The organism is Syntrophotalea carbinolica DSM 2380 (assembly GCF_000012885.1).
GTDB classification, from domain to species: Bacteria; Desulfobacterota; Desulfuromonadia; order Desulfuromonadales; family Syntrophotaleaceae; genus Syntrophotalea; species Syntrophotalea carbinolica.
This window is the reverse complement of sequence record NC_007498.2, coordinates 2,760,001-2,817,671: the sequence shown is the minus strand read 5'-3', so window position 1 is coordinate 2,817,671 and position 57,671 is coordinate 2,760,001. Positions and strand designations below refer to the sequence as shown.

Here is a 57,671-nt window from a genome sequence, read left to right as displayed (position 1 = left end):
TGGCTGAAAATCAGCACAGATAACGGCCTGGCTCGGGTCGGGGATATCCTCATGCAGTCATCGCTCCGGGGGGTGCGCACCATGGACGGAAAGGAGCTGGGGCACGAAGAAACCATTGCGGTGGACGAGAAGCCAAAAGCGGTCATGATCGATGGTGGCCCTTACCTGATGGTGTCGCCGGTGGATGATGGCGACGGGGTGCGTTGGCGCACCACCCCGAGGCAGCAACTGAAAAGGTTTTAGGAGGTTTTCATGTGGCAGATCAACAAACGCGGCGAAAAAGAGTTTAAACATGGCCAGGAGGCGTATGGCGCCGCCGCCGATGAGGCCCGTTCCTGCCAGGCCTTTTGCCCGGATGTCGAGGACGAATGGGTCGCTGATGAAGAACGATCCTGTTATAACTGCCGGCTGCGGCGCTGGACGGTTGGCTCCATTCTTTGCATGCATCCGGCTTGATGGTAGTCGTTAAGGACATGGGGGAAGCATGCTCAGATACTTACTGATGGTTGCAATGTGCTTGTTGCTCGGTGCCGGGTATGTTTCGGCGGAAGAGTGGGTTCAGGAACGTCCTGGACAAAAGGCCTATTACGACAGTAACGGCAAACTGGTTCGGGTGCTTCTCGATACCGACAACGATAAACGATTCGAGACCGAAGAGCGGTATGCCGGTCGGCGGATTTCCCGGAAGGAAGATCGGGACGGCGACGGTGTCTGGGAACGGAATTTCACCTGGGCAAAAGATGGCTCTGCGCGTCTTGTCGAGGATCGCGGCAGGGGCCCGATCCAGACCTCCTGGTTCGATCCCCGGGGGGCAACCGTCAAAGTGGAGAAAGACAAAAATAGAGACGGGCGCGCCGAGATAACCTGGTATTACGAGCAGGGTCGGCTGAGTAAGGTTGTCAAGCCCCGCGGTACCTGGTTGTACCGCAATGGGCAGATGGCAGAAGCGGTACTCGATACCGATCGCGACGGACGCGTAGATCGCAAGGAATATTACCGGCAGGGATGTTTGTCCCGTGCCGAGGAATTGCGGCCATCCGGCAAGGTTCGTTGTCTTTGGACTTTCGATAAAGCCGGTAAGCCATTACGGGCGGAAGAGGATATCGACGGCGATGGGCGCCGGGAGGTGACGCGTGCCTATCGCAAGGATGGTTCCGTAAGCCTGACAGTCGATGCCGATGGTAACGGAACCCCGGAAATTCGCGAGAACTATTCGGCAAAGGGCCGCATGGTGAGCCGTGAGGAAGACCTGGACGGTGATGGCATTTACGATTTACGGACCGGCCGCGTTAAGGAGTAAAATCTATGCAAAACTGGATTGTTTTTCTGGAAAAGGCCGGTCCGATCGGTATTACGATCATTCTCTGTTCGCTGGTGGCCGTGTTCATTATTATCGAACGTGTACTTGCTTTCCGGGCCTTACGGTTAAAGGACGATCGGTTTTACCACCGTTTGCGCAAGCGCGCCCAGGAAGGTTGTTTCGATGAGGCGTCCGCCCTTGCCAGGGAGGAGCGCCATCCCTGGGCGGTTGGTATGGTGGAAGTGCTGGCGCGCTTGGGCCATGCCGCCCGGGGGGCCAGTCGCGCCGATCTGGAGAAGACTTTCAGCCATGTTGCGACACGGGAAGTGCGGCGGATGGAGCGTTTTTTGCCGACCCTGTTCCTTATCAGCAGTATTTCCCCGTTGCTCGGCCTGCTCGGCACGGTGGCCGGTATGATCAAGGCGTTTCAGGCCATCGAGAACCTCGGCGGCAAGGTCGATTCCTCGGTCCTGGCCGGCGGTATCTGGGAAGCCATGTTGACCACCGCCCTCGGCCTCGGGGTGGCCATTCCCGCCATGGTGGCGCACAACTACTTGCAAGGCAGGGTCCATGCGACGGTGGCTGACATGAAGGAGGAAACTGGTATCTTTCTCGATGCTCTCGAGGATGCCGAAGTGCTTTTCCCCGAAGACCGAAAGGGCAGCGAAAAAACGCAGGCAGCTGTCGGTGCTGGCAGGGAGGCCAGGTGATGGATATCCCGGTTCGCTCTCAGTCGACAGGGTTGAACCTGACTCCCCTGATCGATATCGTGTTTCTTTTGCTGGTCTTTTTCCTGCTTACGACGCATTTTATCGAGGAGGACGGTATCGGTGTGCGTCTGCCGGCCGCAGCCAGTACCACCACCCGGGAGAAAGACGAGGTGGCTGTGGCGATTACCCGCGATGGGCGTTTGTTTGTGGCGGGGCAGCAAGTGCACTTATCCGGTCTGGAGCAGAAACTGCGAGGTATGCTTTCTTCCGACACCGCTGTGGTGATTCGTGGTGACCGCGATGTGCCTCTGCAGACAGCGGTTTCCGTTATGGAACAGACCAAAAAAGCGGGGGCGGCCCGCATTGTCGTTGCCACCCTCGAGGAAGCGGGCGCCCCGTGAAGGCAGGTCGCACCTGGTTGGCTTTTGGCGCCTCCCTGGCCATTCATCTTGCCGTGGTGTTGGCTCTTGGCATGGGATTGATGCAGCCTCACCGTTTGGTTAATCGTGTCGAGGTTGACCTGGAAGGTGCTGCGGCACCCTCGGTTCCTGCGGGGGTTCGTGCGCCTTCGCCTGTGGCTGGCCCGGAAATGCCCCAGTCTTCTTCGGTGCCTTCGGCGGCAGCGGTTCCTGCACAACTGGCTGTTGCTTCCCAGTCTTTCAATGCCCCTACGCCAAGTAGCTTCGATCCGGATGGCGAACTGCAAGTTCCGGTTTCCGGCGGGCTTCCCGGACCGACATCGGTGGCATTGACGGCCTCGGGTGGCGGTAGCGGGGGGATGGGCGCCGGCAGCGGTCCCGGTACGCAGGGCGCAGGTCAGGGCCGTCGGGGGTCCGGTTCCGCATCGGCTTTGGCGGGTTATCTGAATGCGATCCGGGCGCGGGTCGATGCCGCTAAGCGCTATCCTCAGATGGCCCAGCAGCGACGGCAGGAGGGCGTAGCCACGGTCACCTTTCGTTTGACGCCGGATGGCCGGTTGGCCGGGACCCCGACGGTGACCCGGAGTTCAGGTTATCGACAGCTCGACAAGGCTGCTTTACGGGCCGTAAACCGCGGAGCCCCCTATCCTGCCTTTCCTTTGGATCCCCGACAGATGAAGGCCCTTGAGATCCCGGTGAAGTTTTATCTTCGCTGAGCCAGGTATGTTGCAGAAACTTCCCCTTCCGCTGCGACGGGGGATGCTCTCCGTTCATGTCGCACGTTTTCCCGCGTTATTGTTTACCTTCCGTAAGTTTTTACAGTAATTTTTCCTGCAGGCGTCCGTCGGTCTTGGGAACCACCCGGGAGGCCGGCGGTGTGCCCCTTTTCCGGTTATCTTTCTTTAAGGGAAGCAATAAAAGCAGGTGTTTGTATGATATGTTGATAGGATCGTAATGGGTAGATTTCATAGGGAAAGGCAGGCGCATGGGAGAGGATACGCCATCCGTTTCGGCGACTTTGGTTGACCTGAAACAGCAGTCGATTGAAACTCTTCCGGTTCAGACCTGGGATGTTATCATCGCCGGTGCCGGACCGGCCGGGAGTATCGCGGCCATTACCCTGGCCGACATGGGGCACCGTGTTCTGTTGACTGATCGGGACTGGTTTCCGCGCAGTAAGGTCTGCGGGGATTGTCTCACTCCAGGCGCCATGCGCATATTGCGGCGTTACGGGCTTTTCGATGCAGCGCTTCATGCAGGCCACCGTTGCACGCAGATGCGTATTTACAGTCCGGCACATGTGCGTATCGATGTCCCCGGCGATTACCTTACCGTAAAACGTGAAATTCTCGATCAGTTGTTGGCCAGAAAGGCTTTGGCTGCCGGGGTTACTTTTGTCAGGGGGACCGCCGCAGCCCTGGAAAAACGTGGCGACGCAGAAATTGCGGTGCGTTTCAGGGAAGGCCCTTCCATGCAGGTAGCGCGCTGCGGCCTGTTGGCTACAGGCGGACGGTTGGCATTGGCGCAAAAAAGCGGCCTCGTGGCCCACCCTGTGGCCAGTGGCGCGGCCGTACGTTGTTATGTCCGATCCCGTCTGCCTATTAAGCATATGGTCATTGCCTGTGAGCGCACCATTCTGCCCGGGTATGCCTGGATCTTTCCTGTCGAAAAAGATTTATACAATGTGGGCTGTGGTCGGTTCATGTATCGTCAAACCGAGCCTCACCTCCACCTTAAACGTTCTTTCCACGCATTTCTCCATACGTTTCCGATAGCGCGCGAATTGATGGAACAGGGGGATATGGAGACGCCGCTTAAGGGGGCTGTGTTGCGCAGCGGTTGGCAGCATATAGGTCCCATGGCCTCCGGGGCCTGCCTCGGTATGGGGGAAATGGTCGGCACCACCTCGCCATATACGGGTGAAGGCATCGGCAAGGCCATGCAAAGCGGTGTGCTGGCAGCGAAACTTGTGCATCGTTGCCTGCGGAAAGGTGACATGTCGGAGTTGCTTCGCTATCCCGGGTATCTCCGGCTTTTACGCGGAATGTGTTATGACGGTTTTGAGCGTACCCGCAAATGGTTCGAACACCCCCTGTTGGTCGACTTTCTAGCCCACCGCATCAATCACAGTCCTTATCTGTATGATCGTTTCACAGCCGTCCTGCAGGAAAAAAACGACCCCGCCCAGGTTTTTTCCTGGTGCGGGGTCTTGCGATCTCTGTGGCGCTGAAAAATTTTTGAACGAGTGGGCGATTTTAACAGAATGCGCTTTTCTGGTTGCTCGCCAGGGGCTGCGGGTCGGTGTAGTCATCCAGCCAGAAAGCCTCGGGGTTACGAGGGAAGGCCAGGAGTTCCCCTAGATTTTGTTGCGGATCTGCGGGCCTATGGTAGCGGAAGAATACCTGGTCGTCGGTCAATCCCGCAACTTCGATTTTTCCGGTGGCGTGGGATAAGGTGTAGCGGCAGCGGCGCGCCAGCCCGGAGCAGTTTTGGTGCGCTTTTGCGAAAATGGCGTATCCCTCTTCGATGGGTACGGTATAAGCGGCATTGCCTTCTGTCGGCCGGCACTGGAATACATAATAAGGGGCCACACCCATATAAGACAATTCATTGAAGAGTTCGGTTAAGACCTCCGCTGAATCATTGACTCCTCGAATCATGGGGGTTTGATGCATGACGGTTACCCCGCTTTGCAGAACCAGATCGAGGGCGCGTCGGGCTTCCGATGTCAGTTCCCTGGGATGGTTGAACTGCGCCATCAGATAGATGCGACGATTCGGTTGACTATGCGCTTTGAACATCTCCAGCAACTCCGGATCATCCAATATCCGGAAGGGGTTAAAGGCGGGCATTTTGCTGCCGATGCGGATGATGCGTACGTGTTCGATGGCGCGCAGCTGTTCAATGATTTCAGTCAGTTTACGTGTCGATAGCAACAGCGGGTCGCCACCTGTAACCAGAACATTATTGATTTCCGTATGTTTGCGTATATAAGCCAGTCCCGCCGAAACGTCTCTGGCAACTTCCTGATTGTCATCCATAAACAGACGCTTGCGAAAACAGAAGCGACATAGAGCTCCACAGACATCGCTGACCAGCAGTACCGCGGTATCCGGGTATTTATGCTCGAGCCCCGGAGCTTTGGAATAGAGGGATTCTCCGGAGGCATCGAGCTCGCCCCAGGGTTGTAATTCGTCTGCGCTGGGGATGACGATACGCCGGATGGGGTCCTTGGGGTCGTTCCAATCGATGAGAGACTGGTAATAGCCGTTGGAGCGGAATGCGTAACGTTTTTGCACGGCTTTAAGCTTTTGACGGTGATGCTCTTCAAGCCTGTTCAACTCCGGTATCTGATCAATATTGGTAATATACTTTTTATGGCTCATGTGGCCCTCCTTTCCCATGATTTTTACCGGCTTGCGACGGGGCAGGTGTACCAGGTTTTCGGATGATTCCGAAACGGTCCGGACAGCCCTTTAAAAGTGGATTGCACAGCGGCAAAGGGGAATTCGCGGTATTGATGAAAATGAAAAAACGGTACGGAATCTGAAAATCTTGTCTGCTGAGGTTGTTCCGCGGGGTTCGCCACCATGTTACACAAGCGAAGTGTATACATGGAATTTTTCAAACGTATTTATACAGAGCATAACATGGTTTGTTTTGTTTATCAATGCTGCAGCTGCTTAAGTTCTACTGGAAACCCGATATGTCATTGGGTTTCCAGTAATGCTTAGACCTTTCTTTGGATAGATATTTTGCTGGCCTGAGTTGTGTTTTTGTGAGATGGTCAGCTGTGTGTATACGGTATTTTCGGAGTCGGATTTAGGAGCTTTCCGGAGAGGGATATTTTGCCGGATTTGTCGTTGTTGTACCGGCACAAAGGGTGGTGAGGCACTGAAAATCGCTATATTGGGGAAAACGACTTCCTGATTGTCGTTATTTTTCTCCATTAATTGTTATTTTTAGTCATTTTTACGCCGTTGAAATTATTTTAGAAAAGTTATTGACCAAAAAAAACACCTGGTGCTAATATGTTTCCACCGAATAGGTTGTACGGCCCTGCCGTTTAAGTCTCTCGGTCTTAAAAAAATCTCCCCGGCCGCTATTCCGACTGTGGCCATTTTCTCCTCCTCCTGATATCCGGTCGTTGCTTACGGCCCACTGGCCAGCGCGCATTAAAGCGACGCTGGCTTTTTTTTTCCGCAAATGATCGTAAGTTCTCAAACGCTCATGATGTGTTACATTTCATTGTGATAGGTTTAGCGACCTAACCATTGTTCTTCGGTTCAGGGCTTTGCTATAGTGCGCCTGTGAAGTCGATGTTCGAAGTTGCCGACAAGAATGACGATCCCAGAGGAGGATGTATGGCCAAAAGGCATGAAGTGAACAACAGGTTGCAGGGTGAGACCCTGGTTCGCAAAGGATTGATGCAAAAGCATGATCATATTCAACCGATGCGGCTGATACCGGATCTGCAAGTGGTAAAAATAGGTGGTCACGGTACCATCGATTTCGGCCGGGAAGTGGTTATGCCGCTGCTGGAGGAGATTGGCGAGCAGGCTAAAGACCATAAGATGCTGGTTGTTACCGGCGGCGGTGTCAGGGTGCGACATATTCTCGATGTCGGCATCGACCTTGGCATGCCCACGGGAGTGCTGGCACAGTTAGCCGGTAAAATCAGCGAGCAGAATGCCGAAATGGTTTCTTTATTGCTCTCCAAATGGGGCGGGACGCATATTGATAGTGCGGATATTCTGGACCTTCCCATGTTGCTTAAACTTGGGTTGTTACCTGTTACGCATGGAACCCCTCCCTATGGACTCTTTGAACATCCGCCCGAGTGTGGCTTGATCCCGCCCCATCGCACGGATACCGGGGCATTTTTGATGGCTGAGGTGCTTGGAGCCAAAAGTTGTATTCTGGTCAAAAACGTAGACGGCTTGTATACGGAAAACCCGTTGGTTAATCCCGACGCCGATTTGATCGAAGACATCACGGTGGATGAGTTGCTCGCCATGGACTTGGAAGATCTGGTGATGGAGCGGAAATTGCTGTATCTGCTGAAAGATGCGAATAGTCTCAAAGAACTGCGCATCGTCAACGGTCATAAGCGCGGCAATGTCGAGAAAGCCCTTCGGGGAGAAAAAGTAGGTACGATTATCCGCGTTTGAGACGGTTGAACTTGCAGTTGTTCCAGCCTCGTGGTATGGGTGAGGCATATGTATCTACCGCAAACGAAGTGCGGTACACCCTAGACAGGAGGTAGTTATGAGTGGCAAGATTTTTTATCGTGAGCGGCGCAAGGTTGTCGATGGCGCCAAACAACCGCGCTATATTCTCGTCGCGGTGGCGGATGTTAATCTTAAGATGTTTGGCAAGCATCTGCGGATGAGCGAAATGAAAGCCATTGCCGAGGCAACCGGTGCCGAGTTGGTGGCTTTGCCTCGTGGCGGCAAGCACGATAACGACGAATAGTGTTGGCAGAAATCATCTTCTGAAACAACAGCCCCCGGCCAATAGGTCGGGGGCTGTTGTTTTTTGGGCAGATACCCGTGAAAAACGATGTAGCAAAGAGAACAGTTGCCGCGAACGGTATCAGTCCCAGGATCCGATTTTCATGGTGCCGTGGGTAGCCAGGTGTTGCTGCATGCGGAAGACCCTGTCGAGCATATGCGGCTCGTGGCCGACTCCGCGGCTCAGGCATTCGTGGCTGGCCCGATCCAGATAATCCTGCAGCAAGGGGCGATATTCCGGGTGGGCGCATTTGTCGATGATCAGTTGTGCGCGGTCGCGGGGACAAAGACCGCGCAAGTCGGCCAGGCCCTGTTCGGTGACAAGCACATCGAGATCATGCTCGGTATGGTCGACATGCGGAACCATCGGTACGACGCAGGTGATCCCGGTGGGGTCGGTTTTGCTCGGGCGCACCGAGGGCGAATGCATAATGGACAGGAAGGCGTTGCGCAGAAAGTCGCCGGAGCCGCCGATACCGTTGATCATGCGTGTGCCGCCGACCAGTGTCGAGTTGGCGTGGGCGTAAATATCGAATTCCACGGGGGTGTTCATGGCGATAACGCCAAGACGTCGAATCATTTCCGGGTTGTTGGCCAACTGCTGGGGGCGCAGCACGATCTTGCGGGTGTATTCATCCCAGTTGTTGTAGAATCGCTCAAACCCATCGGCCGAGAAGGACAGGGATGTGGCTGAGGCATATTTGAGTTTGCCGGAGTCGAAAAAGTCCAGCATGGTGTCTTGCAGAACCTCTGTATAAACGGTCAGGTCGCTGAAGGGGCCTTTGACCAGATCCCCGACGACCGCGTTGGCGATGTTGCCGACGCCTGATTGCAGAGGCAGCAGGTTGGCGGGCAGGCGTCCGGCTTTAACCTCGGTTTGGAAAAAATCGAGAATGTGGCCGGCAATACGTTCGGAAACCGCATCGGTGGCACCCAGCGATCGACCGTTGTCAGGTTCTTTGGATTCGACGATGGCGATGATCTTGTCAGGGTTGCAGGGGACATAGGTGGTACCTATGCGGTCGCCAACACGGCTGATCAGGTAAGGCTGCCGATGGGGGGGCTGTTCCGGCAGCACGATGTCATGGAGCCCTTCATAGGAAGGGATGGTGGTGTTCAGTTCGATAATCAGATGCTCGGCCGACTGGATGATTTCAGCGGCAATGCCTACGGATCCGGCAAGGATGATATTGCCTTCCTTGGTGATGGCACTTGCCTCGATGATGCCGAGATCGATTTTCCCACCGAGATCCTTGGTGTAAAAACCGTAGCCCAGGTCCTGGGCAAACATGGACAGGTGCTTGTCGTGCATACGGATGCGGCCGGTGTTGATGCCTTTGCGGATGTTTTTGCCGCTTTGATAGGGCCAGCGGCGCTCGATCATGTCGAGGGAAGCCCACCGATCCTCGGTTTCGGTTCCGACGGAGGCGCCAATGAGCAAATTGAAGCGCATCTTGCCCTGCAGGCGGTTGGTTTCCACGTAGTTTGCCAAAGCTTTAGGGATAGCTTTTGGGTAACCTACGGGCGTAAATCCCGACCAACCCAGGGTCATGCCGTTTTGAAAAAGGGGCAGGACCTCAGCGACGGTTTTTATACGTTCTAAAAGGTTCGGGTAGGCGATACGGTCATGCAAAATGCTCATGGTTTAACTCCTCGGTCTGATACTTCGGTCCCGTATCCGCCAGGACAACGAGCGGTTGGCGGTCCCTTATCCTTTCGCGTTGGATGCTTCAAAAGAAAGGAAGGTCATGAAGGCGGGCCACGAAGCTGCAACGGACCGGCAAAAGTAGCCGGTCCGTTGCGTTGTCTATCTAAATCAAAACACTATGTGTCGGAGTCTGAAGAGGGCTTGAGTGACGCTGTGGCCCATCTTCAGAGTTATAAACGGTTTGTCTGCGTCAGAATTCCTCACGCAGAATAGTTTTCGCCTCAGCAGCGAGCGGGCTGCGTGGAAAATCGGCGATCAGATTTTCAAAAGTGGCAACGGCGAGATTGGGGTGGCCGCTATCCAGAAATGTACGCCCCAGGTAGTAGTAGACCTGGTCTTTGTCGGGGCACTCGGGGTATTTATCCAGCATTTCGGTAAGACGCCCGATGGCCGCTTTGTGCTTTTCGAATTTATAATAAAAAAGACCGACGTACAGTTCGTTGGCGGCCAGATGGTTTTTGCAGGCCCGAACTCTTTCCGGGGCGATGCGGCTTTCGGGAGCGTCGGGATAGATTTTGATCAGGCTCTCGAAGGTTACCAGGGCATTGCGGGTTGCAGTCTGGTCGCGGTCGATGGCCAGAATCTGGTTGAAATAGGATTCGCCCAGTTGAAAAAGAACGCGTGCCGACTGTGGCGTCCCCGGGTGGCGTTTCAAAAAGTCTTCGTAGCCGGCCGCCGCCTCCACATAATCTTTGTTCGCAAAGTGCGCATCGGCTATGCGCAGTTCCGCCCGACGATTCAAAGCGGCGGTTTCGTAGATCTCCATCGCCTTTTCGTAGGACTTGATGGCATCCTGGTAATCCTCGTTGGCGAAAGCCAACTCACCCCGATTGAAATATTCCTCGGCAGTTTTCGCTTCGGGGACGGTGGCCGTCGAGCAGGCCGTCAGCAAACAGGCAACGGATAAAAAAGCAATGATGAATTTCATGGGTGATGGTTCCGCCTATGTAGGTGTGTCGAAGGGTGGAGTTTGTGTTCGGGACGCTCAGAGGGGCGACGCGCAAACGAAAGAGCGGTCAGCGGCTTACCCGTGCAAGCATCAAGCCCGCTAAAGATAAGGGATTTGTTGAGATTTGTCAATCGTACAGCATGCGGCAAATCTCTTCCCCGGGCATTCAGGCTTCAGTGGGTCAGCAGGCAGGGCGCGTTGGCGGTGAGGGTCTTTCGAATTTTCTCCAGCGCATTCTTTTCCAGTTGGCGAACCCGTTCTCTGCTGATGCCGAAATCGTCCGCCAGTGCCTGCAAGGTCCGCGGCTCTTCCTGAAGGATACGTTCCTCCACAATGCGGCGTTCCCGATCGTTCAACTCTTGCAGAGCGCCGTGAATATGAGAGGTCGTTATCTGCTTCTCCTGCTGTTTGATGAGTAACTCCTCCTGGCTCTCTCGCTCGTCGGCCAGCGAATCGAGCAGGGTAAAATCTTCGCCCTCGACAAGCCTCATGTCCAGAGACGTATCACGTCCGGCCATGCGGCGTGCCATATCTTCTACCTCATCGTCACGCACGTTGAGTTCCCGGGCGATGGCCTTGGTATCCTCGCTTCCGGTCATGCGCTGTATGGCGCTGCGTACCTGGTTGAGTTTGAAGAAAAGTTTTTTCTGGGCCTGGGTGGTGCCGATCTTGACCAGAGACCAGTTGCGAATGATGAAATTATGGATGTAAGCGCGAATCCACCATACGGCGTAGGTTATGAAACGTAGCCCGCGATCCGGGTCGAACTTTTTAACCGCTTTCATAAGGCCGATGTTGCCCTCCTGGATGATATCCAGAAGTTTCAGTCCGTAGCCCCTGTATTCGTGTGCGATTTTGACGACGAATCGCAGGTTGGCGCAGATCAGCTGCTGGGCGGCTTCAATGTTCTGGTTGCGATGGTAGTCCTGGGTAAGGCGAAATTCTTCTTCCTTGGTCAGCAACTCAAAGGCTCGGATCTGGGCAATGTAAAGCGACAGGTTGTCCGAAGAAACAGGTAGCGGCAAGTTATTCATGTGTGTCCGTCTCCTGATGGTGAAGAATGGTTTTAGCACTCGTTGATGGCGAGTGCTAATGTTTATACCAGATTTTGGGTGCCCGATCAACCCTTCCAAGGGAGTCCGGGCTATGATCACCGTTGGTTGACAGGGGCTGGGGGAGCGCACATAATGGGCGCGTAGTAGATCTGCAGCTTTCCGGTCGGGGGCTTGAATTTGAGTTTTTTTTGAAGTTTTTTATCTCGGAAGGTCCTGTTCAGGGGCCTGGTTGACAGGTGGTGATGGATTTTAACACGCAGCATCCTGAAAGTTACGACCGCTGGAAAGATTGTGACAAGCTGGCCAGTAGCACGTCTGCTTCGCAGCAGCTTACAAATATGACCTGTTGGGCTCATTTGCTGCTGGAACCGGTGTTAATTCCCGGCGGATTGGCTGTCGATCTGACGGCCGGCAACGGGCACGATACCCTGTTCCTCTGGAGCCGAGTCGGTGCCGAAGGGCAGGTGCTTGCCTTCGACGTCCAGTCTCAGGCCTTGCTGAATACCTCCAGGCGTCTTTCGGAGGCCGGTGCAACGGTGCAAGGTGTGGATCCTGGCCAGCCCGTGCAATTGCATGGGGGTGGCGTTTTCCTGCTTCAAGCCTGCCATTCGTATCTGACACAGCTGCTCGATGCGCATCCCATGGCGGTCATGGCCAATCTCGGGTATTTGCCCGGCGGCGACCATGGGGTGATAACGCATCGGGAAACCACTCTCAAGGCGTTACACAGTGCAGCCGAACTGTTGGCTGTGGGCGGTCGGCTTGTCGTGACGGCCTACCCGGGCCATGCCGGTGGCGCTGAGGAGAGCCGGGCGGTGCTGGATTTCTTTGCTTCCCTCGATGCGCGCCAGTGGTTGGTCCTCAATTTTTGTTCCACCAATCGACTCCAGGCCCCCCTGCTGCTGGTGGCGGAAAAACGCCGTGCCGGTGAATGACGTCGCCGGTTTTTAGCAGGGACGGCGGGTTGGAGGGGCTTTTTCAGCTTGTGTGCATCGGGAAACTCGGGATGCAGCCTGCGTGATTTTCATAAGGGAAACAAGCTTGTGAACTTATTTTCCGATAAAGGTTCCCATATGCCGTCAGATCCCCTCGATATATTGAAGCGTGTTTTCGGATTTCAATCCTTTCGTCCTTTGCAGGAAGAAATCGTCGCCCGCATCCTTGATGGGCAGGATGCCTTCGTGCTGATGCCCACCGGTGGCGGTAAGTCCCTGTGTTTTCAATTGCCGGCGTTGCTGCGGCAAGGTGTCGGTATTGTCGTTTCACCGCTGATTTCCCTGATGAAGGATCAGGTCGATGCCCTGCGTGCCAGTGGCGTCCGAGCTGCCTATTACAATTCTTCCTTGGGCCAGAAGGCTGCTCGTCAGGTGCTGGCCGAGTTGCATGCCGGCCAGCTCGATCTTCTTTATATCGCTCCGGAACGGTTGATGAGTCCCGGATTTCTCGAGCGCCTGCGGGACATGGACGTTGCCTTGATCGCTATTGATGAAGCGCATTGCATCTCTCAATGGGGTCACGATTTCAGGCCGGAATATACCCAGTTGGGAGTGCTGCGCCGATCCTTTCCCGGTGTGCCCCTGGTGGCCTTGACTGCCACTGCCGATGTACAGACCCGTCAAGATATTCTGTCGCGTCTGGAGCTTGACGATGACGATTGTTTTGTCACCAGTTTTGATCGGCCCAATATTCGCTATACGGTTTTGGAAAAACATCAGCCGGCCAGGCAGCTTATGAAATTTCTTGCAGGGCACGGCAGCGAGGCCGGGATCGTCTATGCCTTGAGTCGCAAGCGCGTAGAAGAGGTCGCGAAGAAACTTTGCGACGCAGGATTGTCGGCCGCAGCTTACCATGCCGGTCTCGGTGATGGCGAAAGACAGCGGGTGCAGGACGAGTTTTTGCGGGACGAGCTACAGATCGTGGTAGCGACGGTAGCTTTTGGCATGGGGATCGATAAATCCAATGTTCGGTTTGTCGTGCATTACGATCTGCCCAAAAATATCGAGGGGTATTATCAGGAAACCGGTCGCGCCGGTCGCGACGGACTTGCGGCGGAGGCCCTGTTGTTGTTCGGTTACGGGGATATTGCCCTGTGTCGGGGGTTGATCGAAAAAGGCCATAACGAGGAGCAGAACCGTATAGAGTTGCACAAGCTCAATGCTATGGCCTCTTTTGCCGAAGCGCTCACCTGCCGCCGCCAGGTGTTGCTGGGTTATTTCGGTGAACATGCCACCGAGGATTGCGGCAATTGCGATATCTGTCTGCAGCCACCCGAAACCTACGATGCGACGGAAGACGCGCGCAAAGCATTGTCGTGCGTGTACCGGGTCGGTCAGCGATTCGGCGCCGGGCATGTTATCGACGTACTGCGCGGTACCCGCAATGAGCGCATGCTCCGGTTGGGACATGATCGTCTGTCCACCTACGGTATTGGTGCCGATGTCAGTCGCGATGCCTGGGGCAGCCTTGTGCGTCAATTGGTGCATCGCGGTTATCTGTATCAGGACGTGGGGAATTATTCGGTGCTGCGCTTGACGGAAAAGGCGCGTCCTTTGCTGCGTGGCGAAATAACCCTGCAACTTGCCAAACCGCGCATCAAGGTAAAGGCGGTTAAAAAGCCTTCGTCCCGGAGTGCCAGCGAGTGGTCGTACGATGTCGCTTTGTTTGACGCGCTGCGAACATTGCGTAAGCAGATAGCGGATCATGAACACGTGCCGCCTTTCGTGGTGTTTTCCGATGCCACCCTTGCGGAAATGGCCGCTCGGAGACCGCGGGATGAAGCGGCATTGCTCTCCGTTAACGGCGTCGGCCAACGTAAATTACAGCGGTACGGCGAGGACTTTTTGGCCCTGTTGATCGATTACTGAAGTTGCCGGGAAGAGCAGGTTTTTGATTTGCAGAATGATGAAGGGCGCGAAGAATATCTTCGTGTGCTTCGTGGTGGGAAGATTTTTTTTAATATGTGACCAATGTCGTACAGACGGTCAGAAGGGAAAGGGATGAAGATCGTTTCGTTCAATGTGAACGGCATCCGTGCCCGTTTGCATCAGTTGCGGGCTGTCATTGACAACCATTCGCCGGAAATCATCGGGGTGCAGGAAACCAAAGTCACCGATGCGGATTTTCCGGTGGATGCGATTCGCGAACTGGGATACCACGTGGAATACCACGGACAGAAAAGCCATTACGGAGTTGCACTGTTGTCGCGGCAGGCTCCGGTGCAGGTGGTCAAAGGCTTGCCGGGGGATGCTCAGGATGCCCAGCGACGACTGATCGGTGCCGCCTATGAGACCGAACATGGGGAGCCGCTTTGGGTATTCAACGCTTATTTCCCCCAGGGCGAGTCACGGCAACATCCGACAAAGTATCCCGGCAAGGAACGTTTTTACCGGGAACTTGGCGATTTCCTGGAAAGCAGGTTTTCACCCGAGGCTGACCTGATTGTTATGGGAGACGCCAACGTGGCATTTCGGGATGAGGATATCGGTATAGGTCAAGACAACGCCAAGCGCTGGCTGCGCACCGGGAAATGCAGTTTTCTTCCCGAGGAGCGGGACTGGCTGCGGCGGCTGTTCGATTGGGGACTGGTCGATACCTTCCGGCAAAGTCGGTCCGATGCCGCGGAACTGTTCAGCTGGTTCGATTATCGCAGCCGCGGTTTTGAAAAGGATCCCCGCAGAGGCCTGCGCATCGATCTGATTCTGGCCACTCAGGTTCTAAGTCGTCGATGCTCGGGGAGCGGTATCGACTACGGGATTCGCGGTATGGAGAAACCCTCCGACCATTGCCCCATCTGGGCCGAAGTGGATTTGAGCCTGGCCGGGATATGAGTGCGTGTAGGTGTTTTGTCACAGTTTATTAGAGAAACGTTTCGTTTTTGCGCATTGTTTAACCCGTTTTACAACGATGTTATAGATTTGTTTTAAATATTACGTATACGGAAATATGCTGTTGACAAAGGTGTTTACACTGTTTTATACCACTTAATGTTTGTTCCTACCTTGAAGTGGGTTATGGGGGCATTCATTAAAAACCTGATGTTGAGGAACGGCGTGGTGTCGTTCTTTTTATTGGAAAATTTTTCCATATGGAGGTAAGTCGTGAAAAACAGAATTGTTGGTATTGTGTTGGCGGCCATGATGGTCGTGTTCGTGGCTTCGGTTGCTACCGCTGCCGATGACTTCAAGCGTTACAGCGTTGGTGTGCAGATGATGTTCCTTAACCCGGATGTTGACTCTGTCAACCCCACAGCTTCCTTGATCAGTGCCGAGGACACCATGACTGGTGGCCTGACCCTGGAATATTTCTTCACCCCTAATTTCAGTACTGAACTGGTGGCTGCTATTGCCCACGTTGATCTTGAAGTTGGTGATAATAAGGTTGGATCTGGTGAAGCCTGGCTGTTGCCCCCCTCCCTGTACATCAAATACCATCCGATGCCCCAGTGGAAAGTCAGCCCCTATGTCGGTGTTGGCGTTGACTGGGTGTATGCTTGGGACGAGACTGTTGTTGTGGGTGGCCAGCGTTATAGCCTTGATATCGAAGACAGCTTCGGTTGGGCTGCAAAAGTCGGTGCCGATATCAAAATTACCGAAAATCTCTATGCTAATGTTGACGTTATGTACCTTGATAACGAAACTGAAGTTAATTCTAGTGCCGGGCTTGATGGTACAGACCTCGACCTTAAGGTCTGGAGCTACAATATCGGTATGAAATACCGCTTCTAAAAGTTTGATCTGCAATGATCATTGGGGGGCCTGCTTCGGCAGGCCCTTTTTTGTTTTTTTCCAAAATAGATAGAAACTTGAATTGTGCGGCATGGCCGAATCAAAATCCGAAAGTTCGAATCGGGGTGATGGTTTATCGGGATATGTTGCATTGTCGTGCGCGTAAGAAAGAAGTGGGACTTGCGTTTATTGGAAAGCGGATAAGTTTCCGAGCAACTTCAAGTTCATGTCACGCAAGGCCTCGAAGGCGCTAAGAAAAGCTAAAGACCAAAAGATTCAATTCGGGGTAAATAAGACTTTCTTTGTGGCTTAGGTGAGTAACGCGATCGCGCGCGAGAATGATTTTGGCCAGCATTTAAGGCTGACTTTAAATCGGTTTTTAGCCAGCCCCGAAATATGGGCTACAAAAAAAGGGACCGGCTGCTATTGCCGGTCCCTTTTTTCTTCTTTACTGGACGGTTTTATTTTTTGTTCAGCGCATAAACACTCAACTCGACCCGCCGGTTGCGCTGCCGTCCCTGGACGGTGGCATTATCGGCGATGGGGAAGGCTTCGCCGTATCCCTTGGCCTCAAGGCGTTCGGCTTTAATGCCGAAGTTGCTGATCACATAGTTGCGGACACTGTCGGCCCTGCGCTGTGACAGTGCGAGGTTGTAGGCATCCGAGGCAGTCGAGTCGGTATGGCCGGCGATCAGGATGCGGGATTCCGGATATTTGCGAATGAAATCGGCGCCGCGTTTGAGTTCGCTGTGATAGCGGGGTTTTATGTCCGCTTTGTCGACATCGAATTCGATGGCCAGGGTCAGGGAGATGGGGCAGCCCTGTTGGTCGACCATCAGGCCTGCCGGGGTGCCGGGGCACTTGTCCATCTGGTCGGCAACGCCGTCTTTATCGGCATCGCCCATGCATCCTTCCGTGTCCACGGGTGTATCCGCCGGTGTATCGGGGCATCGGTCATGAATGTCGGCGACGCCGTCACCGTCTTTGTCCAGAGCACAGCCCTGCTGGTCCACCGCAACGGAATCCGGAGTGCCGGGGCACTTGTCGCGGTAGTCGGGTACGCCGTCTTTGTCGCTGTCGAGGGGGCAACCGAGTTTGTCGACGGGAGCGCCTGCCGGGGTATCGGGGCAGGCATCATTGGCATCGATAATGCCATCCTGGTCCGTATCTTTAGGGACGACGCGAGGAGTCGCCGGTTGTTGGCTGCCGAACAGGTAGGTCAGACCGGCGGAATAGATGAAATTGTTTTCCGGATCCCCGAAGGCAAATACGTGACGCAAGTCGCCGCGCAGGGCCAGGCTGTCGGTAAAAAAGTATTTCAGGCCGAAGCCGTAATTGAAGAGCAGATCGGTTTCGCGGGCGCCGTGGTCAGGGTCGACGGTGATGCCGCCTATGCCGCCGGCCAGGTAGGGTACCAGACTGCTTTCGGGCATGAAATGGTACAAGGTGTCCAAACGATAAAGCAAACCGTCGACATCGCCGCTTTTGTCATGCTCATAGTCGGTGTTGAAATAGTTGAGAACGAACTCGGTGCTCCAGCTGTCGGTCAGGTTGTAGCCCAATCCGAGGCTGTAGGTCAGGTCGTCTTCAAGATCCTGGTCGCCTTCGAAGACATAGCCCCCCACCATGGGGGATATGGAGAAATCCTTTTTGGCGCGTGTCGCTGCGAGACCTGGCCAGGCCGACAGACAGAAAGTCGATATGCAGAGTGCAGTAACGAAGATACGAAAAATAGCGCTTTGCATTATATCCCTCCCGAGTTTGATCGCCGGGAATGTGTGCTTGATGACGGATGGGTAGAGTCGCTCTTTCATGTTAACATTTCATACTTTTAATTCAAGGTTAAAGTTTAGAAGTGCCAGGTCAGCAAAAGCCCGCCCGTTTGGCCGCGCGCACCAAATTCGCTGCGCGGGAAACGGAGATTTTTCGCAGAACGACCAAGGGTGAACCCCCAGAATAACATTAGATCCAGGTTGTCGGAAAGGGAAATGTTCAAGGCTGGGCGTAGCAGCCAGGAACCATCCTGGAGATTCACGATACCCAGGCCGGATAAGGTGACCAAAGGGTGGAGTTCGTAGGATGGGGCGAGAAGCAGGTAATGCTGCCCGAGCAAAAAGCTCAATCCCTCCCGGATGGGTGCCGAATTGAGCGCCTGCGGGTATTGGGAGGGCTTGTCGGCACCGGCTCCGTTGTAAAGATATTGGCCGGTGAACACCAGGCCGTTGCCGAACCGGTACCAGCATTCGAGGGCTGCTATGGCGAAAAAACGGTGCAGGTCTCCTTCGGGCTGGGAAACCTTTTTGCCTGAATAGGCCGCGGTTTCCATTTTGATGCCGATGCCTCCTATGTCGCCGGCAAGTCCCACCCCAACCATGGGGCGGTTTCGCAGTAGGCCTGTAATGGCCAGAATGTCGAGGCCTCGGGTATTCCAGGATAAGGTCGCCAGGCCGCTGCAGTCGTCGGCATGTTCTCCCATCACGGCGTAAGCACCGAGTTCACCGGTTTGCCCGATGTAATAACGGAGCTTCAAGGCGTCGACCCCCGGTCGGATTTCCGTGTCGAGGGCATCGGGTGCAAAGGGCGCGATCACGTCCAGAGGAGAAGCGAGCAGGATGCGGCCGAAGCCGATGGCTTGCCTGCCCAGTGACCATTCCAGATGAGAGGCTTGTCCGCTGAGGCACAGGCGGTCAATGTGCAGTTGTTCACTTACCGCGTGGTTTTCTCCCCAGGATGCGGTTAGGTCGACAGCACGTTGCCGGCCGTTTTCCGCGAATCCTGCCAGTCCGGCGGGGTGTGCCAGCATCAGGCTGGATTCGACGGCGGTTTCGAGAGTCAGGTTATGGGGCAAGTCGGTTTTCAGGGTCAGCCGCAGGTTGTTGGAGGATATTTCTCCTCCATCGGCCCAGCCACCGGGGGCCGGCTCAAGGTGAAGATAGAGTGATTTGAACCGGCCTCCCCAGGCGATGTCGCGGCCGTGGACGGAGAGGGGCACAAGTAAGGACAGGTATAACAGCAGCAGGATCCCGGCGTGCCGGGAGTAAAGATGGTGCCCGTTTCGCCTGACCGGTGCGGGCGGTCCAACGCTTCTCATCGCTGCTGCTTTCGATCATCTTCAAGCCGGCCATCCCTAAGCCGAATGATTCTGCGTGCCCGCGAAATCACCAAGGGGTCGTGGGAGCTGAAAATGAAGGTCGTGTGGCGCTGGGTATTGAGCCGATACATCAGGTCGAGCAGTTCTTCGGCGGTCTGGGAGTCGAGGTTGGCGGTGGGTTCGTCGGCCAGAATCACCGTGGGCTGCGGGGCCATGGCGCGGGCAATGGCGACCCGTTGTTGTTGCCCTCCGGACAGGTCCCTCGGCTTGCGGTTTTCCAGACCGGCAATACCCAGTTCCTTGAATAATTCACGGATGCGGTTGCGCCGCGTGGCTTTGGCAACGCCCTGCAGCATGAGGGTGAATTCGGCATTTTCCGCAGCGGTCAGAACGGGGATAAGGTTGTAGGATTGAAAGATGAAGCCGATATGATGCAATCTGAAATCCGCCAGGGCACGCGGATCGAGGGGCCCGACATCGCGTCCTTCGATCCTGACGGTTCCCGCCGTCGGTTGATCGATGCCGCCGACCAGATTGAGAACGGTCGTTTTACCGCTGCCGGACGGCCCGGCCAGCACCGTGAATTCGCCTTTGTCGATGGACAGGCTGAATTCGGACAAGGCGGTGACCTGCTGGTTGCCCAGTGGGTAGATTTTTTCGACGTCGGTCAGTTCGATAAGGGGCATAAAAACCGTCCTTTGTCCTTTGTCCTTTGTCACTGGTCACTGGTCACTGGTCACTGGTCACTGGTCACTGGTCACTGGTCACTGGTCACTGGTCCGAGTTGGTTATTGATTGGATACAAAGGACCAATGACGAATGACAAAGGACGCTTGCCTAAATATGCCTCATAGCCTCTGCGGGGGCCAGGCGGGCAGCTTTGACAGCCGGGTAGATGGTTGCTCCAAGGGCCAACCCCAGCAGATACAGGGCGATTTTCGCCATCCATGAAATATCCCAGATCGCCCGCAGAATGGGGTCGAAGATGACGCCTCCAAATTCGATGCTTTGCGGCATGAGTTGGCGAAGATCGATGCCGTGTGCGACCAGGTACCAGGTCAGCAGGGCTCCGAGCAGTGATCCGACGCACACGGACAGTGCCCCGAGAACCAGTCCCTCGGCCAGGATCATGCGGCACAGCCGGCCGCGTGAGGCACCGATGGCGAGGATGATGCCGAATTCCCGTACGCGCTCCATGACCGACATCAGCATAGTGTTGACGACGCCGATGGTGACGATCAGCAGCATAACGGCAAAGATGAACTTCTGACTGGCGTAATCGAGTTTGATGGAATCGGCCAGGTTCGGCATGGCTTCGTCCCAGGCTATGGCCTGTACCGCTGAGTTCTGCAATAGCCTCAACAGTTGTGGCATGACCGTGGCCTCGGCATCGGCCCTCGTCAGTATCAGGGCCAGTTCGTGAATCTGGCGAGGGAATCCGCCCATGGCCGCAGCGCGGTGCCATCCGACCATGACCAGGGAGTTGTCCACGTCGCGTAACCCGGTATGCACGACACCGCGCACCCGGAACAGTTCGCTGATGAGGTCGCCCTGGCGGTTCTGGGCAGTAATGACGAACTTGTTGCCTTCTGACAGTTGCAGTTCGGAAGCCAGGCGGCTGCCGAGCAAGGCATCGCGGCTTTCCAGACTTTGCGGCATGGTTGATGGCGGGAGATGCTGCAGAAAAGGATTGACGGCATATTCGCGGGCGGGATCGATACCGGTAAGCAGGATGCCGCGGCTTTCACGACTTGATTGGGCTAGTCCCGGCAGGTATACGCGTGGCAGCGCATGTGTGATCTCATCCATGCCGGTCAACTGTTCGATAAGGTCCGCTGCCTCGAAAGTCAGGACCTCGTCCCGTGAGCGATGATAATCCCCCCGGTAAAGGGCGATATGTCCCGAGCCGGCCCGTACGCCGCTGTCGACCATGCGTGCATAGGAGCCGACGGCCAGATTGTGGAAACCCTGCATCAGCATCAGACTGACGCTTAAGGCGATCAGGGTGATAACGCTGCGACGGCGGTTGCGCCAGAGGTTTTTCCAGGCCAGAATCAGGGTGTCCATGTTATTCCTCCCGCAGTGCATCGGCCGGCTGCAGTTTGGCAGCGCGGCGGGCCGGCAACCAGCCGGCCAGCACGGCAATGATCAGCAACAGGACAGCCGGCAGCAGGTAATTGCCCGCATCGTTGACCGCGTGCAATCTTGGTAAGATGGTGCTGCCGGCGTAGGTGATGGGTGTCAGGCGCTCGGACAGGTCGATGCCTACCCGTTGCATATACAGGGTCATGAGCTTACCGAGACTGCAGCCGATCAGCAGAGATAGCAGGCCCATGAGCAGGGTTTCGGTCAGCACCATCAGACGGATCTGCCCATGGCGCATGCCGATGGCCATCAAAACGCCGAATTCCCGAGTGCGCTCCATGACTGACATATAAACCGTATTGAGAATGCCCAGCCCGGTGGCCAGATAGAGTATGACGGCCACGATCAAGCGGCTTGCATCAAAGCTGGCGATGGCCTCGTGCAACTCCGGCATCAGGGCACCCCAGGTCATTGCTGTAAGTCGGCCGGGAAGTTCGGCGGCCAGTCGATGGGCAAGCGCCTGCGCTTCGCGCGGGTGACGGATACGCAGAGCCAGTTCGTGGATATGTTTCTCAAGCACCATCACATCCTGCAGCCAGGGCAACGGCACCAGCACCAGGCTGTTGTCGTGGGCTGCGTCGCCGGTTGCAAAAATGCCTGCCACGGTTAACAGGTCGTTGCCGATGGATCCGTCGGCGGCCTGGGTGACAAAGACCAGTTCGTCGCCCATGGCAACCCCCAGTTTTTGTGCCAGTCCACGACCGAGCAAGGCTTCGTTGGTTGCATCCGGTGCCGGGTAGCGTCCCATAATCAAGTGGTCCGCAAGATTAGTGACCTGCCGTTCGTGGCCGGGGCGGATACCGAGCAGTTCTGCCGGATAGGTGTTGTTGCCATGAGACAGCAGTCCGAAGCCGCGCAGACGAGGGGATACCCCCAGAACATCGGGATTACTTTCGAGGTGTTCGAGCAATCCCAGGGGGGGGACGAAGCCGTTGAACATCTCCCGATCCTGCTGATATCCGGGCATGGAGATGACCAGATGGCCGCGGTATTGTTCGGTGGCCGAGGCCAGCATATCCTGCAGCATGCCGGAGAATATGCCCAGCGCCAGGATCAGCAGGGCCAGGGAAACCACCATGGCCGACAGGGTCAGCAGGGTACGGCGTTTGTTGCGCCAGATGTTGCGCAAGGCCAGAGATAGCAGCATGTTCACCGCCGTTTCAGATTGCGCAGAGAAAAAAAGTCCTCCCGCAGCGGGAGATCGAACTCAATCCGATAGTATTCCAGAATGGTTTGTTCCTGCGGTTTGTCCACGGGCTGTACGACCATGCGCATGGGCAGGCGTCGTGAGCCGATGGTTTGTACCTGGTCGAACAAAATTTCACGGACCAATGCCATGTCTTCATCGAAATAGGCGATACGTTGTGGTACGCGGTCCATTTTTCCGACCTGGTAGATGATTTTGCCCCAGACGACAGCCGCATCCGGTTTCGGCTGCCCTTCAATGCGCCAGAAACGATCGGTTTCGCTCAGCAGCGTGAAGTCGTAGTCCTGGTCGATATGGGACTGTTTGACCAGATCGTTGTTGGTGATATGGCTGCCCATCCAGGCCCCCCCCATCATGGACGGTGGGATTTTAATCACCCGGTCGACTTTGGGCAGGTAATTCCATACCTCCCGGCCGCTTTTAAGGGTGGCAACATCCCGCTCCTTGGCCGGTTCGAGGATGCGGATCAGAAATCGGTCGCGCCCCAGGGACCAGGCTTCCATTTTTAAGCTCCGTTGCCAATGCTCGGTGCGTACCTGCATGCGCATGAGGGCCTGGGAGGAAATGCCGGTATATTGATCTTCCACCTCGCGGATCAGGGTGCGCAGGTCGAGTTCGGGTGCTGCCGGAGCGTTGCAGGGAGGCACCAGCATGATTATCAGGAAAACAAGCAGCATTATTTTGTATGACATCATTATCGGACCTTGTCGGGCACGCAAAGGCAAGATACCTTTCAAGTATAAAAGGGAATTGCCGGATGCAAAGATGCGGCAGGCATTTCCGGCGGGATATCCGTCAGCCCTTGACCGCAGGCAGGGCCTGCATTACATTGTCCGCCACCCGAATCAAATCCTATAAAGGGAGTAATTATGAGTAAGACGGAAAAACCGGGGACCGGCGGCACCTCCAAGCCGACAGTCTCTTTGCCTTCTTTGGCACGTGATCCTCGTCTTTTCGGCAGCCTTTCGCTTTCGGAACAGAAGGAAAACGTGCGTCGCGCCGATGCCTCATTGCGGTACCGCATGATTCTCAATGCTGCGGATGGGGGTGCGTTGGTGCAGTCGCTGGCGTCCCAGGATTTGTTCTTGACCATCAAGGAACTTGGCCGGGACGAGGTTCCGGAGCTCGTCGCCATGGCGTCCGGTGAGCAGTTGACGTCCTTTGTCGATCTGGATTGCTGGCGCAAGGATCAGATCGATGCGCCGGAGGCTTTGCATTGGCTGGCCCTGGCCATGACCGAAGGCGAAGAAAAAGTCCTGCAGGTGGCGCGGTCCGTGGATTTTGAGCTGCTGGTGCTGGTGATGCGAAAATTCGTGCAGGTTTTGCGCGGCGCCCAGGCCTTTGAGGATGAGGACAACCCTGTCGACCAGTCCAAGTGCATTGGTGGTTACGAACTGGAGATGCTGCAACCGAAGTATGCGCGCCTCGTTCGAAGCCTTCTGGATTGCCTTTATCGTCTGGATCAGACTTTTTATAACTATCTGATGGATGTGTTGCGCTGGGAGATACCGTCCAGTCTTGAAGAGAATGCCTTCCAGTCGCATTGCGATCGCTTGCAGGATCTCGGTTTTCCCGACCCCTCGCAGGCCAGAGGAATCTATGCCTGGATCGATCCGGAAACCTTCGATGCCGATCAGTATCGGCGTTATCCCGGCGTTGCCGAAAGCGAACCGGCTCCCGGATTCGTGTTGAGCGTGGCGCGTCCCAGGGATCTGCTTGCCGAGGTACTGGCCTCGGGCCTCGACGGCGATACCGGCTGGGAGCTTACCTATCTGGCCAACAAAGTCCTGGTTGCCGAGGGTATCGATTTCGGCGAGAGGAAGCAGCTACGAGGGGCCATCGAACGCGTATACGGTTATCTCAATCTGGCTCTTGAACATCTTTGCCATACCGATGAATCCAAGGCCGTGCGCCTGTTCAACGAGACGTATCTGCTGCCCCTGTTTCGTCTCGGTTACAGCCTGACCCTGCAATTGCAGCGACGTGCCCGGCGTTTGCTTGACTCCTCCCTCGGCCCATGGCTCGATGGTCACTGGGCAGCCACCGTCGAAGTGCTTGCCAAGGGGCATCCTCTTTATCCCCTGGTTCTCGATGCGGCATCCAGCGAAGATGTGCGGCCATTCCAGAATCTGTCCGATGTGCGGCGGGTCAAGGAGCTGTTGGCCACGCTGGAGGCCACCTGCAGATTATTCGAAGAACATTTTCCCTTTCAGTTGCCGGCGCCGGATGATCTCGATCTGAGCGGCTGCCAGCCGGAACAGATGCAAGCGGTAGGTTTGCGCCATTTTTTCCTCACGGCTCTTGCCAATCGGTTGCTGGGCAGAGCTTTTGATCCCACGCCGTTGCCCGTTGCCGAGTTGGCTGTTTTGCACGGTCGGGTTTGTCGGGACAAGGAGTTGTCGGCAGGTTTGCAGGAAGAAACGCGGACCTGGTTATGCACCGTGGAGGAAAACGCATGGCCTTTTGCCGAGAGCTGTCTGCAGTGCTGGGATACAACCTTGTGCCCCTTGCGCGCCGATATGCTCGATCCGCGGTTTCTGGACGGCTTGTTGGTTCGCGGGGCCTGATGGCACTCCTTTGGCGCGCCGCGCTATGCAGCCGGGGATGAATATAAAAAGAAGTTGATTTTGCTCTGTCGTTATGTTAGTTAGGTTGAACTAATAAACGACAGGTCATGCACGCTTCGATGAAATTCCTCAGGATGGTTGCATGGCCACTCCGCCGGGTATGACGGCAAGGCTTAGGTAGTGTTGGCGCACGCGCGAGATCAAAGGAGTGACCAAAATGGCAGAAGGTGTGGTGAAGTGGTTTAATGACGCCAAGGGGTTCGGTTTTATCGAGCAACAGGATGGTCCGGACGTGTTCGTACATTTTTCGGTGATCCAGGCTGAAGGGTTCAAAAGCCTGACTCAAGGCCAGCAGGTTGAGTTCGATATTATCGAAAGTCAGAAAGGGCCTCAGGCGAATAATGTGATTAAGCTGTAGGGGGCTGTCCGCCTCTGCAAAAATCGGCAGGTAAACGACAAAGCTCCGCGCATATGCGCGGAGCTTTGTCGTTTAAATCAGTGGTTGGTGGTTGGGCAGTAACTCTCATTACAGGCTTTGACCTGGATTTTACTCGTCACTAATCACCAATCACCAATCACCAATCACTGGTTTGCCTGTTGGCCGGTTTTCACCAGGCGGGCTACCGATTCCACATGGGCAGTCTGCGGAAACATGTCCACGGGTTGGATTTCAGCCGTCCGGTAGCCAAGTTTCTGAAGCTCCGCGAGGTCGCGGGCCAGGGTATCGGGATTGCAGGAAACATAGATGATGGTGCGCGGTTGTAGCTGCGTTACGGCTTGCAGAACTTCCACATCGCAACCGCTGCGGGGCGGGTTGAGGACCGCCGTCGCCAGGGACGGCAAATCCACAATCAGATCCTGCAGGAGCTCTGCCGTGTCGCCGGCCAGAAAACGGCAGTTGGCAAGATTGTTCATGGCCGCGTTCTGTTGCGCGTTGCGCACGGCGTCCTCGACCATTTCGACGCCGATGACCCGTCCGGCGTCCTGGGCCAGGTGCAGGGCGATGCCGCCGATTCCACAATACAGATCGAGGGCGAACTCATGGGATTCAAGGGCCGCCCAGCGACGTACCAGAGCATAAATGCGGGCCGCCTGCGCATGATTGACCTGGAAGAAGGAAGTCGGTGAAATGCGCAGCCGAATATTGCCGACCTGGTCGAATAGATCGGGCTGGCCCACCATGCGCAGGGTTTCGCGCCCCATGATGACATTGCCGCTGGAGGCATTGACGTTCTGCTGTACCGATACGACTTCCGGAATCTTGCGTGCGACCCATTTGGCCAGTGCCGTGATGCGTTTGTATTCCCGTTGGGCCGTGACAAAGGTCACCATGGCCTTGCCGGTAGCGGGGCTGACTTTGATCAGCAGGTAACGCAGCAGCCCGCGGCGGGTAACGGGGTTGTAGAGGTAGATGTCCTGCCGTGCGATTTCCTCCCGTACCACTTCGACGATGCGGTTCACCAGGGGATGGTGCAACGGACAGGCGCCGATATCGGCAACCTCATGGCTGCCGCGCCGGTACAGGCCGATGACAATGCGGCCGTTACGACGCGCAACAGCCAGCTTGGCGCTGGTGCGATAGCCGAGGGGTTCTTCGGCCGCAAGGATGGGCGAAATATCCGTCCCTTTCAGCTGCGGATAGGCGTTGAGAGCCTCGCGTACCTTGGTCTGCTTAAAGTCCAATTGGTCGGCATAGCCCATGGACATCAGGGAGCATCCCTGGCAGTCGCGCAGGCTCGGGCACGGTGACGGCTTGCGGGCGGGACTCTTGGTCAGCAAGCGGCGAAACTGGCCGATGATACGGCGTTGTCCCTCATGTTCAACAGCGACGCAGACTTTTTCGCCAGGCAGGGATCCGGCCACCAGGACCTCCTTGCCCTGGTATCGGCCGATGCCGATACCATCGTCGTTAAGCTGGTCGATAGTGACTTCTATAAGCTCTGCGGACGGCTTGCGGCGCGCGCGCGCGGGCTTTGATCTGCTTTGTTTTTGTTTAGGCATTGGGTTGTTTTCCGGTTGTTTGGGCTTTATTGTTAAGTTTGCCGGCACCATAAATCGTTCTCAGGTCAGTGTCAACGGCTGTTTTGCCTGCTTGACTTCGGTCTTGGCGGGTCGTAAACTCGAGCCGCTACAGCCCGTAAGCGGTTTGGTTCCTTTCCGTTGCAAAGACTGTTCTTTGCTTGCTTCTCGGCGGATTTTCATATTTCGCCCGAGGAGGTTTGTCCTTTTTGCGCGCTATGAGTCCTTTGTGGTGCCAAAAGGATAACAGGTTTTGCAGGATGATTGACTGAAACATCCTGTGTAAGCAGACTATACATACATATATACACCATGGTTTCGGGCCCATAATCCGGCCTGTTTTTTTTAGGAGTAACTCTTATGAGACGCGTTTCCCGACGGATTCAACTCGGCAATGTCGCTATTGGCGGCGATGCGCCCGTATCCGTGCAATCGATGTGCAGTACCTCGACCAGCGATGTGACGGCAACCCTGGAGCAGATCCGACGTCTCGCCGAAGCCGGTTGCGAAATCGTGCGCTGTGCGGTGCCTGATGAACAAGCCGCCCAGGCATTGTCCGCTATTCGCGCCGAATGTCCCATACCGCTGGTGGCCGATATTCATTTCGATTATCGTCTGGCCCTGACCGCTTTGCAAAGCGGCGTTGACGGCCTGCGGCTCAATCCCGGCAATATCGGAGAGCGTTGGAAGGTCGAAGAGGTGGTCAAAGCCTGTGCCGAACGTCATGTGCCTATTCGTATCGGTGTGAATGCCGGTTCCCTCGAAAAGGAGTTGCTGGAGCGCCACGGGCATCCCACCGCCGCGGCCATGGTCGAGAGCGCCCTTGGGCATATCCGTATCCTTGAAGATCTGGGCTATCAGGATATCAAGGTGAGTCTCAAAGCTTCGGATATCCGCCGCACGGTCGAAGCTTATCGACTGCTTGCCGCTCAGGTCGATTATCCCCTGCATATCGGTATTACCGAAGCGGGCACGACCTGGGCAGGCACTATCAAGAGCGCCGTGGGGCTGGGGGCGCTGCTGTACGATGGTATCGGCGACACCCTGCGCGTTTCCCTGACCGGCGACCCGGTGGAAGAGGTGCGGGTCGGTTGGGAAATACTCAAGTCTCTGGAGTTGCGCGAGCGTGGTCCCGTGTTCGTCAGCTGCCCCACCTGCGGACGTTGTCAGATCGATCTGATTTCCGTGGCGGAAGAGGTTGAAAAACGCCTGCACGATTTGCCCCTGACCATCACCGTTGCGGTGATGGGGTGCGTGGTAAACGGCCCCGGGGAAGCCCGCGAAGCCGATCTCGGCATCGCCGGTGGCAAGGGCCAGGGGATACTTTTCCGGCATGGCGAGGTGGTGCGTAAAGTGCCTCAGGAAGAACTGGCCGATGCCCTGGTCGAGGAAGCCTGGAAACTGGTGGAGGAGGCGTCTTCCGGCCGCTGAAACTTGCGATCTCAAACCGTATTTGGCTCAGGAAAATACCGGCCGATTTCCGTTGTAACTGGAAATCGGCCATTTTTATGGCTTACTTAGTCTGATAATATTCAGGCTGCCGATGAAAGATCAAAAAGTTTTTGACTCTGTTTTGGTTTTGGTCAATTATTGCCGATCGGCGGAAATACGGGCTTTTATCTGGTTTTATGGAGATCTTTGACAGGTTGCGGCGTCGCCTGGTCAATCCGGATTGCAAAGGAACCAGATATTCACAGAGGAGGCAAGGTGCTGACCGACACGCAGGCGTGGCAACATTTGCAGGAACACTACCGGAAAATATCCCCGTTGCACATGCGCGATCTGTTCACACAGGATTCTGAGAGGTTTCAACGTTTTTCCCTTTCGTTGGAAGATCTTTTGTTCGACTATTCCAAAAACCGTATCAACGATCAAACCGTTAAACTGTTGTGTGACCTCGCCCGCGAGCGCGGCCTCGAGGATAACATCGCCCGGATGTTTGCGGGAGAACCGATCAATTGTTCGGAACAGCGACCGGCCCTTCACGTGGCTTTGCGCAACCGCTCCGGCCGCGCCATCCATGTTGACGGGGAAGATGTCATGCCCCGGGTCAACGCGGTGTTGGCGCAGATGCGCAGGTTCGTCGAACAGGTCCATTCCGGTGCCTGGCGCGGTTATACCGGTGAGCCGATTCGCGATGTGGTCAACATCGGTATCGGGGGCTCCGACCTTGGCCCGCGCATGGTGATGGAGGCATTGACGCCTTACCATCACCCTGGCATAAGGGTCCACTTCGTTTCCAATATCGATCCGGCCGAGCTGCTCGATACGCTAAAGGACTTGCAACCGGAGACGACCCTGTTTCTGATTGCCTCCAAGACCTTCGGTACGCAGGAAACCCTGGCCAATGCTCATGCCGCCCGGGACTGGTTTATGCGGGCTGCCCAGGGGGCGGAGCATGTCGCGCGTCATTTCGTGGCCATTTCGTCTCATCGCCAGCGGGTGCAACAGTTCGGTATCGATCCGGACAACATGTTCACTTTCTGGGATTGGGTTGGCGGCCGTTATTCGCTGTGGTCCGCCATCGGCCTGTCCATCGCCCTGGGCGTGGGCATGGATCGTTTCGAGGAACTGCTGGCCGGTGCCCATGCCATGGATGAACATTTTCGCAGTGCACCGCTGGAGAAAAACCTGCCGGTCATCATGGGGCTTCTGGGCGTCTGGTATATCAATCTTTTTGGTACCGCCAGTCAGGCCATCGTACCCTATGCCCAGCATCTGAAGAGTCTGCCGACCTATTTGCAGCAGGCCGATATGGAGAGCAACGGCAAAGGTACGACCTGCGACGGTGACAGCGTGTCCTTCGATACCGGTCCGGTGGTCTGGGGCGAGCCCGGAACCAATGGGCAACATGCGTTTTTTCAATTGCTGCATCAGGGGACGCGACTGATACCGGTCGATTTTCTGGTGCCGGTGCGCAGCCATTATTCCCTCGCCGAAAACCATGACATACTGGTGGCCAACTGTCTGGCCCAGAGCGAGGCGCTGATGCGCGGGCGTACGGAGGCCGAAGCCGTGCAGCAAATGCAGCAGCAGGGGCTGGACGACGCGACTGTTCTGCGTCTTGCTCCGCATCGGGGTTTTCCCGGCAACCGGCCCAGCAATCTGTTGATGTTTGATCGGCTTACCCCAAGGACCCTCGGCATGCTACTGGCCTTGTATGAGCATAAAATCTATGTCCAGGGGGCTTTGTGGGGGATTAATTCCTTCGATCAATGGGGGGTGGAGCTCGGCAAGCAGTTGGCCGGAGCGATTCTTACGGAGTTGCGGGAAGAGGATCCCACGCAGGGACACGATGCCTCGACGGCAGCTTTGATCCGTCGTGTATGGGGCAAGCAGGTTTTACCGGTTTGAATTGAACTCTGCCATTGATATGGCGGCGTTCGGTCTGTTTTATCTTAAGATTTAAAGTTTTATGGTCGATGAGTTTGGCAGGATACCGCCTGGGTGTGGTATCCTGCCATTTTTTTATTGAGTAAAAAGGCGGGCATCATCGTGCGTGTTTCTTGTGATTTTACAGCAAAGAGTTTGGCAGTGTTGTGCCTGGGAGTTGTTTTGCTGACCGGAGCGTTGTGTCCCGGCAAGGTGGCAGCCGGTGACCTGAGCCTTCTGGTGCTGCATTCCTACCATGCCGAATATGCCTGGACTCGAAATCAGCATGCCGGCTTTGTCGCGGCCCTCAAACAAGATGCCTCGCAGTACCAGGTGTCTTGTTTTGCCGAATATCTGGACACCAAGCGTAACGAATACGACGCAGATTACGAGGCCTTTTTCGCTGCATATCTGCAAAAAAAATTCCGTGGTTACCATCCCGATGCCATTTACGCCACCGATGACAATGCCCTGGTGTTTTTGATCCGCTACCGCGACTGCCTGTTTCCCGACGTACCTGTCATATTCAGCGGTATCAATAACCTGTGGCTAGAACAACAGCTGAATCCGAAGAGCTTCATGGGGGTGTACGAACGCAAGGATATTCTCGGTAATGTCCGGTTGGCTCTTGCCATGGATCCGATGCTGAAGAAAATTTATTTCCTGGGTGACAACTGCACTTCCCACAATCTCATCGCCAGCCACATTGCGGCGGAGATGGGGCGACACTTCCCCGATCTCGATTATGAATTTGTGGCGGATAAAACCATGTCCGGACTCCGGAGCAAGCTGTCCGTCAAGGGCGAAGGCACCGTCGTCCTTACGACCCTGGGCGGACTTCTCGGGCCGGATGGCGGACCGGTGCCGATTCCGTTGGCGATTCAGATGTTGTCGGAAGCGGGAAAGTTCAAGATATTAACCATGGGCACCAATTATCTCACCGACGGTGTCCTCGGCGGGAGCGTGGTCGACGGTTTTGCGCAAGGGCAGGCTGCCGCCCATGTTTTTATGGATAAGGTACTGGGCCTGGACACCATCGGCAAAGAGGGGCCGTTCGAGGTCAATACCACCCGGTATGTTTTCTCGGTTGCGGCTCTTAAACGCTGGCAGATTCCCCTGAGCATATTACCCCAAGGCAGTATGCTTCTGGATGGGACACCTCAGGTTTTCGGCGTCCGTTCGCATCTGGTGTTGGGGGGGCTTCTGTTTCTGCTTCTGCAGATTATTCTGCTCATCCTGGTGCTGCCCCGGTTACGCTCCCTCAAACTTATTCGTCAGTCTCTTACCTGGAGCGAAAAACGCTTTCAAGCTGTGGTCAGGGTGATCAGCGATGCTTTGATCGGCGTCAATGAACAGGGGCTGGTGGTGGTTTTCAACCCTGCCGCCGAAAAGATGTTCGGTTATACCGAAGAAGAAATGGTCGGTCAGCCTCTCGATCGTCTGATTCCTGAGCACCTGCGCGAACGTCACCGGCAAAACCTGGTGTCTTTTTTTACCCGAGCCCATGAATCCGATCTACTCGGCCAGAATATCGAACTGCCCGCCTTGCGCAGCAATGGCGAGCAGTTTTACGTCGAGTTGTCTCTGTCGCTGTGGCAGCAAGGGAATAAGTTGAAGGCTATTGCCGGTCTTCGTGATGTTACCGAGCGTCGGCAGGCCGATGAGGAGTTGCGTCGCAACGAGGAGCGTTACCGGGCCCTGGTGCAAACCCAGGCTGAAGCGGTGTGCCGCTGGTTACCCGATACGACCCTGACGTATGTCAATGAGGCGTATTGCCGTCTTTTTAAAAAAAAGCCTGAGGAGTTATTGGGACGGAAGTTCATAGATCGAATGTCGGAAGAGGTCCGATCCTCCATGGATGAACATATCCGGACCCTGCTGAACAATCCCGGGACGCTTTATCATGAAACCCCTATCCTTCAGGATGATGGCAGCAGCCATTGGTATCGCTGGAGCAATACGGCCATCGTGGGGGAACTCGGTGAAGTCACCGAGGTGCAGGCTGTCGGTCTGGATATCACCCAGCGCAAAAAAGTCGAAGAGGATTTGCGCGAAAGCGAATCGCGGTTCCGGGATACCGCAGACCTGTTGCCGCAGTCGGTTTTCGAGACCGATACCCTCGGCCGGCTGACTTTTGCCAATCGGGTCACTTTGGAGATGATCGGCTGCGATGATGCTGATCTTCAACAGGGCATTAGCGTTTTCGATCTGTTGGCAAGCTCGGACCGCGATGCCTTGACAGATGCTTTTCAAAGCGTTCTTGGCGGTGAAACGATCAATGCCAATGAATGTCTGATCGAGGCGCGCAACGGTTTTCGTTTCAAGGTGATGATTTCGGTTTCGCCCATGGTAATAAAAGGGCGTATTGTCGGGGTGCGTGGTGTGGCCATCGATATTTCCGACCGGATTGTGGCGGAACAGGCTTTGCGCCAAAGTGAAAAGAAGTTCAAACGGTTGTATCGAGAATACCAGACTCTTCTCGATGGCATACCCGATTCTATCGCATTGATTGCCCCGGATCGCACCGTGCTGCGGGCCAATCTGAGTACCGCCAATATGCTCGGCTATCCCATTCGGGAGATTCCGGGAAAGAAATGCTGTACCCTGTGGGGCAACTGTTCCTGTCATCTGGAAGAGTGTCCGGTGATGGCCAGTTTCCGTACCGGTGTGCAGCAAAAGGTGGTCTTCAAGACGCAGGACGGTCGCAGCTGGGAGGTGCGGACTTTCCCCGTCAAGGACAAAGTAGGCAATACGGTGCAGGTTATTCGCTACACCAACGATATCACTCGGCAGATTCAATTGCGCGAGGAATCCCTGCGTACCGGGCAGCTGGCTTCACTGGGCGAACTGGCTGCCGGGGTGGCGCACGAAATCAACAATCCCATCAACGGCATTATCAATTATGCCCAGCTGCTTGCCGACAGTCTCGATATCGAAAAGGATGATCTGGATATCCTGCGCGGCATCATCGAGGAAGGGGAGCGGGTCGCCAACATTGTACGCAATCTGCTGGCTTTTGCCAGGGCCCGCAAGGAGCACAAGGATCGGGTCGCCCTCTGGGATACGCTGGCCTGTTCCCTGGCTCTGACCGAATCGCAGTTGCGCAAGGATGGTATTCATTTGCAGGTCGAGGTGCCGCCCGACCTGCCCGAAGTGGTGGCCCATGCCCAGGAAATTCAGCAGGTTCTTCTCAATTTGTTGAGTAACGCCCGCTATGCGCTTAACAAGAAATATCCGACAGTGCATCCGGATAAGACCCTGCTTATCAAAGCTTCAACCTGCATGGAGCAGGGACAGCAGATGGTTCACCTGTCCGTTCGCGATCAGGGTACCGGCATTCCCGAAAGTTCCCTGCACAAGATTCTCGATCCGTTTTATACAACCAAGCCGAGCGGAGAGGGTACCGGGCTGGGGCTGAGCATCAGCCACGGTATCATCAAAGATCACCATGGGGAAATTGTCATCGACAGCAAGGAGGGCCACTATACGATGGTCACCTTCGCTCTCCCCGCAGCATCAGAGGAAACCCATGACTCGTAATGCCGACAGCCCTGCCAGAATTCTGGTTATCGACGATGAAAAGTGCCTGCGCTTCAGCTTCGAGCGTTTTCTGGCCGCGGAAGGTTATGATGTTTCAACCGCAGCAGAATTCGACGAGGCCGTGAGCTTGTTGCGACAAGGTGAATATGATCTGGTGTTTTCGGATATCGTGCTTGGCGGTCGCACCGGGCTGGAGGTGCTTCGATCTTTACGGGAATACGATCAGAGCACCCCGGTGGTTATGATCACCGGCTTTCCCAATGTCGATACCGCCGCTGAGGCTGTGCGTCTGGGAGCCTACGATTATATTTCCAAACCGGTGGTTAAAAAAGATCTGTTGCAGGTGGCCCGTTCCGCGCTCAAGTACAAGCAGGCCATCGATCGAGAGGCGAATACCCGAACCAATCTTGCCGCCATTTTCGAAAGTGTGAAAGACGGTTTGCTGTCCGTGGATGCATCGGGCTGCGTTACGGATTTTAACCAGGCGGCCAGCCGCCTGTGCGGCTGGAGCAAGGATGATCGCGGCGAAAAGATCGACGCATTGTCCATGCCTTGCGCCGGAACGTGCCGCGACCTTTTGACGCGCACCCTCGAGGAAGGCAAATCCATGGAACTTAAGCGCATGGAGTGCGAACATCTCGAGCGGGCCGGGCAGGTGGTTTCCTTGTCGACCTCGCCGCTGCAAAACAAGGAGGGCGATGTTTTTGGCGCCGTGATGGTGGTGCGTGATGAAACCCGTCTCGACGATTTGGAGCGCAGCCTTAACAAGCGCCAGTCTTTTCATCGCATGATAGCTACCAGTTCCAAAATGCAGCAGGTATTCGGTCTGATCGAAACGCTGGCGCAGGTTCCCTCGACGGTGCTGATTCTCGGCGAGAGTGGCACCGGGAAAGAACTGGTGGCCGAAGCTCTGCATCTTTCCGGACCTCGCAAAAACCGGCCTCTGGTCAAGGTGAACTGCGCCGCTCTGTCCGATACGCTGTTGGAAAGCGAACTCTTCGGGCATGTCAAAGGATCCTTCACCGGAGCGGTTAAGGATCATGTCGGCCGTTTTCAAAAAGCCGATGGGGGGACGATCTTTCTCGATGAGATCGGTGATATCTCTCCGCGCATGCAGCTGCGGTTGTTGAGAGTGCTGCAGGAAAAAGAGGTCGAACGCATCGGCGATTCGACGCCGGTCAAGGTCGATGTGCGCATTGTTGCCGCCACCAATCAGGACCTTGAAGAAAAAGTCCGCTCCGGCGAGTTCCGCCAGGACCTCTATTATCGCCTCAAGGTTATCACTTTGGCTTTACCCCCACTTCGGGAGCGCAAGGAAGATATCCCCCCGATGGTGGATCATTTCATTCAACGATACAACGAGGTGCTCGGCCGCAATCTTCAAGGTGTCGACCAGGAGGTTATGCGGGCGATGCAGGCGTATGACTGGCCTGGCAATGTGCGCCAGTTGGAGCATGCCATCGAACACATCCTGATTCACTGTACCGAGCCTCTGGCGTCTCTGGCCCATGTTCCGGAAGAAATTCTTCAGGGCGAGCAGGCTGTCGGTAAATACTGTGCTGACTCGGAGGAGCAGGAACAGCAGCAGATCCTGGCCGCTTTGGACAAAACCGATTGGAATAAGGCCAAGGCCGCTCGTCTTTTGGGCATTGATCGCAAGACCTTGTACCGTAAGATCGAGAAGTTCGGGCTGGTCGAGCCTTTCGCACAAGTCTGACAGCCGGACAGACAGCAGATCCTGCTTTGTTTTTGATGCTATGCAGCGGCGAGCAGGCATGCCTGCTCGGCGAAGAGGTCGTGCGGGCGTGACGCAGAAATTCAAGACAGGATCGACCGCATGAGACATTAGATATGGGGCGCGAAGGGCACGACAGGCAAGATAGTATCCTTATAGCATTAAAAAGGGGCGGTAAACCACACGGTTTGCCGCCCCTTTTTTTATTCGGGCTGCAAATATGCCGGGCTAAGCCCCACGGCCGTTTGTTCGGTGCCACAGTCATGTCGTCAGTTTGGTCGGTCGAGATGGTTTTGAGATGTGATTCTCGACGGTTAGGGGTGTGACATGCGGAATCTACAGGAATGGGGCGTGTCAGGCGGGCCGGAAAAGGGAGGAGAGTGTTGTATACGGCTCATTATCTTTGGCTTCGAAAGGCGAAGATAAAGTCGTTTTTTTGGGAGGCGGATGGGATGTCTCTCATCTAAGGCCCTGTTTGAGCTGTAAAATTATGTCTTATCTCATTAGTTATCAGGGAAGTGGAAACAACCCGTGGCATGCCTATTGCTCATTCGATCGTCGAATTTCATGTAAACGCTATTTCCGTATTCGTTGAAACGGTGGGGGCGCAACCGGAAGCTGGCGGTTTGCCCTCGGACACGATGTGGTTTTCAAGGGAGGGTGTTTTGGTGGCCAGGTGTTTTGAAATTACCGAATTCGCGTTGATCTTTGCAAGGGATGACAGGAGCGTATGATGAAACTTAATCTTCGAGGCAAGTTGTTGTTACCCAGTTTTTCCGTGATTTTGCTTGGTATGGCCCTGACCGGATGGCTGTCTTTTGGTGCCGCCAAGTCAGCACTGGAGGATCTTATCCAGGCGCAAATCACCCAGGTTTCGTCCGGTTTGGGGACACAGGTCGACGGCTTTGTGGAAGAGGTCACCGGCGCCGTGACCATGATGAGCAAACGTCAGGTCACACTCGATCTGTTTGCTCAGCGCGGCGGTGGTTCTTTAAATGCAACCGCCGGCGCAAACAAAGCGCTGCGGCAGATGTTCGATGATCTGGATCGCTTTTATTTGGTGGCGGTAACCGGAGCCGACGGGACCGTGGTCGCAGCTTCGGATTCGACTGTGGTCGGACATATGGATCTGTCGCAGCGTCAGTATTTTCGGGAGGCCATGACCGGACGGACCGCCATTTCCAATGTGATTCGGGATAAATCGAATGGCAAACCGACCTTCGTGGTTGCGGTGCCGGTCGTTGTCGAGGGCCGTACCGTCGGCATCTGTCTCGGTTCCGTAGATCTGGAACGATTTAACAAGAACTATATCGACCCGATTCAAATCGGTAAGCTTGGCTATGCCTACATGGTGGATGGAAGGGGCACCTTTATCGCGCACCCCGTAGCGGAAAATATCCTGGACAAAGGCATTTCCGAATATACGTGGGGTAAGAACCTGCTGGGCAACGAGCGGGGTGTGCAAAAGTATCAGTGGCTGGGCAAAGAAAAAATGGTGGCGTACCAGCGGGTGGGGAAAACCGGCTGGGTCGTGGCGGCCGGTGCCGAAATGGCCGATATCTTCGCTCCTGTCGCGCACATCCGTAATCTCACCATCATGGTGACTCTATTGACTTTGCTGGCCGTGGGTGCGGTTATTTATATGATCGCACGTTCCATTGTCAATGCGCTGCAGCTTGGCGTCCTTTTTGCCGAAGATATTACAGCCGGCGATGTCTCCCGGCGGCTTGACCTGGATCGCGATGACGAAATCGGTGTACTGACCACGGCTCTTGATCGCATGGCCGATGGTCTGGAAAATAAGGCCGGTCTGGCCGAACAGATCGCTTCGGGCAATCTGGCCGTCGATGTGACGTTGGCCTCGGATCGCGATCGCCTCGGCAAGGCGCTGGTGACCATGACCGACAGTCTAAACGACCTGGTATCCCAGGTTCAGTCGGCCGGCGAACAGATCGCTGCCGGCTCGGGGCAGGTCGCCGACAGCAGCCAGAGTTTATCCCAGGGGGCGACAGAGTCGGCGTCCTCCCTTGAAGAGGTCACGGCTTCCATGGTCGAGCTCGGTTCTCAAACCCGGTTCAATGCCGACAATGCGACCAAAGCCAATCAACTCGCGGCCCATGCCCGAGATGCCGCGGAAAAAGGCAATCAGCAAATGGCGCAGATGGTGACCGCCATGGAAGACATCAATGCTTCCGGACAGAATATTTCCAAGATTATCAAGGTGATCGACGAAATCGCTTTTCAAACCAATCTGTTGGCGCTCAATGCAGCTGTCGAGGCGGCACGTGCCGGTCAGCACGGTAAAGGTTTTGCCGTGGTCGCCGAGGAAGTACGCAGTCTGGCGGCTCGCAGTGCCACAGCTGCCCGAGAGACCGCAGATCTGATTGAAGGTTCGGTGGGCAAGACACAAAACGGCAAACATATCGCCGACGAAACGGCGACTGCCTTGAAGGGGATCGTCGACGGGGTTTCCACGGTCACCGACCTGATTAGCGAGATTGCCGCGGCTTCCAATGAACAGGCCGCCGGTATCGAACAGATAAATCAGGGATTGGGGCAGATCGATCAGGTGACCCAGCAGAATACCGCCAATGCCGAGGAGAGTGCGGCTGCCGCCGAAGAGTTGGCCGGCCAGGCGGACCAGATGCGCATCATGCTTGCCCGCTTTACCGTTCGGCAGGCAGGTGGCCAGATGGTTGTGCAAGCTTCTCCCAAGGCGCTGCCTGAAATCAAGAAAAGCTCCAAACCTGAGGAACAACCGGCGTTGCCGGCCCCTTCTGCCAAAACCAAGCCCGAAGAGGTGATCGCTCTGGATGATAGTGACTTCGGGAAATATTGAATCCGCGGTCGATGGACGGACATTTCCCGGTCATGCTTTTAAATCCGTTATAGGGCACACATCTGTGGCATACCACAGATGTGTGCCATCGAAATAGGGGATGAAGCATCGCCGCTTCATTGTGCTGGGATGGCTCTTTGGCGATTTTGGCTGTTTTGCAAGGGGATAGGGGGCAACAATGCGTTTTCGAGCTGCTCGCGACCCGTTGCAGACAGGGGCCGGGTTTTGCATGTAGAACGGTATTTTTAAAGATTGTCTGCCGAGTCTCAGGAGCCGTGGACTGGCATGACCATGCCTTATATTATCGGTTCTTTGTGGACAGAACACAGTTTTTGGAATGTGGGCGTAATGTTGCCGGGACGATGAAAAACGAGCCGAAAGGAATGGGGGGTAAAGAATGGAGAATACTGCACGCGATAATGAAGGGCTGGGGGTTGTCGAGGAAGATACCCAGAAGGACAAGTATCTTACTTTTTCTCTGGCGGAAGAAGTATATGCCATAGATATTTGCTATGTCATTGAAATCATAGGCATACTTAAGATAACCAAGGTTCCGGATATGCCACCCTTTATCAAGGGCGTGATCAATTTGCGCGGCAAGGTCATCCCGGTGATGGATGTCCGGGCCCGCTTCGGTCTGCCGGCCCGCGATTACGATGAACGTACCTGTGTGGTTGTCGTCAATGTTGCCGATAACGCCATGGGGTTGGTGGTCGATCATGTCAACGAGGTTATGGATATTCCCGCCGGCCAGGTTGAACCGTCCCCGGCCGCCAATGGTCACGGAGGTGGGAAATATGTCAAAGGTATCGGGAAAATAGACGATGAGGTGAAAATCCTGCTTGAGGTGGAGTGTCTGGTGAAATGATGGATCCGACCGGTTGACAATTGTTCATTGCTGCAAAACCATCCGCAGCAGTTTCGCTTGCACCTGATTCTCCGTCAGCAGGGGAACGGGAAAAGTCATCGCTCTGGACGACACGGGATAGGGAAAATACTGAAAACCGTCGCATATGCTGAAAAATTGAGGGGCCGCACATAAGATGTGTGGCCCTTTGTTTATTCTGTGGCTTTTTTTAAAGATGTAACCGTCATGCGGTTTTGTTCGGCCTGCCATTGCAACTCGAAGTCGAGCAACCGCATGCCGAATGCGTGTTTGCCGGGCTTGGTGGCCTGGTAGGCGGGCCGCGGGTCGTTTGTCAGTACTTGACGGATCAATTGCTCCAGATGGGGGTACCCCGAATTCTGCATTTTTTGGCAGTATGCCAGCGTTTCGGGGGTAAAGTCGACCTGCACCGTCTGTTGCGGACGTTCGCTGGCGAAGCCTCCTTGTGCATCGGGCAGAGCATCGGCATAGGGCACATAAGGCTTGATGTCGAGTACAGGGGTGCCGTCGAGCAGATCGGCTCCTCGCAGGTGCAGAACAGTGTGGCCCCCTTCTGTGACGATACCTTCCAGGGCAACCGCTGACAGGCCGATGGGGTTGGGGCGGAAGGGCGATCGGGTGGCAAAAACCCCCAGCCTTTTATTGCCACCCAGACGCGGTGGGCGCACCGTCGGTTTCCAGCCACTGGCCAGATGGGCGTGGAACACAAAAATCAGCCATACGTGGGAAAAGCCCTCTAATCCTCTGACGGCCTCGGGGGTGTCGTATGGGGGGCGCAGTTCCAGAGTGGCGCGTGCTTCGGAAACCAGTCCCGCTTGACGAGGTATTCCGAATTTTTCAGGGAAGCAGGAGCGTATAAATCCGATGGGGTGCATAGACATGTTCATGGGTGTTTACATACCATGATTTTCAACAGCGGAATAGGAAAAAGGGCTGGGTTTTGTCAAGATAATTTTATGTGAAACCTAAAATATGTGGTATAAAAAACCAACGCTAATGTTTTGCCCTGTCGAGTTTTTCCGGAGTATGTCATGACAGTGATTTCGTCTTCCGACAATGATTTCAAGCAGGTTTTTGAAGATCTGCACTGGCAGGACCATGTTTGTCTCGTCTACGATGACGCCAAGGAGTGGGGGCGGAATCTGGTGCGGTTTGTAAAGGCAGGATTGGATCGTAATCACAAGTCTTTGTGTCTCATGCCTTCTGGAATGTTTTCAGATGCCTCTTTGCTGGCACAGGATGAAGCTCTGCTGCTTCAACAGGCCATAAAAGATGGTTTGCTGGTGCATTGGCATGATTTCGAGACCTTGCAGCAGATTCTCGAGGAGGGGCGCTTGCCCGGGATGTTTGTCCCCTCGGGCGGCTCTGATGAAAATGCCGGGTGCCGTCTTATCTGCGATATGACCTGGTTGAAACAATGCGGCGTGCCGGAAAAGAGTCGTCGCGACTTTTTGCTTTGGATGAATACGGCAAGCCAGGATCATCCTTTGTTGGTTTTGAGCGGTTATCAGCGCCAGGAGTCATCCTCCGCCGAGTTGCGCGAAGCCTTCGGGTTACATCCCTATATCGGTCATGCCGGTCAACTGTTGCCGGGTGGCTTCAGTGGTTCGACACGACCGGGTCGTGGCAATCGCTTTAACCGGCCGGTACCGGAATGGCGTCGATTCTTTCGCCGAAGTCAGGTGCTGGATGCTATTTTCAAGGCAGCTCCTTTCGGCATGTGGCTGCTGGATCGCAAGAAGGAAATCGTTTTTGTAAACAAGCAGATGTGCGACATCCTTGGGATGTCGGAGTCGCAGCTCCTCGGCAGGCATCACCGGGAAATCGGCCGGCATTGGGGGCCTGACAACCCGGCTGTTTTTGCTTTGGATGATCCTGCGGTTTATTTGACGGACGGGGCGGTTGAAAACGAGCAGTCTTGTTGGCAGGTCGATGGCAACATGCGGGCTTATCGCATTATCCGGACACGGGTTACAGGGGACGATGGGCAAGTGGAAGGTTTGCTCGGCCTGGCTGTGGACACGACGGATTGCAAAAAGGCCGAACGGTTGCTTCGACAGGAGGAGCGGCGGTTCCGCGATATCGCTCTGAGTGTCGGGGATCTGATTTGGGAGGTCGGGCCCGACTGGCGGTTTCGTTATGTCTCCGAACGCGCCAGCAGTATCCTGGGTTACAAGGCCGATGCGCTGATCGGGAAGTCCCTGGCTGAACTGGACAATGCGGCTGCCGCAGAGGCCTGGCAGGTTCTGTTCCGGGACTGGGAGGAAAATCCGAAGACTTTCCGCAACGTGGAAAAGTGGTTACAGCACAAAGATGGCCGCCGAAGGTGTCTGATGCTGAGCGGTCTTCCGATTATCGAGGACGATGGCAGCGCCGGTGGCTTTCGCGGTGTGGCCGAGGATATTACGGAACGTAAGCAGCAGGAGGACAACCTTAAAAAGGCCTTGTGGGAAGCCGAGGATGGTCGGGATAAAATCGATAGCATTATCCGCTCCATTACGGATGCACTGGTTGTTATTGATGATCGTCAGCGGGTGATCCTGCTCAATCCGCGTGCCGAGGCGTTGTTCGGTGTCACTGCGGCACATGCTGCCGGATGTCTTTTAGGCGAGCTTTGTCCGGACGCTGAAGTGCAAAACGTTATCATGACATTATTGGAGAACCTGACGGACGGGGGGGGCGAAGCCTGCTTTGCGTGGCCAGGCGGCGACAGTACGAGTCCGGATTATTTCAAGGCCCGGGCTTCGCGCATGCGCAACATTCAGGGCGACGGTACCGGGGCGATTGTCATTTTCCATGATGTGACGCAAGAACGTGAGATGGAGCGGGTCAAGACAGAGTTTATTTCCACTGCGGCCCACGAACTGCGCACTCCGCTGACCTCCATTATGGGGTATCTGGAATTCTGCATGCACCCGGAGGAGTTCGGAGGTTTTTCAGATGCTCAGCTTAAAGAGTTCATGACCGAGATTTATGACAAGGCCGAGGTGTTGGAGCGGATTGTTTCCGATTTGCTCGATATCAGTCGCATGGAAGCGGGCCGTGAAATTCCTCTGGTTTTGGAAACCGTCGATGTGGCGGAAATCAGCCGCAAGCTTCTGCAGCATTTCCAGTTGCAATTCCCCCGTTATCGTTTTGAAATGGAATTCGCTGCAGGGACCTCGCATCTGGTCAGGGCGGACCGGGAAAAGCTGGTGCAGGTCATGGAAAATATCATCAGCAACGCGATAAAGTATTCCCAGGAAGGTAAAGCGGTGAGAGTGATCGGCAGATGCGAGCCGAAATGTTACCGCATTTCTGTCAGAGATCAGGGCATCGGCATGACGCCAGAGCAGATCGAGCGCATGTTCGACAAGTTTTATCGTGCCGTCGATCTCAACAGCGGGGTACGCGGCCTCGGGCTCGGCATGCACATCGTCAAACACATCATTGAACGCCACGGAGGCGGTATCGAAGTTGTCAGCGCTCCCGGGGCCGGGACCGAAATCATTTTCAGCCTGCCTCTATGTGAATAAAGGAAGTGAACAGCTGCCGTCGAGACCGTCTTAGCCGCCTGTTATGGAACCGGAACATTCCGGGGATATGCTCAGTTGTTCGAAAAGCGGCCGGTCGGCAGGCAGAATGTCATATCGGCTATGATCCTGCGGATATATCCAGCGATGATCGTCCACTTCCAGGTGCTGAAGTTTTCCCCCAAGCCAGCGACATTCGTAAACCAGAATCAGCACGGCTCCCCAATCGTAACGATGATAGACCACATCGAAGACAGCCTCGACCGCAACCTCGATGCCCAGCTCTTCGCGTAATTCCCTTTGCAGGGCTTGTTGGGGGGATTCGTTGCCATCGAGTTTTCCGCCGGGCAGTTCCCACATGCCGCCATGGGGCTTGTCGGCAGGGCGCTGCGTAATGAGCACCTGATTTCGCTTACGTAAAAGGGCTGCGGTGACGATGAGTGGTTGCATGAGGTGCTCTCTTTTCGGTTTATTGCTGCAAGCCATCACAGTGCATCGATACGTGATCTTTCGCGAATCCTGCTGTCGGCGGCTTGAATGTTAAGCGCTTGCCTCGGGTTTTTACTGGCCAGGTTCATCCGCCTGTGCTAAACAGGAACACCTGAAAAGTGTTACTGACTGCCACGTTTTGCAGGAAATGTATTATGAACAAAGATTACCGACCGGGACAGGATACGCGACCTCTTTTTGATCGTATCGCCCCCCGTTACGATTTGCTCAACCGCTTGCTGTCCTTTGGCATCGATCGCCGCTGGCGCCTGGCGGCGGTGCGGGAACTTGCCCTGGCTGGTGCAGGACGCATCCTGGATGCGGCGACCGGTACCGGCGATGTGGCCCTGTCCATCGCGGCTGCCTATCCTCGGGCTGAGGTGGTCGGGGTCGATCTTTCCATGAACATGTTGCGGGCGGCGGTGCCCAAGCTTTTGCCGGCCGAAGGGCGGATAACTCTCCTTCAGGCATCCTGCGAGAGTTTGCCGCTGGCTGCAGAAACGTGCGACGCTGCGATTATTGCTTTCGGCATCCGCAATGTGCTGCAGCGGCAGGTCGCTTTGCAGGAATTTTCCAGGGTGCTGAAGCCTGGCGGCCGCCTGCTCGTACTTGAGTTTTCTCAGCCGACCAACCCTCTGTTGGCTGGTTTGTATCGCTGCTATAGTCGGCATGTTCTGCCGCGTATCGGCGGTCTGATATCCGATGGCGCCGCTTACCGCTATTTGCCCGATTCCGTCGAGGCGTTTCCTGCGCGTGGGGAGTTTCTGGGCATGATGGAACAATCCGGCTTCCGGCATGTCAGGCATCGCGACCTGACCGGTGGCATCGTTACTCTTTACAGCGGTTGTCGTTCTTTGCCGGGTGACTGATTCTCCAGCTCCGTTGTTGATTGATCCGCCTCATCCTTTGCTTTTTCCTCCCCTTGAAACAGTTTTCCCACATCGCTGACGACCTTGCCCGGTAGCCCCAATACCCGCTGAAAAATACCCAGAACCTTTTTTGAAACCGAGGTGACGGGGATCGCTTTCACCTCGGGTTCGGCGCTCGGGCCGCGTATCTGAAAGTGCGCGGTGATCAGGGCCTTGTTGTCACCGGTGAGGATCCACCCGGCCAGTGGAATTTTGGATACGACCTTGTCGACCGTGCCAAAAGGCTTGACGCCCATCAACAGGTCGAGATCATCCTGCGGTAAATCATAAGACCCCACCAGCGACAAGTCCATGGCGTTGCTTGCTACGGTCAGATCCTCGCTGGAGAGTATCCCATCCTGCAGTTGCAGGGAACCATCCAAAACGTTGAACGGCATGCCCTTACTGGCCATATCCGGCAGGTGCAAGTTGAAGAGCTGCGAGATGTTAAGCAGGGAAAAAACCTTGGAGAGAAAAGAGAATTTATGCAACACGCCGTCTTTTATACGGATGTTGGCTTGTCCCGTGCCTTGGGACAGCAGATCGGGGCCGGCTGGTCCCTGCAGTTGCAGGCGGCCACTGAGTTTGCCAGTTATCAAGCCTGGGTGCCGAAACCATTGGTTGTGAAGATGCGCCGCGTCCATGTCGTTCAACTCGGCGGCGATATTCAACATCGACAGCTGTTCATGGTTGTTGTCGATAATGATCTCAGCCTGGGCAGATCCGGAAGCGGCGCGGAAGTTCAGCGGTTTGATGGTAACCACGTTGTCCTGCGCAGCGATGAGTCCTGTGGCATCGGAAAAGATCAGAGGACCATAATGGCCTTTGTCGACGGCAGCACGTATTTTCAGGACAGCGTTATGGTCTGTCTCTTCATTCGTGGCTTCAGGCGGTGACGCAGAGTCCTTTTCCCACAGCGCCAGAACTTCGTCGATGGAGGCTTGTTCCGCATGGATGTCAAGTTCTACAGTGGTTGGGTGCGTATGTCTCTGGATACCGTCCAGGTGCAGTTTTCTGCTGTCTTGCAGATCGAATCGGATGTTTTGGTAACGGATGGCATCGTGGTTGAAAGTCATGCTGCCATCCATGTTGTGAAAGACTACGTGGCTGCCCGGAAAGATCAGCTCTTCGGCACGGATTTGCGGTGCCCGGACACGTAACCTGAAGATGGGATCGGAAATTCCGGTAAGTTTTCCCTCCAGGGTGACTGCCGATTGGCCGAGTCGGGCTTTGACGCCGGTAAAATGGCATTCTTGATTTTTTATGCTGATGCTGCCGTTAATGGCCTTCACGTCGGCTTCGATGCTATCCAATGCGAAGCCCGCATCGGTCAAGCGGGCTTGTCCGGAAAACTCCGGTGTTGCAAGAGGGCCGGTCAGTTGTCCCGTCAGCCCCAGGGTCCCGGTGGTGTGATAGGTGGACAAGGCCGGTATCAGTTTTCCGGCTTCCTGCAGATCCGTTGGACTTAATTCCCATTGCAGTGCGAGGGGGTTCTGATGGCCCATGTCCAGTTGCCCGGAAAAGTTCAGACGAAAAGGAACAAGGTTGAACTGTCCCTGATCGAGGATCCACCGATTTTTCTGCTGATGTCCCGAGACGCGAAGATCCCCGGGACTGCCCGCTTTTTTGGATAGGATGCCCGGTACCTCGAGAGCGCAGCCGGCAAGGCTGGCTTGCATCGTGGTACGGAAGTTTCCGGGCGCACCGTTGAGCGACAAACTGACCGGTATGACGCCGCCGGCTTTGCCGCTCAGTTTGTCGGTGCCGGGCAGTCCTTGCCATAACGCCTGTGCCGGGGCGTCCCAGTCGGCGCTGAAAGACATGCTCATGTCATCCTGCAGCAGGTGCTCGGTGGTTGCATTGAACCGGACGGGCTGTTGTAGGAGCGTTGCCTTGCCCTGGCTAAGGTGCAGCAGACCCTCCGTGAGCGTCAGGGTGCAGTTTACCTGTTCCAATGCCGGGAACGATGGCAATTGAAGACGGGCATCGCTGAGGGTGGTGCGGGTATGGGTGATCGGAAGCGGAGCGCCTGCCTGTTTGAAGTGGGACAAAGGCCCGGCGAAGCGCAAATCATGGATCTGCACTGTGCCCCGATCCAGGTTGGTATGGAGCAGGGCCTGTTCGGAAAGTCGGATCCGGTCGGGGAGAAAACGTCGGATGTCGGACAGTTGCAAGGGAGAGCAGGCCAGTGTCCCTTCCAGCCAGGGTTGCTCTTTGTCCCGCTGCAAAGAAAAGTGGCCGCGTATGTTCAGGGTGTCCAGATAGAGATCCAGGTCGGTCACTCTGTTGATGTTTTGAGCGGCAACCCAGGTGCCGCTGACAGTGACTTTTTTAACCGCAGGGGGCTTGGCATAACGTCCAGGCCAGGCAAGTTGCAGGTTCTTGCCGGATAGGCTGGCGCTGAAGTGTAAACCGCTGGCAGCGCTTCCATCGGCGTTTAGCTCAAGGGATGCCCGGCCGCTCAATGCGGGTGTCGCTTCCGGCAGGGACAGCCAGCTGCGAAGTTGTTCCGTGGCGATGTTTTCCATCTGCAACCGCAGTTGACCTTTGATCTGTCGCCAGTTGCCCAGGTTGGTGTCGAAGGTTGTTTTGCCCTTGACGTCCAGTGTGGCGAGCCCTTCTTTTTGGGGCAGTTCGGCGTGGATGTTAAGCTTGCCGGGCCGGCCGGTCAGCAGATTGCGTACGTTCAGGTTGATGGCATTGATCTGCAGTGGCGCCAGGGGATGCCGGTCGTCTTGGGCGTTTTCGAGACGGAGTTGCCCGTCGATAATCGTCAGGTTATGTACCTGTATGGTTTGCAGCAGGGCTCTCAGCGGTATCGTCGGCAAGTCGGTGCCGGTATCCGAGCTGGATGATAAAAGACGCGCATGATAAATCGGACGTTCGATAATCATGTCGTCAAAGACAACTTTTCCCATCAACAACGGCAACAGGCGCGGATGCAAAAACAGATGGGCAATGTCGCCACCGGATTCCGTGAGGGGCTCCCCGATGCGAATATCCCTAATGTTGAAGGCGGGGCCCTGGCGCCATGACATATGCGCCGAACCAATGGAAACAGGTTGGTCCAATGCGATACTTAACCGGTTTGCCAGCGATTCCCGATAAGCATTCAGGTCAAAGGTCATCAGGAACAGGCTTGCCGCCGTAAGTCCGGCCGCAGCCAGCAGGCTGACAGCCGTCAAGAATGGGTGCCGCCGGAATATCGAAGTTTTGGTCGTTTCTTTTGGAGTCATGATTCGGGTTTCCGGTTTGGTGCTGGAGATTCAATATCCATGCTGGTGAGGATAACGGACAGTTCTTCCGGAAGGGGACTGGTTATCCTGTGGGATGGCTGATCGCCCTGTATGGGCCAGGCCAGCTGCCAGCAGTGCAGGAACAGCCGATCCCGACCAGGGAGCTCCGGACCGCCATAGCGGTGGTCGCCATACAGCGGCCAACCGGCATCGGCGCATTGTTGGCGGATCTGATGCTTGCGGCCGCTCAGGAGTTCAAGTTCGAGCAAGGCGGCGCTGGCGTGGCGGCCGAGCACACGAAAGCGCGTAGCTGCCTGTTTGGGTTTTCCCTGGACACGCACCGAGGTAACCATCATCCCCGTCTCCGGGGGATGGCCGTTAACCAGTGCCAGGTAGGTTTTGCTCATGTGTCCGTTTTGCAGCAACCGCCCCAGCTCGGCGGTGGCTTTGCGGCCTTTGCCGAAGATCACCGGACCTGATGTGCCGATATCCAGTCGATGGACCGGGGCTATGCGATAAGGGGCTTTGCATTGTTTTATCCAGGCTTTGAGGCGGTCCGTAAGGTTGTCTTCGGTATGCCCGACACTGCTGTGCACGGCGAGTCCGGCAGGTTTGAAGACAGCCAGAAACTCGTCGGTTTCCAGCAATATGGTCAGTTCCGGTACTCTGTCGGTGCAAACCTCCCGCAGGCGTTTGCTATCGGGAAGCTGCAGGCTTTCATGGCCCCGCAGACAGATGTTTTCGGTCAGGATTGATCCGTTGCAGCGAATTTTGCCGCTACGCAGCAATTGGCGCAGGTAGGAGCGTGGCGCCGCTGGTATGCGCGCATGAAGGGTCTCCAGAACGGTTTGTCCCGCGTCCTGTTCAGTGAGGGTAATTATAGCCATAGCTGCTCATCATAGCCTTAGTTTGTTCTGCAGGCAAGCTGCCTGAAACACCTGGCCGGACAACAATACATAAAAGTATGGGTACGGAAAGGTAGCGGACGGCGTGTTACGCCAAAATCGTGTGCCAGCAAACTGCTTTACATGGCTTTTGCGGATTGTTAACATGCCGCGTTATCGACAGGTCTTTACCAGAGAGGATGTCCGCGCGCGCATATGCAGATCAAGCGTATCGAAATCGTAGGATTCAAATCGTTTGTTGATCGGGTGGCCCTCGATTTCGGCCCCGGCATTGCCGCTGTGGTCGGTCCGAACGGTTGCGGCAAAAGCAATGTGGTCGATGCCATACGTTGGGCCATGGGGGAGCAAAGTCCCAAAAACCTCCGTGGGCGGGCCATGGAGGACGTCATTTTCGGCGGTAGCGAAAAGCGCAAACCGGTGGGGATGGCCGAGGTGTCCCTGGTCTTTTCCAACGAGAAGGGGCGGGGGCCGGTTGCGGTACGGGACTATGCCGAGTTCATGGTGACGCGCCGACTCTATCGCAACGGCGACAGCGAGTATTTACTGAACAAGGCTCCTTGCCGGTTGCTCGATATTTCCGAACTCTTTATGGATACTGGTATCGGGGCCCGGGCATATTCCATTATCGAACAGGGTAAGGTCGGTCAGATACTCAATGCCAAACCGGAGGAACGACGGTTTCTTATCGAGGAGGCGGCCGGGGTCAGCAAATTCAAAGCCCGCAAAAAGACCGCTCTGCGTAAAATAGACGCTACCCGCCAGAACCTTCTGCGATTACGGGATATTATCGGCGAGGTGCGTCGTCAGCTGGGGGCTCTGAAACGGCAGGCACGCAAGGCGGAGCAGTTCCGCAACTACCGCGATGAACAAAAACAGATCGAAATCGGTTTTGCGCGGTGTCGTTATGCCGAGCTGGTGGCTGACGGCGACAAGCATCGCCACGATGAAACCCGTGCCCGGCAGCAGGTCGTTGCGCTGGAGAGCCGATTCCAGCAGTTGGAACTGGAGCTGTCGGAGCTGCGGCTGGTGCAGGTTGCGGCCGAGAAAGAACTTGGCCAGTGCCAGGAAGGTGTGTTTCATCTCAGTGGTGAGCTGCAACGTGTCGAGGGGCGCATCGAATTTGGTCAGCAGTCTTTGCAGAATCTGGAGCGTCAGCAACAGCAGCATAGTCAGGAACAGCAGGACCTTCACCGACGGCTTCAGGAAATTGCTGCCGAAATCGAAGAGTTGACGGCCGCCGGCAGTGCTCTGGCGCAAGAGTATCAACAACGATCCTCGGTGCTGGAGCGCGAGGCTGCAAGCCTGGAGGAGCAGCAGGATAAAGAGCGCCAGTGGGTGGCCAGTCTGGAGGATGCACGCCGGAACCTGTATGCGCGCATGGATGAGTTGTCCCGAAGCCGCCACGCATTGGAAGATGCGCGCCGTCGTTTGCAGGGATTGGATGAGCGTCGTGGCCAGCAGCGTCGCGAATCGGTTCAATTACAGGAGAATCGGGTCATTGCCGCCGAAACGGTCGCCTCCTGTGAGCAGAGTCTGCAGCGTTTTGCCACTCAGCGGGATGAACTGGACCAGACGCTGGAGCAGAGCCGGGAGCAAGCCTTGGTTGCCCGGCGGCAATTGGAGGAGAATGAGCGCCTGTTGCTCGAAGGACAGGGGCGTTTGGGAGAGTGCCGCTCCCGACTGCAATCTTTGGAGCAGATGGAGCGTAACCTCGAGGGGTACGGTGCCGGCGTCAAGCTTCTGTTGCAGGATACGCAGCTGCGCGCCCGCATGATCGGGATGGTGGCCGATTTGCTGGAGGTGCCGGAAGCGTATGAGGTGGCTCTCGAGGCAGTGCTTGGCGATCGGCTGCAGGCTTTGGTGACGCGGCACCCCGAGGATGCCCTCCGGGCGTTGGAGTTGCTCAGAGATGGCGGGGGGCGCGGTGCTCTGGTGCTGCCTGATGTTGCTGAATTCGAGGTGACTTTTGGTCACGGCCGGCCATTGGCCGAGGTCGTTCAGTGTTCTCCGGAAGTGGCCTCGCAGGTCATGCCTTTGCTCCAGGGAGTGTTTCTGGTCGACGATCTGCTTCCTTATCTGGATGCCGTTTTGCCGGTAGGGTTAACGCTGGCGACGGCTGCGGGTGATTGTCTGAATCACCGTGGGATCCTTTGCGGGGGCGCCCGGGAAGGGCTTGGGCACAGCTTTTTGTCGCAAAAACGGGAAATCAAGGAACTCAAGGCCAGACAAGCTGTTTTGGATGATGATCTTGCCCGGTTGCGGCAGCAGCGGGTCGACCAAAAGGCCGCATTGGGCGCCGCCGAACAGATGCAGGAGGATTTACGCGAGGAACTGCATGCCCTGGAGTTGAAACGTACCGCAGCTGAAAAGGATCTGGGGAGAGCGCAGCAGGAACTTACGCGCATAGACGAGCGTCTGGATATTACCTCCTTCGAAAATGATCAACTCAGGGAGGAAGGCGATGCACTGCAACGCCAACAAGTCGAGGCGGAAGCCTGTTGCAGCCGACTTGAACAGGCGCGTGTTGAGCAGGAAACGGCCGTCGCCCGATGCGAAGAAGAATTGCGGGTTTGGCGCCGGGGCCAGGAAGCGTTGCGCGAAAAAGTGACATCCCTGAAAGTCGTTCTGGCCGAACTTCGCGAGCGTCAGGAAGGCGGTCGTCGACAATTGCAACAGCTTACCGTCTCCGGGCAGGATTTCGAGCGGCAATTGCGCCAGCGGGAGCAGGGCCAGCAGCAAGCCGCTGCCGAGACAGCTCGGTTGCAGGCCGAGGGTAAACAGTTGCAGACGGAGCTGGAGGTGCTGTATGCACGACGCCAGGAGCAGCAGGAGCGCTTGGACCGGCTGAAAGATTCCTTCGGCCAGCAACAGCAGCAGGTGGATGCTCATGAGGAGAGTTTGAGGGTCGTGCGGGGGCAGTTGCAGCAGGCCAGGGAGCAGTTCTCCTCACTGCAGATGCGTGTCCGCGAAATAGATATGGAGATTGCGCATCTGTGTCAGGATATCGAGGTGCGTTTTCGGCTCGACTTGTCGCAGGGCGACGCGGTTGTCCCGGACGAGGCCTTTGATCCGGTTGCCTCCGAACATCGGCTGGAGGAACTGCGTCGCTGTATTGAAAACATCGGCGAGGTCAACCTGATGGCCATCGATGAATACCGCGAGCTGGAACAGCGCTGGGAGTTTCTCTGTCAACAGGACCAAGACCTGCAGGAGTCTCTGGAAGGGCTGCAAACCGCTATCGCCAGGATCAATCGCACAACCCGCAAGCGATTCCGGGAAACGTTCGATCAGGTCAATGCCATGTTTCAGGAAATTTTCCCGAGACTTTTTCTCGGCGGACGTGCAGAATTAATGCTGACCGATGAAAACGATTTGCTCGAAACAGGGATCGAGATTGCGGTGCAACCGCCCGGCAAACGATTGCAGAGTGTCGGTTTGTTGTCCGGCGGCGAGAAAGCCCTTACCGCCATTGCACTGATTTTCGCCATTTTTCTGATCAAACCATCACCGTTTTGTGTGCTGGATGAAGTCGATGCACCGCTGGATGAAGCCAATATTCAGCGTTTCAATGAAATGGTGCGCGAGATGTCATCCAAGTCGCAGTTTATAGTCATTACGCATAGCAAGCGCACCATGGAGATGGCCGATATTCTGTATGGTGTTACCATGGAAGATCCGGGGGTTTCCAAGTTGGTTTCCGTACAGCTGCATGACTGATTGAGGATTTGCGATGCCTTTTAAATCTGTTCTTCTGGAACTTGTGGGAAGTGTTCCCGGCGCCACTGGCGCCATCATCGCCGACTGGGAGGGCGAGGCGGTCGATCAGGTCGGTCCCATGGACGATTATGACCTGAGGCTGGTGGGCGCTCACAAAGGGATAATTCTCGGCAACTTGCGTGCCATGCTCGACCGGATTGGCGAGGATGATCTGCAGGAGGTCGTCATCTCCACCCGCGATACGCAGACATTGGTGGTGCCCATCACCGCTGACTATTTCCTGGTGTTGACCGGTTGTCGCAGGCAACTTCTCGGCAAGGCGAGGTTTGCCCTCCAACGCTGTGTCGGCATTCTTAAGCAGGAAATCGCTTAAGCATCATGGAGTCGTTTGACTCTTTCACTGTTATATGCAAGGAGCAGGACAAGATGAAGGATATGTTTTTCCGCTGTATCGAGTGGCTGGTTAATGTGCTGGGTCGTATGGGGGTGCCTGAATCGCACCGGACTTTGACGGCCACGGTTGTGCTCTGGAGTGCTGTCGCCCTAGTGGTAATTTTGTCATTCATGCTGGTGCGGCGTTTGAGGCGGCCCGCTTCCCGGGAAATAACCGATAAAACCGAGCCGGTGGTGGAAGAACCGGTGGTGGAAGAACCGGTGGTGGAAGAACCGGTGGTGGAAGAACCGGTGGTGGAAGAACCGGTGGTGGAAGAACCGGTGGTGGAAGAGCCGGTGGTGGAAGAGCCGGTGGTGGAAGAGCCGGTGGTGGAAGAGCCGGTGGTGGAAGAGCCGGTGGTGGAAGAGCCGGTGGTGGAAGAACCGGTGGTGGAAGAACCGGTGGTGGAAGAACCGGTGGTGGAAGAACCGGTGGTGGAAGAACCGGTAGTGGAAGAACCGGTAGTGGAAGAACCGGTAGTGGAAGAACCGGTGAGCTTGTTTCAGCGGATGCGTACCGGGTTGGCCAAGACCCAGGCTTCGCTGGTCGGTCGAATAGATGCTTTGTTGCGAGGTTGCCAAGGGGTCGATGAAGAGCTGCTCGAGGAGCTGGAAGAAATACTGATCACCGCCGATCTCGGTATGAAAACGACCCAACAGCTTATACAATCGTTGGAAATGCGTCTTGATAAAGGTCAGCTCAATGATCCTGATGTCTTACGCGAGGCACTCAAGGGGGAAATTCGCGATCGTTTAATGCAGGAGTCCGCGCCTCTTGATCCTCAACGTGCGACACCCTTCGTGATTATGGTCGTCGGTGTTAATGGTGTCGGTAAGACGACTACTATTGGCAAGCTCGCCCATCAGTATGTTCAGCAGGGGAAAAAGGTTCTGGTGGGGGCTGGGGATACCTTTCGCGCCGCTGCGGCGGAGCAGCTTGAGGTATGGGGACAGCGTGCCGGCGTCGAAGTCATTCGCCAGGCTGCCGGATCTGACCCTGCAGCCGTGGCCTTCGATGCCATTAAAGCCGCTCAGGCGCGCAAGGCCGATGTTTTGCTTCTCGATACTGCCGGTCGGCTGCACACTAAGGTCAACCTTATGGAGGAGCTGAAGAAAATTCGGCGGGTGCTCGATCGCGAAATGCCGGGTGCCCCCCATGAGACCCTGCTGGTGGTCGATGCGACAACCGGCCAGAATGCCCTGGTGCAGGCTCGTCTGTTCCAGGAGGCAGTGTCGGTTTCCGGGCTGGCGCTGACCAAACTCGATGGCACCGCCCGCGGCGGCATGCTGGTGGCGATCGGGGGCGAGCTCGGTCTGCCGATACACTATGTGGGGATCGGCGAAGGCATCGAAGACTTGCGGCCTTTCGATCCGGATCTGTTTGTCGAGGCTTTGTTTCGGCAGGATGGATAATTTCTTGACTAAAGGGTTCTTTCTTTTTTAAAATTCATATTTACTGAGCAGAGGAAGCCGTGGATTTAACAATGATGATTCAATTGGAAAAAAAGATTGATCAGCTTCTGGAGCGCAAGCAGGCCCTGGAGGAACAGTGCCAGCAGTTGCTTGCAGACCGGGATCGCTTGCTACAGGAACGCGAGCGTTTTGCTTCCGAGGTGGACCGGATTCTGGCCAAGCTTGATGGTTTGGATCAGGAGGTATCTTGAAACAAGCTGTCCAGGTGACAATTTTAGGTCAGCAATATACCATCAAAAGTGCGATGGATCCGGCGGAGGTATGTCGGGTCGCGGAGTTCGTAAACGAAAAAATAGCCGAGGTTGTGGCTGCCAGTCGGGCGGTTGATACCCTGAATACGGCGGTTCTCGCTTTGCTGAATGTGGGGGAGGCTTATCTGCGTTTGCGCGATGCCACACAGGCCAGGGAAGAGTCCCTGAATGTGCAGTTGCACGATCTTGTGGCTCGCTTGGAAAAGGCATGTCCAGATTCTCCCCCGCACGAAAATTGAACGCATTGTCGCTGCTTTCGAGAGACGTTCGCGACTTTTTCTGCTAAACGCATTTGAAAAAAAGGCGCTTGGCGCCAGGCCATCTCCGCACGGAGATTTTAGATAGATTTGAATGGTTGGGGTTTTCCAGAACCTTGGCGCTTGCGCCAGGCGTTTTGTTTGTTCGGTTTGTTGGACGTCTTTAGCGCACTGCGCTTTTGCGTTTCTTGTAAACTGTTTTATCGCCGGGTTTCAGGCGAAAAGAAGAGGACTTTAGTCTTGGTCCGTCGTGTGCTGCCTTGTAAAAACCGAGGCGGTGATGGCGGTGGAGGACTTACAAGAAACGGTTTCTACCAAGCCAGACAAGGTAACTCAGTCCTCGCATCTCTCATCTAGAAGTACTCCCCTCGGAGATTGCCGTTTTACTGCGGGATCTCTGCCTATGCCTAAAAAATCGCTACGCGAGATTATGTTGGCCCGTCGCAAACATCTGGCCGCTGAAGTCTGCCTGGGACACAGCCTCAGGGTTCAGCAGCGGGTGCTGGCGTTGCCTGCTTTCGAGCAGGCGAAGGCGGTGGCTCTTTACAGTCCGATTTTCAACGAAGTGTTCACTGAAGAAATATTTCACGAGGCGTTGCATCGGGGGAAAACTGTCGCATACCCGCGGGTGCGCGGCGATCAGCTCGATTTTGTGCTGGTTGCGTCGCCGCAACAGCTTTCACCTGGGGCGTTCGGCGTGCTCGAACCGACCGGGTCAGCCACGATACCATCCAGTGCACTCGATTTGGTGTTGGTGCCTGGCGTGGCTTTTGACCTTGAGGGTAACCGGCTGGGGTATGGTAAGGGGTTTTACGACCGGGTGCTCTGTGGATCCGGGCGTCCGGCGTTGTCTGTCGGGCTCAGTTTTGAGTCGCAGCTGGTTGAACGTCTGCCGGTCGAGGATCATGACCAGTGTTTGGATTTATTGATTACCGAGGAACGGGATTACTCTTTCACACCGTCTGGGCGGTGTATGCTGGAAAGCACATAAATATTTAGGAGGTTTAAACTTTGAGTATAGAAATTCAGTGGATAGGAATCGGCGCGGCATTTTTGGTCGGTGCCATCGGCGGGGCACTTGTACGCCGCAAGGTTGCGGCTACCCAATTGGCTGAAGCGAAAAGAATGGCTGACCAGATTCTGTCGGAAGCCACCAAGGAAGCGGATATTCTCCGCAAAGAAGCCGAAATTCAGAAAAAGGATGCCTTGCTGGAAGCAAAGACGGCCTGGGAGCAAGAGGCCCGTGAGATGCGCCGGGAATTGCAGGCACAGGAGAAGCGTCTTGTGCAGCGCGAGGAAAATCTGGATCGCAAGGTTGCGCAGGTCGATGCGCGCGATGAAGAGTTCGGGCAGCGTGAAAAGCGTCTTTCGCAACAGGAAAGCCGCATTCGCAGCTGGGAAAAGGAAGCGGATGCTCTGGTCCGCCAGCAACGTGAGCGGCTCGAGGAGCTGGCCGGGTTGGGCGCCGAGGAGGCCAAGGCGCAACTCATGGAGCAGATGGAGAGTGAGGCGCGGCACGAGTGCGCCAAAAAAATCAAGCAGATCGAGGATGAAGCCAAGGAAGCCGCAGATAAAAAAGCGCAGGAGATTCTGGCTCTCGCCGTGCAACGCTATGCCGGTGATTTTGTCGCAGAAAGCGCCGTTAGCGTCGTGCCGTTGCCCAATGATGAAATGAAAGGGCGCATTATCGGTCGGGAGGGACGTAATATCCGTGCCATTGAAGCGGCCACCGGTATCGATCTGATTATCGATGATACTCCCGAAGCCGTTATTATTTCCGGATTTAACCCCGTTCGGCGCGAGGTTGCACGGTTGGCTCTGGAGCGGCTCATCGGGGATGGTCGCATTCATCCGTCGCGTATCGAGGAAGCGGTAAACAAGGCCACCCAGGATGTCGACAACGCCATTCGCGAGGCTGGCGAACAAGCGACTTTCGATGTTGGCGTGCATGGGATTCATCCCGAGATTATCAAGCTTATCGGGCGCCTGCGCTATCGTACTTCTTACGGGCAGAACGTGCTTCAGCATTCCATCGAAGTTGCTTTCTTGTGCGGTATCATGGCCGCCGAGCTTGGCATCAATGTCAAGCAGGCCAAGCGGGCCGGATTGCTGCATGATATCGGCAAGGCCGTCGACCACGAAGTGGAAGGTTCGCATGCCGTCATCGGGGCCAATCTTGCGCGTAAGTATGGCGAATCGGCCAAGATCGTTCATGCTCTGGCTGCCCATCATGAGGACGAGAAGCCTTCGACGGTTCTTGCCGTGCTGGTTCAGGCGGCCGATGCTCTCTCCGGTGCGCGCCCCGGTGCCCGTCGTGAAATGCTTGAAACCTACGTTAAGCGACTTCAGGACTTGGAGCGTATCGGGACCTCCTTTGCCGGCGTTACCAACTGTTATGCCATCCAGGCCGGTCGTGAAATCCGGGTTATGGTTTCCAGCGAAGAAGTGTCGGATGTTCAGTCCCATACCCTGGCCAAGCAGATTGCGCGACAGATCGAGGAGGAGATGGCTTATCCCGGTCAGATCAAGATTAACGTCATTCGCGAAACCAGGGCGGTGGAGTTTGCCAAATAGCTGCTGAGGGTTTGGCGTCAGATGTAGGTTCAGCGAACGGGTATTCCCGACGTCAATGTTTTGCATGGAGATGGTAGCTTTTGAATATTTTATTTATCGGGGATATTATCGGACGTACCGGCCGTAGGGCCGTAGAGA

The 57,671-nt window shown here is 55.6% G+C and carries 46 protein-coding genes (2 of these 46 only partly in view); 31 read left to right on the top strand and 15 right to left on the bottom strand.

Annotation, left to right across the window (positions count from 1 at the left end; all coding sequences use genetic code 11):
• The 7 genes from PCAR_RS13090 to PCAR_RS13060 form a co-directional block, all read left to right on the top strand.
• A protein-coding gene (locus PCAR_RS13090; RefSeq protein WP_011342158.1) for a hypothetical protein crosses the window boundary here: on the top strand, window positions 1-243 show its end. The gene continues 498 nt to the left of window position 1, outside the view; only the last 243 of its 741 coding nucleotides appear in the window; its start codon lies beyond the left edge, outside the window; it ends in the stop codon at window positions 241-243.
• A gap of 9 nt (window positions 244-252) precedes the next feature.
• Window positions 253-456: a hypothetical protein gene (locus PCAR_RS13085; RefSeq protein ID WP_011342157.1), complete on the top strand. Its 204-nt coding sequence runs from the start codon at window positions 253-255 to the stop codon at window positions 454-456.
• 28 nt (window positions 457-484) lie between these two features.
• Window positions 485-1,300: a hypothetical protein gene (locus PCAR_RS18005; RefSeq protein WP_011342156.1), complete on the top strand. Its 816-nt coding sequence runs from the start codon at window positions 485-487 to the stop codon at window positions 1,298-1,300.
• A gap of 5 nt (window positions 1,301-1,305) precedes the next feature.
• Window positions 1,306-2,010: a MotA/TolQ/ExbB proton channel family protein gene (locus PCAR_RS13075; protein ID WP_011342155.1), complete on the top strand. Its 705-nt coding sequence runs from the start codon at window positions 1,306-1,308 to the stop codon at window positions 2,008-2,010.
• Entirely contained in the window at window positions 2,010-2,411 is a 402-nt protein-coding gene (locus PCAR_RS13070; RefSeq protein WP_011342154.1) for an ExbD/TolR family protein, read from the top strand. The genes PCAR_RS13075 and PCAR_RS13070 overlap by 1 nt, the downstream gene beginning before the upstream one ends.
• Window positions 2,408-3,145 (top strand): energy transducer TonB, encoded by a 738-nt coding sequence (locus PCAR_RS13065; protein WP_011342153.1) that lies wholly within the window; start codon window positions 2,408-2,410, stop codon window positions 3,143-3,145. The genes PCAR_RS13070 and PCAR_RS13065 overlap by 4 nt, the downstream gene beginning before the upstream one ends.
• A gap of 269 nt (window positions 3,146-3,414) precedes the next feature.
• Entirely contained in the window at window positions 3,415-4,659 is a 1,245-nt protein-coding gene (locus PCAR_RS13060) for an NAD(P)/FAD-dependent oxidoreductase (protein WP_011342152.1), read from the top strand.
• Window positions 4,660-4,684: 25 nt separating this feature from the next.
• On the opposite strand, the gene PCAR_RS13055 is transcribed toward PCAR_RS13060, so the two are convergent.
• Entirely contained in the window at window positions 4,685-5,815 is a 1,131-nt protein-coding gene (locus tag PCAR_RS13055; protein ID WP_011342151.1) for a KamA family radical SAM protein, read from the bottom strand.
• A 978-nt stretch (window positions 5,816-6,793) separates the two neighbouring features.
• Between PCAR_RS13055 and PCAR_RS13050 the strand changes: the two genes are divergently transcribed.
• Complete coding sequence (locus PCAR_RS13050) at window positions 6,794-7,600, top strand: uridylate kinase (protein WP_011342148.1); 807 nt, start codon at window positions 6,794-6,796, stop codon at window positions 7,598-7,600.
• Window positions 7,601-7,697: 97 nt separating this feature from the next.
• Window positions 7,698-7,904, top strand: a complete 207-nt coding sequence (locus PCAR_RS13045; RefSeq protein WP_011342147.1) for a hypothetical protein — start codon at window positions 7,698-7,700, stop codon at window positions 7,902-7,904.
• A 120-nt stretch (window positions 7,905-8,024) separates the two neighbouring features.
• Here PCAR_RS13045 and PCAR_RS13040 read toward each other — a convergent pair whose 3' ends face one another.
• From PCAR_RS13040 to rpoH, 3 genes are all read right to left on the bottom strand, one after another.
• Window positions 8,025-9,584 (bottom strand): acetyl-CoA hydrolase/transferase C-terminal domain-containing protein, encoded by a 1,560-nt coding sequence (locus tag PCAR_RS13040; protein WP_011342146.1) that lies wholly within the window; start codon window positions 9,582-9,584, stop codon window positions 8,025-8,027.
• A gap of 256 nt (window positions 9,585-9,840) precedes the next feature.
• Window positions 9,841-10,578: an outer membrane protein assembly factor BamD gene (locus tag PCAR_RS13035; protein WP_011342145.1), complete on the bottom strand. Its 738-nt coding sequence runs from the start codon at window positions 10,576-10,578 to the stop codon at window positions 9,841-9,843.
• Window positions 10,579-10,772: 194 nt separating this feature from the next.
• Window positions 10,773-11,633 carry an RNA polymerase sigma factor RpoH gene (rpoH, locus tag PCAR_RS13030; protein WP_011342144.1) on the bottom strand — a complete coding sequence of 287 codons (861 nt, stop codon included), beginning with the start codon at window positions 11,631-11,633 and terminating at the stop codon, window positions 10,773-10,775.
• Between the two features lie 359 nt (window positions 11,634-11,992).
• Here rpoH and PCAR_RS13025 point away from each other — a divergent pair, with 359 nt between their 5' ends.
• The 4 genes from PCAR_RS13025 to PCAR_RS13010 all read left to right on the top strand — a co-directional run bounded on the left by PCAR_RS13025 (window position 11,993) and on the right by PCAR_RS13010 (window position 16,378).
• Complete coding sequence (locus PCAR_RS13025; RefSeq protein ID WP_041531879.1) at window positions 11,993-12,589, top strand: tRNA (mnm(5)s(2)U34)-methyltransferase; 597 nt, start codon at window positions 11,993-11,995, stop codon at window positions 12,587-12,589.
• 138 nt (window positions 12,590-12,727) lie between these two features.
• Window positions 12,728-14,518: a DNA helicase RecQ gene (gene recQ / locus PCAR_RS13020; protein ID WP_011342142.1), complete on the top strand. Its 1,791-nt coding sequence runs from the start codon at window positions 12,728-12,730 to the stop codon at window positions 14,516-14,518.
• 132 nt (window positions 14,519-14,650) lie between these two features.
• Complete coding sequence (xthA, locus tag PCAR_RS13015) at window positions 14,651-15,481, top strand: exodeoxyribonuclease III (RefSeq protein WP_011342141.1); 831 nt, start codon at window positions 14,651-14,653, stop codon at window positions 15,479-15,481.
• Between the two features lie 270 nt (window positions 15,482-15,751).
• A complete protein-coding gene (locus tag PCAR_RS13010) occupies window positions 15,752-16,378 on the top strand; it encodes an OmpW/AlkL family protein (RefSeq protein WP_011342140.1) in 627 nt (208 codons plus the stop codon).
• A gap of 461 nt (window positions 16,379-16,839) precedes the next feature.
• Here PCAR_RS13010 and PCAR_RS13005 read toward each other — a convergent pair whose 3' ends face one another.
• The 6 genes from PCAR_RS13005 to PCAR_RS12980 form a co-directional block, all read right to left on the bottom strand.
• Window positions 16,840-18,123, bottom strand: coding sequence for an OmpA family protein (locus PCAR_RS13005; RefSeq protein ID WP_011342139.1), 1,284 nt, complete (start codon window positions 18,121-18,123; stop codon window positions 16,840-16,842).
• Between the two features lie 104 nt (window positions 18,124-18,227).
• A complete protein-coding gene (locus tag PCAR_RS13000) occupies window positions 18,228-19,469 on the bottom strand; it encodes a hypothetical protein (RefSeq protein ID WP_011342138.1) in 1,242 nt (413 codons plus the stop codon).
• Window positions 19,466-20,155, bottom strand: a complete 690-nt coding sequence (locus tag PCAR_RS12995; RefSeq protein ID WP_011342137.1) for an ABC transporter ATP-binding protein — start codon at window positions 20,153-20,155, stop codon at window positions 19,466-19,468. Before PCAR_RS12995 ends, PCAR_RS13000 begins: the two co-directional genes overlap by 4 nt.
• A gap of 151 nt (window positions 20,156-20,306) precedes the next feature.
• Entirely contained in the window at window positions 20,307-21,536 is a 1,230-nt protein-coding gene (locus tag PCAR_RS12990) for an ABC transporter permease (protein ID WP_011342136.1), read from the bottom strand.
• A 1-nt stretch (window position 21,537) separates the two neighbouring features.
• A complete protein-coding gene (locus PCAR_RS12985; protein ID WP_011342135.1) occupies window positions 21,538-22,761 on the bottom strand; it encodes an ABC transporter permease in 1,224 nt (407 codons plus the stop codon).
• A 2-nt stretch (window positions 22,762-22,763) separates the two neighbouring features.
• Window positions 22,764-23,498 carry an outer membrane lipoprotein-sorting protein gene (locus tag PCAR_RS12980; protein ID WP_148204347.1) on the bottom strand — a complete coding sequence of 245 codons (735 nt, stop codon included), beginning with the start codon at window positions 23,496-23,498 and terminating at the stop codon, window positions 22,764-22,766.
• 192 nt (window positions 23,499-23,690) lie between these two features.
• Between PCAR_RS12980 and PCAR_RS12975 the strand changes: the two genes are divergently transcribed.
• Complete coding sequence (locus tag PCAR_RS12975; protein WP_011342133.1) at window positions 23,691-25,388, top strand: DUF6178 family protein; 1,698 nt, start codon at window positions 23,691-23,693, stop codon at window positions 25,386-25,388.
• Window positions 25,389-25,605: 217 nt separating this feature from the next.
• Window positions 25,606-25,806 (top strand): cold-shock protein, encoded by a 201-nt coding sequence (locus PCAR_RS12970; RefSeq protein WP_011342132.1) that lies wholly within the window; start codon window positions 25,606-25,608, stop codon window positions 25,804-25,806.
• A gap of 164 nt (window positions 25,807-25,970) precedes the next feature.
• On the opposite strand, the gene rlmD is transcribed toward PCAR_RS12970, so the two are convergent.
• Window positions 25,971-27,389: a 23S rRNA (uracil(1939)-C(5))-methyltransferase RlmD gene (gene rlmD / locus PCAR_RS12965; protein ID WP_041531379.1), complete on the bottom strand. Its 1,419-nt coding sequence runs from the start codon at window positions 27,387-27,389 to the stop codon at window positions 25,971-25,973.
• A 378-nt stretch (window positions 27,390-27,767) separates the two neighbouring features.
• Between rlmD and ispG the strand changes: the two genes are divergently transcribed.
• The 6 genes from ispG to PCAR_RS12930 all read left to right on the top strand — a co-directional run bounded on the left by ispG (window position 27,768) and on the right by PCAR_RS12930 (window position 39,761).
• A complete protein-coding gene (ispG, locus tag PCAR_RS12960; protein ID WP_011342130.1) occupies window positions 27,768-28,838 on the top strand; it encodes a flavodoxin-dependent (E)-4-hydroxy-3-methylbut-2-enyl-diphosphate synthase in 1,071 nt (356 codons plus the stop codon).
• A 276-nt stretch (window positions 28,839-29,114) separates the two neighbouring features.
• On the top strand, window positions 29,115-30,761 hold the full coding sequence (gene pgi / locus PCAR_RS12955; protein ID WP_011342129.1) for a glucose-6-phosphate isomerase: 1,647 nt from the start codon (window positions 29,115-29,117) through the stop codon (window positions 30,759-30,761).
• A 180-nt stretch (window positions 30,762-30,941) separates the two neighbouring features.
• On the top strand, window positions 30,942-34,319 hold the full coding sequence (locus PCAR_RS18000; protein WP_148204346.1) for a PAS domain-containing sensor histidine kinase: 3,378 nt from the start codon (window positions 30,942-30,944) through the stop codon (window positions 34,317-34,319).
• Entirely contained in the window at window positions 34,309-36,036 is a 1,728-nt protein-coding gene (locus PCAR_RS12945) for a sigma-54 dependent transcriptional regulator (protein ID WP_011342127.1), read from the top strand. Before PCAR_RS18000 ends, PCAR_RS12945 begins: the two co-directional genes overlap by 11 nt.
• Before the next feature lie 748 nt (window positions 36,037-36,784).
• Window positions 36,785-38,893, top strand: a complete 2,109-nt coding sequence (locus tag PCAR_RS19070) for a methyl-accepting chemotaxis protein (RefSeq protein WP_245523290.1) — start codon at window positions 36,785-36,787, stop codon at window positions 38,891-38,893.
• Between the two features lie 397 nt (window positions 38,894-39,290).
• Entirely contained in the window at window positions 39,291-39,761 is a 471-nt protein-coding gene (locus PCAR_RS12930) for a chemotaxis protein CheW (protein WP_011342124.1), read from the top strand.
• A 191-nt stretch (window positions 39,762-39,952) separates the two neighbouring features.
• Here PCAR_RS12930 and tsaA read toward each other — a convergent pair whose 3' ends face one another.
• Window positions 39,953-40,666 (bottom strand): tRNA (N6-threonylcarbamoyladenosine(37)-N6)-methyltransferase TrmO, encoded by a 714-nt coding sequence (gene tsaA / locus PCAR_RS12925; protein WP_011342123.1) that lies wholly within the window; start codon window positions 40,664-40,666, stop codon window positions 39,953-39,955.
• Window positions 40,667-40,810: 144 nt separating this feature from the next.
• Between tsaA and PCAR_RS12920 the strand changes: the two genes are divergently transcribed.
• Window positions 40,811-43,294 carry a PAS domain S-box protein gene (locus PCAR_RS12920; RefSeq protein WP_011342122.1) on the top strand — a complete coding sequence of 828 codons (2,484 nt, stop codon included), beginning with the start codon at window positions 40,811-40,813 and terminating at the stop codon, window positions 43,292-43,294.
• A 30-nt stretch (window positions 43,295-43,324) separates the two neighbouring features.
• On the opposite strand, the gene PCAR_RS12915 is transcribed toward PCAR_RS12920, so the two are convergent.
• Window positions 43,325-43,741: a (deoxy)nucleoside triphosphate pyrophosphohydrolase gene (locus PCAR_RS12915; RefSeq protein WP_041531378.1), complete on the bottom strand. Its 417-nt coding sequence runs from the start codon at window positions 43,739-43,741 to the stop codon at window positions 43,325-43,327.
• 194 nt (window positions 43,742-43,935) lie between these two features.
• Here PCAR_RS12915 and ubiE point away from each other — a divergent pair, with 194 nt between their 5' ends.
• On the top strand, window positions 43,936-44,649 hold the full coding sequence (gene ubiE / locus PCAR_RS12910; protein ID WP_011342120.1) for a bifunctional demethylmenaquinone methyltransferase/2-methoxy-6-polyprenyl-1,4-benzoquinol methylase UbiE: 714 nt from the start codon (window positions 43,936-43,938) through the stop codon (window positions 44,647-44,649).
• Here ubiE and PCAR_RS12905 read toward each other — a convergent pair.
• Window positions 44,616-47,924 (bottom strand): DUF3971 domain-containing protein, encoded by a 3,309-nt coding sequence (locus tag PCAR_RS12905; protein WP_011342119.1) that lies wholly within the window; start codon window positions 47,922-47,924, stop codon window positions 44,616-44,618. The genes ubiE and PCAR_RS12905 overlap by 34 nt on opposite strands.
• On the bottom strand, window positions 47,921-48,811 hold the full coding sequence (locus tag PCAR_RS17995) for an RluA family pseudouridine synthase (protein WP_011342118.1): 891 nt from the start codon (window positions 48,809-48,811) through the stop codon (window positions 47,921-47,923). The genes PCAR_RS12905 and PCAR_RS17995 overlap by 4 nt, the downstream gene beginning before the upstream one ends.
• A 213-nt stretch (window positions 48,812-49,024) precedes the next feature.
• Here PCAR_RS17995 and smc point away from each other — a divergent pair, with 213 nt between their 5' ends.
• The 8 genes from smc to PCAR_RS12860 form a co-directional block, all read left to right on the top strand.
• Window positions 49,025-52,546: a chromosome segregation protein SMC gene (gene smc / locus PCAR_RS12895; RefSeq protein ID WP_011342117.1), complete on the top strand. Its 3,522-nt coding sequence runs from the start codon at window positions 49,025-49,027 to the stop codon at window positions 52,544-52,546.
• Between the two features lie 13 nt (window positions 52,547-52,559).
• Window positions 52,560-52,919: a roadblock/LC7 domain-containing protein gene (locus PCAR_RS12890; RefSeq protein WP_011342116.1), complete on the top strand. Its 360-nt coding sequence runs from the start codon at window positions 52,560-52,562 to the stop codon at window positions 52,917-52,919.
• 53 nt (window positions 52,920-52,972) lie between these two features.
• Window positions 52,973-54,391 (top strand): signal recognition particle-docking protein FtsY, encoded by a 1,419-nt coding sequence (gene ftsY, locus PCAR_RS19145; protein ID WP_011342115.1) that lies wholly within the window; start codon window positions 52,973-52,975, stop codon window positions 54,389-54,391.
• Window positions 54,392-54,462: 71 nt separating this feature from the next.
• The gene (locus tag PCAR_RS12880; RefSeq protein WP_081425075.1) at window positions 54,463-54,642 is read left to right on the top strand and encodes a cell division protein ZapB; all 180 of its coding nucleotides are present in this window, start codon (window positions 54,463-54,465) and stop codon (window positions 54,640-54,642) included.
• Window positions 54,639-54,941, top strand: coding sequence for a cell division protein ZapA (locus PCAR_RS12875; RefSeq protein WP_011342113.1), 303 nt, complete (start codon window positions 54,639-54,641; stop codon window positions 54,939-54,941). Before PCAR_RS12880 ends, PCAR_RS12875 begins: the two co-directional genes overlap by 4 nt.
• Before the next feature lie 421 nt (window positions 54,942-55,362).
• The gene (locus PCAR_RS12870; protein WP_011342112.1) at window positions 55,363-55,950 is read left to right on the top strand and encodes a 5-formyltetrahydrofolate cyclo-ligase; all 588 of its coding nucleotides are present in this window, start codon (window positions 55,363-55,365) and stop codon (window positions 55,948-55,950) included.
• Between the two features lie 20 nt (window positions 55,951-55,970).
• The gene (gene rny, locus PCAR_RS12865) at window positions 55,971-57,533 is read left to right on the top strand and encodes a ribonuclease Y (protein ID WP_011342111.1); all 1,563 of its coding nucleotides are present in this window, start codon (window positions 55,971-55,973) and stop codon (window positions 57,531-57,533) included.
• 80 nt (window positions 57,534-57,613) lie between these two features.
• Window positions 57,614-57,671: the 5' end (the start) of a TIGR00282 family metallophosphoesterase gene (locus tag PCAR_RS12860; protein ID WP_011342110.1), read on the top strand. Its footprint extends 725 nt past the window's final position; the window shows 58 of its 783 coding nt (coding positions 1-58); its start codon is at window positions 57,614-57,616; its stop codon lies beyond the right edge, outside the window.

Excerpts from the sequence above, each read along its gene's own strand:
- PCAR_RS12920 (WP_011342122.1), top strand. The coding sequence starts at position 40,811 with ATGACAGTGATTTCGTCTTCCGACAATGATTTCAAGCAGGTTTTTGAA.
- PCAR_RS12880 (WP_081425075.1), top strand. The coding sequence starts at position 54,463 with ATGATGATTCAATTGGAAAAAAAGATTGATCAGCTTCTGGAGCGCAAG.
- PCAR_RS19070 (WP_245523290.1), top strand. The coding sequence starts at position 36,785 with ATGATGAAACTTAATCTTCGAGGCAAGTTGTTGTTACCCAGTTTTTCC.
- PCAR_RS13025 (WP_041531879.1), top strand. The coding sequence starts at position 11,993 with ATGACCTGTTGGGCTCATTTGCTGCTGGAACCGGTGTTAATTCCCGGC.
- PCAR_RS12980 (WP_148204347.1), bottom strand. The coding sequence starts at position 23,498 with ATGCTGCTTGTTTTCCTGATAATCATGCTGGTGCCTCCCTGCAACGCT.
- PCAR_RS17995 (WP_011342118.1), bottom strand. The coding sequence starts at position 48,811 with ATGGCTATAATTACCCTCACTGAACAGGACGCGGGACAAACCGTTCTG.
- PCAR_RS13040 (WP_011342146.1), bottom strand. The coding sequence starts at position 9,584 with ATGAGCATTTTGCATGACCGTATCGCCTACCCGAACCTTTTAGAACGT.
- PCAR_RS12975 (WP_011342133.1), top strand. The coding sequence starts at position 23,691 with ATGAGTAAGACGGAAAAACCGGGGACCGGCGGCACCTCCAAGCCGACA.
- PCAR_RS13050 (WP_011342148.1), top strand. The coding sequence starts at position 6,794 with ATGGCCAAAAGGCATGAAGTGAACAACAGGTTGCAGGGTGAGACCCTG.
- PCAR_RS13070 (WP_011342154.1), top strand. The coding sequence starts at position 2,010 with ATGGATATCCCGGTTCGCTCTCAGTCGACAGGGTTGAACCTGACTCCC.
- PCAR_RS12990 (WP_011342136.1), bottom strand. The coding sequence starts at position 21,536 with ATGGACACCCTGATTCTGGCCTGGAAAAACCTCTGGCGCAACCGCCGT.
- PCAR_RS13085 (WP_011342157.1), top strand. The coding sequence starts at position 253 with ATGTGGCAGATCAACAAACGCGGCGAAAAAGAGTTTAAACATGGCCAG.
- ftsY (WP_011342115.1), top strand. The coding sequence starts at position 52,973 with ATGAAGGATATGTTTTTCCGCTGTATCGAGTGGCTGGTTAATGTGCTG.
- ispG (WP_011342130.1), top strand. The coding sequence starts at position 27,768 with ATGAGACGCGTTTCCCGACGGATTCAACTCGGCAATGTCGCTATTGGC.
- PCAR_RS18005 (WP_011342156.1), top strand. The coding sequence starts at position 485 with ATGCTCAGATACTTACTGATGGTTGCAATGTGCTTGTTGCTCGGTGCC.
- smc (WP_011342117.1), top strand. The coding sequence starts at position 49,025 with ATGCAGATCAAGCGTATCGAAATCGTAGGATTCAAATCGTTTGTTGAT.
- PCAR_RS13000 (WP_011342138.1), bottom strand. The coding sequence starts at position 19,469 with ATGAGAAGCGTTGGACCGCCCGCACCGGTCAGGCGAAACGGGCACCAT.
- PCAR_RS13060 (WP_011342152.1), top strand. The coding sequence starts at position 3,415 with ATGGGAGAGGATACGCCATCCGTTTCGGCGACTTTGGTTGACCTGAAA.
- PCAR_RS13055 (WP_011342151.1), bottom strand. The coding sequence starts at position 5,815 with ATGAGCCATAAAAAGTATATTACCAATATTGATCAGATACCGGAGTTG.
- PCAR_RS12945 (WP_011342127.1), top strand. The coding sequence starts at position 34,309 with ATGACTCGTAATGCCGACAGCCCTGCCAGAATTCTGGTTATCGACGAT.
- PCAR_RS12905 (WP_011342119.1), bottom strand. The coding sequence starts at position 47,924 with ATGACTCCAAAAGAAACGACCAAAACTTCGATATTCCGGCGGCACCCA.
- PCAR_RS12995 (WP_011342137.1), bottom strand. The coding sequence starts at position 20,155 with ATGCCCCTTATCGAACTGACCGACGTCGAAAAAATCTACCCACTGGGC.
- PCAR_RS12870 (WP_011342112.1), top strand. The coding sequence starts at position 55,363 with ATGCCTAAAAAATCGCTACGCGAGATTATGTTGGCCCGTCGCAAACAT.
- PCAR_RS13035 (WP_011342145.1), bottom strand. The coding sequence starts at position 10,578 with ATGAAATTCATCATTGCTTTTTTATCCGTTGCCTGTTTGCTGACGGCC.
- rlmD (WP_041531379.1), bottom strand. The coding sequence starts at position 27,389 with ATGCCTAAACAAAAACAAAGCAGATCAAAGCCCGCGCGCGCGCGCCGC.
- PCAR_RS12985 (WP_011342135.1), bottom strand. The coding sequence starts at position 22,761 with ATGCTGCTATCTCTGGCCTTGCGCAACATCTGGCGCAACAAACGCCGT.
- PCAR_RS12930 (WP_011342124.1), top strand. The coding sequence starts at position 39,291 with ATGGAGAATACTGCACGCGATAATGAAGGGCTGGGGGTTGTCGAGGAA.
- PCAR_RS12915 (WP_041531378.1), bottom strand. The coding sequence starts at position 43,741 with ATGCAACCACTCATCGTCACCGCAGCCCTTTTACGTAAGCGAAATCAG.
- recQ (WP_011342142.1), top strand. The coding sequence starts at position 12,728 with ATGCCGTCAGATCCCCTCGATATATTGAAGCGTGTTTTCGGATTTCAA.
- PCAR_RS13005 (WP_011342139.1), bottom strand. The coding sequence starts at position 18,123 with ATGCAAAGCGCTATTTTTCGTATCTTCGTTACTGCACTCTGCATATCG.
- rpoH (WP_011342144.1), bottom strand. The coding sequence starts at position 11,633 with ATGAATAACTTGCCGCTACCTGTTTCTTCGGACAACCTGTCGCTTTAC.
- ubiE (WP_011342120.1), top strand. The coding sequence starts at position 43,936 with ATGAACAAAGATTACCGACCGGGACAGGATACGCGACCTCTTTTTGAT.
- PCAR_RS13045 (WP_011342147.1), top strand. The coding sequence starts at position 7,698 with ATGAGTGGCAAGATTTTTTATCGTGAGCGGCGCAAGGTTGTCGATGGC.
- PCAR_RS12890 (WP_011342116.1), top strand. The coding sequence starts at position 52,560 with ATGCCTTTTAAATCTGTTCTTCTGGAACTTGTGGGAAGTGTTCCCGGC.
- tsaA (WP_011342123.1), bottom strand. The coding sequence starts at position 40,666 with ATGAACATGTCTATGCACCCCATCGGATTTATACGCTCCTGCTTCCCT.
- PCAR_RS13075 (WP_011342155.1), top strand. The coding sequence starts at position 1,306 with ATGCAAAACTGGATTGTTTTTCTGGAAAAGGCCGGTCCGATCGGTATT.
- PCAR_RS12970 (WP_011342132.1), top strand. The coding sequence starts at position 25,606 with ATGGCAGAAGGTGTGGTGAAGTGGTTTAATGACGCCAAGGGGTTCGGT.
- xthA (WP_011342141.1), top strand. The coding sequence starts at position 14,651 with ATGAAGATCGTTTCGTTCAATGTGAACGGCATCCGTGCCCGTTTGCAT.